The sequence below is a fragment of the Nostoc sp. genome, assembly GCF_036919815.1.
Classification (GTDB): domain Bacteria; phylum Cyanobacteriota; class Cyanobacteriia; order Cyanobacteriales; family Nostocaceae; genus Nostoc.
Map to the genome: position 1 here is coordinate 1 of NZ_JBALCE010000051.1, position 57,671 is coordinate 57,671.

46 protein-coding genes and 2 pseudogenes (1 of these 48 running past the window's edge) are annotated in these 57,671 nt (G+C 42.4%); 24 read left to right on the top strand and 24 right to left on the bottom strand.

All coding sequences use genetic code 11. The features are described from left to right. Positions 1–56: 56 nt before the first annotated feature. The 4 genes from V7K15_RS12700 (at position 57) to V7K15_RS12715 (ending at position 5,576) form a co-directional block, all read left to right on the top strand. Entirely contained in the window at positions 57–521 is a 465-nt protein-coding gene (locus V7K15_RS12700) for a hypothetical protein (RefSeq protein WP_334905857.1), read from the top strand. An 8-nt stretch (positions 522–529) separates the two neighbouring features. Then, positions 530–1,024 carry an ASCH domain-containing protein gene (locus tag V7K15_RS12705; RefSeq protein ID WP_334905858.1) on the top strand — a complete coding sequence of 165 codons (495 nt, stop codon included), beginning with the start codon at positions 530–532 and terminating at the stop codon, positions 1,022–1,024. A gap of 155 nt (positions 1,025–1,179) precedes the next feature. Beyond that, positions 1,180–3,594, top strand: a complete 2,415-nt coding sequence (locus V7K15_RS12710) for a GH116 family glycosyl hydrolase (protein ID WP_334905859.1) — start codon at positions 1,180–1,182, stop codon at positions 3,592–3,594. Positions 3,595–5,105: 1,511 nt separating this feature from the next. Continuing rightward, entirely contained in the window at positions 5,106–5,576 is a 471-nt protein-coding gene (locus V7K15_RS12715; protein ID WP_334905911.1) for a HetP family heterocyst commitment protein, read from the top strand. A gap of 909 nt (positions 5,577–6,485) precedes the next feature. Here V7K15_RS12715 and rpe read toward each other — a convergent pair. Next, positions 6,486–7,193: a ribulose-phosphate 3-epimerase gene (rpe, locus tag V7K15_RS12720; protein WP_334905912.1), complete on the bottom strand. Its 708-nt coding sequence runs from the start codon at positions 7,191–7,193 to the stop codon at positions 6,486–6,488. Between the two features lie 298 nt (positions 7,194–7,491). On the opposite strand from rpe, the gene V7K15_RS12725 reads away from it, so the two are divergent. Continuing rightward, positions 7,492–9,087 carry a S8 family serine peptidase gene (locus V7K15_RS12725; RefSeq protein ID WP_334905860.1) on the top strand — a complete coding sequence of 532 codons (1,596 nt, stop codon included), beginning with the start codon at positions 7,492–7,494 and terminating at the stop codon, positions 9,085–9,087. A 420-nt stretch (positions 9,088–9,507) separates the two neighbouring features. After that, complete coding sequence (locus V7K15_RS12730; protein WP_334905861.1) at positions 9,508–10,836, top strand: serpin family protein; 1,329 nt, start codon at positions 9,508–9,510, stop codon at positions 10,834–10,836. 174 nt (positions 10,837–11,010) lie between these two features. Here V7K15_RS12730 and V7K15_RS12735 read toward each other — a convergent pair whose 3' ends face one another. Then, on the bottom strand, positions 11,011–12,177 hold the full coding sequence (locus tag V7K15_RS12735; protein ID WP_334905862.1) for an AI-2E family transporter: 1,167 nt from the start codon (positions 12,175–12,177) through the stop codon (positions 11,011–11,013). Positions 12,178–12,342: 165 nt separating this feature from the next. On the opposite strand from V7K15_RS12735, the gene V7K15_RS12740 reads away from it, so the two are divergent. Beyond that, positions 12,343–12,735 carry a hypothetical protein gene (locus V7K15_RS12740; RefSeq protein ID WP_442949670.1) on the top strand — a complete coding sequence of 131 codons (393 nt, stop codon included), beginning with the start codon at positions 12,343–12,345 and terminating at the stop codon, positions 12,733–12,735. Positions 12,736–13,021: 286 nt separating this feature from the next. Continuing rightward, the gene (locus V7K15_RS12745) at positions 13,022–14,446 is read left to right on the top strand and encodes an LCP family protein (RefSeq protein ID WP_334905863.1); all 1,425 of its coding nucleotides are present in this window, start codon (positions 13,022–13,024) and stop codon (positions 14,444–14,446) included. A 210-nt stretch (positions 14,447–14,656) separates the two neighbouring features. Here the strand turns inward: V7K15_RS12745 and V7K15_RS12750 are convergent, their stop codons facing one another. The 5 genes and pseudogenes from V7K15_RS12750 to V7K15_RS12770 form a co-directional block, all read right to left on the bottom strand. Continuing rightward, positions 14,657–15,721, bottom strand: a complete 1,065-nt coding sequence (locus tag V7K15_RS12750) for an anthranilate phosphoribosyltransferase family protein (protein WP_334905864.1) — start codon at positions 15,719–15,721, stop codon at positions 14,657–14,659. Between the two features lie 167 nt (positions 15,722–15,888). After that, the gene (locus V7K15_RS12755; RefSeq protein WP_334905865.1) at positions 15,889–16,836 is read right to left on the bottom strand and encodes a LysR family transcriptional regulator; all 948 of its coding nucleotides are present in this window, start codon (positions 16,834–16,836) and stop codon (positions 15,889–15,891) included. Positions 16,837–17,141: 305 nt separating this feature from the next. Next, positions 17,142–17,768: pseudogene (locus tag V7K15_RS12760) on the bottom strand (hypothetical protein). 102 nt (positions 17,769–17,870) lie between these two features. After that, positions 17,871–19,169: a HEAT repeat domain-containing protein gene (locus V7K15_RS12765; protein ID WP_334905866.1), complete on the bottom strand. Its 1,299-nt coding sequence runs from the start codon at positions 19,167–19,169 to the stop codon at positions 17,871–17,873. Positions 19,170–19,204: 35 nt separating this feature from the next. After that, positions 19,205–19,618 carry a QcrA and Rieske domain-containing protein gene (locus V7K15_RS12770; protein ID WP_334905867.1) on the bottom strand — a complete coding sequence of 138 codons (414 nt, stop codon included), beginning with the start codon at positions 19,616–19,618 and terminating at the stop codon, positions 19,205–19,207. A 439-nt stretch (positions 19,619–20,057) separates the two neighbouring features. Between V7K15_RS12770 and V7K15_RS12775 the strand changes: the two genes are divergently transcribed. Further along, positions 20,058–21,656, top strand: a complete 1,599-nt coding sequence (locus V7K15_RS12775; protein ID WP_334905868.1) for a ferredoxin--nitrite reductase — start codon at positions 20,058–20,060, stop codon at positions 21,654–21,656. Positions 21,657–21,779: 123 nt separating this feature from the next. Here the strand turns inward: V7K15_RS12775 and V7K15_RS12780 are convergent, their stop codons facing one another. After that, entirely contained in the window at positions 21,780–22,016 is a 237-nt protein-coding gene (locus tag V7K15_RS12780; RefSeq protein ID WP_334905869.1) for a hypothetical protein, read from the bottom strand. Between the two features lie 14 nt (positions 22,017–22,030). On the opposite strand from V7K15_RS12780, the gene V7K15_RS12785 reads away from it, so the two are divergent. From V7K15_RS12785 to V7K15_RS12805, 5 genes and pseudogenes are all read left to right on the top strand, one after another. After that, a complete protein-coding gene (locus V7K15_RS12785) occupies positions 22,031–23,533 on the top strand; it encodes a NarK family nitrate/nitrite MFS transporter (protein ID WP_334905870.1) in 1,503 nt (500 codons plus the stop codon). 440 nt (positions 23,534–23,973) lie between these two features. Further along, a pseudogene (locus V7K15_RS12790) lies at positions 23,974–24,222 on the top strand (molybdopterin dinucleotide binding domain-containing protein); the annotation flags it as partial. Positions 24,223–24,501: 279 nt separating this feature from the next. Then, positions 24,502–24,960: a phosphate-starvation-inducible PsiE family protein gene (locus tag V7K15_RS12795; protein WP_334905871.1), complete on the top strand. Its 459-nt coding sequence runs from the start codon at positions 24,502–24,504 to the stop codon at positions 24,958–24,960. Positions 24,961–25,093: 133 nt separating this feature from the next. After that, on the top strand, positions 25,094–25,546 hold the full coding sequence (locus tag V7K15_RS12800; protein WP_334905872.1) for a nitrate reductase associated protein: 453 nt from the start codon (positions 25,094–25,096) through the stop codon (positions 25,544–25,546). A 463-nt stretch (positions 25,547–26,009) separates the two neighbouring features. After that, entirely contained in the window at positions 26,010–27,392 is a 1,383-nt protein-coding gene (locus tag V7K15_RS12805; RefSeq protein ID WP_334905873.1) for a PrsW family glutamic-type intramembrane protease, read from the top strand. Positions 27,393–27,833: 441 nt separating this feature from the next. Here the strand turns inward: V7K15_RS12805 and V7K15_RS12810 are convergent, their stop codons facing one another. From V7K15_RS12810 to V7K15_RS12825, 4 genes are all read right to left on the bottom strand, one after another. Beyond that, entirely contained in the window at positions 27,834–28,481 is a 648-nt protein-coding gene (locus V7K15_RS12810) for a hypothetical protein (RefSeq protein WP_334905874.1), read from the bottom strand. Positions 28,482–28,602: 121 nt separating this feature from the next. Next, positions 28,603–30,183 carry a CHAT domain-containing protein gene (locus V7K15_RS12815; RefSeq protein ID WP_334905875.1) on the bottom strand — a complete coding sequence of 527 codons (1,581 nt, stop codon included), beginning with the start codon at positions 30,181–30,183 and terminating at the stop codon, positions 28,603–28,605. 347 nt (positions 30,184–30,530) lie between these two features. After that, positions 30,531–32,807: a protein phosphatase 2C domain-containing protein gene (locus V7K15_RS12820; protein WP_334905876.1), complete on the bottom strand. Its 2,277-nt coding sequence runs from the start codon at positions 32,805–32,807 to the stop codon at positions 30,531–30,533. A gap of 573 nt (positions 32,808–33,380) precedes the next feature. After that, entirely contained in the window at positions 33,381–33,740 is a 360-nt protein-coding gene (locus V7K15_RS12825; RefSeq protein WP_334905877.1) for an NAD(P)H-quinone oxidoreductase subunit M, read from the bottom strand. 852 nt (positions 33,741–34,592) lie between these two features. Here V7K15_RS12825 and V7K15_RS12830 point away from each other — a divergent pair. Continuing rightward, complete coding sequence (locus tag V7K15_RS12830; RefSeq protein WP_334905878.1) at positions 34,593–34,877, top strand: Npun_R1517 family heterocyst differentiation transcriptional regulator; 285 nt, start codon at positions 34,593–34,595, stop codon at positions 34,875–34,877. 432 nt (positions 34,878–35,309) lie between these two features. Here the strand turns inward: V7K15_RS12830 and V7K15_RS12835 are convergent, their stop codons facing one another. From V7K15_RS12835 to ctpB, 3 genes are all read right to left on the bottom strand, one after another. Further along, positions 35,310–36,005: a response regulator transcription factor gene (locus V7K15_RS12835; protein WP_334905879.1), complete on the bottom strand. Its 696-nt coding sequence runs from the start codon at positions 36,003–36,005 to the stop codon at positions 35,310–35,312. 430 nt (positions 36,006–36,435) lie between these two features. Then, positions 36,436–37,494: a glycosyltransferase gene (locus tag V7K15_RS12840; RefSeq protein ID WP_334905880.1), complete on the bottom strand. Its 1,059-nt coding sequence runs from the start codon at positions 37,492–37,494 to the stop codon at positions 36,436–36,438. A 168-nt stretch (positions 37,495–37,662) separates the two neighbouring features. Then, on the bottom strand, positions 37,663–39,003 hold the full coding sequence (gene ctpB, locus V7K15_RS12845; protein ID WP_334905881.1) for a carboxyl-terminal processing protease CtpB: 1,341 nt from the start codon (positions 39,001–39,003) through the stop codon (positions 37,663–37,665). A gap of 312 nt (positions 39,004–39,315) precedes the next feature. Between ctpB and V7K15_RS12850 the strand changes: the two genes are divergently transcribed. Beyond that, positions 39,316–40,014, top strand: coding sequence for a YdcF family protein (locus V7K15_RS12850; RefSeq protein ID WP_334905882.1), 699 nt, complete (start codon positions 39,316–39,318; stop codon positions 40,012–40,014). A gap of 31 nt (positions 40,015–40,045) precedes the next feature. On the opposite strand, the gene V7K15_RS12855 is transcribed toward V7K15_RS12850, so the two are convergent. Then, entirely contained in the window at positions 40,046–40,474 is a 429-nt protein-coding gene (locus tag V7K15_RS12855) for a hypothetical protein (protein WP_292804185.1), read from the bottom strand. A 346-nt stretch (positions 40,475–40,820) separates the two neighbouring features. Between V7K15_RS12855 and psbQ the strand changes: the two genes are divergently transcribed. From psbQ to hemJ, 4 genes are all read left to right on the top strand, one after another. Then, on the top strand, positions 40,821–41,276 hold the full coding sequence (psbQ, locus tag V7K15_RS12860; RefSeq protein ID WP_334905883.1) for a photosystem II protein PsbQ: 456 nt from the start codon (positions 40,821–40,823) through the stop codon (positions 41,274–41,276). A gap of 81 nt (positions 41,277–41,357) precedes the next feature. Beyond that, a complete protein-coding gene (locus V7K15_RS12865) occupies positions 41,358–42,479 on the top strand; it encodes an NAD(P)/FAD-dependent oxidoreductase (protein WP_334905884.1) in 1,122 nt (373 codons plus the stop codon). A 177-nt stretch (positions 42,480–42,656) separates the two neighbouring features. Beyond that, a complete protein-coding gene (locus V7K15_RS12870; RefSeq protein ID WP_334905885.1) occupies positions 42,657–43,508 on the top strand; it encodes an alpha/beta fold hydrolase in 852 nt (283 codons plus the stop codon). A 186-nt stretch (positions 43,509–43,694) separates the two neighbouring features. Next, positions 43,695–44,276: a protoporphyrinogen oxidase HemJ gene (gene hemJ, locus V7K15_RS12875; protein WP_334905886.1), complete on the top strand. Its 582-nt coding sequence runs from the start codon at positions 43,695–43,697 to the stop codon at positions 44,274–44,276. Positions 44,277–44,418: 142 nt separating this feature from the next. On the opposite strand, the gene V7K15_RS12880 is transcribed toward hemJ, so the two are convergent. Next, positions 44,419–45,327 carry a peptidoglycan-binding domain-containing protein gene (locus tag V7K15_RS12880; protein ID WP_334905887.1) on the bottom strand — a complete coding sequence of 303 codons (909 nt, stop codon included), beginning with the start codon at positions 45,325–45,327 and terminating at the stop codon, positions 44,419–44,421. 400 nt (positions 45,328–45,727) lie between these two features. Here V7K15_RS12880 and V7K15_RS12885 point away from each other — a divergent pair, with 400 nt between their 5' ends. Both V7K15_RS12885 and V7K15_RS12890 read left to right on the top strand, forming a co-directional pair. After that, positions 45,728–48,805, top strand: a complete 3,078-nt coding sequence (locus V7K15_RS12885) for a leucine-rich repeat domain-containing protein (protein ID WP_334905888.1) — start codon at positions 45,728–45,730, stop codon at positions 48,803–48,805. Positions 48,806–49,012: 207 nt separating this feature from the next. Then, positions 49,013–49,354, top strand: coding sequence for a hypothetical protein (locus tag V7K15_RS12890; RefSeq protein ID WP_334905889.1), 342 nt, complete (start codon positions 49,013–49,015; stop codon positions 49,352–49,354). 109 nt (positions 49,355–49,463) lie between these two features. Here V7K15_RS12890 and V7K15_RS12895 read toward each other — a convergent pair whose 3' ends face one another. From V7K15_RS12895 to V7K15_RS12910, 4 genes are all read right to left on the bottom strand, one after another. After that, positions 49,464–51,182: an NAD+ synthase gene (locus V7K15_RS12895; RefSeq protein WP_334905890.1), complete on the bottom strand. Its 1,719-nt coding sequence runs from the start codon at positions 51,180–51,182 to the stop codon at positions 49,464–49,466. Positions 51,183–51,315: 133 nt separating this feature from the next. Further along, positions 51,316–52,062, bottom strand: a complete 747-nt coding sequence (locus V7K15_RS12900) for an NUDIX hydrolase (RefSeq protein WP_334905891.1) — start codon at positions 52,060–52,062, stop codon at positions 51,316–51,318. After that, positions 52,023–52,622 (bottom strand): nicotinate-nucleotide adenylyltransferase, encoded by a 600-nt coding sequence (locus tag V7K15_RS12905; RefSeq protein WP_334905914.1) that lies wholly within the window; start codon positions 52,620–52,622, stop codon positions 52,023–52,025. The genes V7K15_RS12900 and V7K15_RS12905 overlap by 40 nt, the downstream gene beginning before the upstream one ends. Before the next feature lie 4 nt (positions 52,623–52,626). Next, positions 52,627–54,036, bottom strand: a complete 1,410-nt coding sequence (locus tag V7K15_RS12910) for a nicotinate phosphoribosyltransferase (protein WP_334905892.1) — start codon at positions 54,034–54,036, stop codon at positions 52,627–52,629. A 429-nt stretch (positions 54,037–54,465) separates the two neighbouring features. On the opposite strand from V7K15_RS12910, the gene V7K15_RS12915 reads away from it, so the two are divergent. Continuing rightward, positions 54,466–54,618, top strand: coding sequence for a hypothetical protein (locus tag V7K15_RS12915; RefSeq protein ID WP_334905893.1), 153 nt, complete (start codon positions 54,466–54,468; stop codon positions 54,616–54,618). A 160-nt stretch (positions 54,619–54,778) separates the two neighbouring features. Here V7K15_RS12915 and V7K15_RS12920 read toward each other — a convergent pair whose 3' ends face one another. Continuing rightward, complete coding sequence (locus tag V7K15_RS12920) at positions 54,779–55,426, bottom strand: DUF938 domain-containing protein (RefSeq protein ID WP_334905894.1); 648 nt, start codon at positions 55,424–55,426, stop codon at positions 54,779–54,781. 156 nt (positions 55,427–55,582) lie between these two features. Between V7K15_RS12920 and V7K15_RS12925 the strand changes: the two genes are divergently transcribed. Next, positions 55,583–55,735 (top strand): helix-turn-helix domain-containing transcriptional regulator, encoded by a 153-nt coding sequence (locus tag V7K15_RS12925; protein ID WP_334905915.1) that lies wholly within the window; start codon positions 55,583–55,585, stop codon positions 55,733–55,735. Between the two features lie 180 nt (positions 55,736–55,915). Here V7K15_RS12925 and V7K15_RS12930 read toward each other — a convergent pair whose 3' ends face one another. Beyond that, the gene (locus V7K15_RS12930; RefSeq protein ID WP_334905895.1) at positions 55,916–56,056 is read right to left on the bottom strand and encodes a hypothetical protein; all 141 of its coding nucleotides are present in this window, start codon (positions 56,054–56,056) and stop codon (positions 55,916–55,918) included. Between the two features lie 112 nt (positions 56,057–56,168). Continuing rightward, positions 56,169–57,671, bottom strand: partial view of a trehalase family glycosidase gene (locus V7K15_RS12935; protein WP_334905896.1) — the 3' portion only. The gene runs 15 nt beyond the window's last position; the window shows 1,503 of its 1,518 coding nt (coding positions 16–1,518); the start codon falls outside the window, past its right edge — the gene reads right to left on this strand; it ends in the stop codon at positions 56,169–56,171.

Genomic DNA, 57,671 nt, shown 5'->3' on the forward strand with positions numbered 1-57,671 from the left:
TCTGAAATGCTCAACAAAACGTTGTTTTGTGATATCCCTGGCTTTGGCTGAAATGTTTGCTTGGTAAAGCTTCTAAAAAACTTTTTGGTTTACTGGAAATAGCTCTGAAACGCGAGGTAGTTTACTACTGTGCAAAACGTGCAATGCAGGCCCCAGGAAGAATTTTATGGTACGTAAGTAAATCTGGTACTGGAAAAAATAGTTCTTATACTCTAAAAGCTATTCGAGCTTGTTCACGACTTGACGAAATTGTAATTGGGAAACCCAAAGAGTTATATAGACGCTTCAGAAGACTAGGAGTATTTGATTTCAAAGATATTTTAAAAATAGCTGACAATGATCTAAATAAAGATATTATGGCTGTCAAGTTTAGTGATACGGAGTTATTTAAAAACCCAATAATTTTGGAAGATATTAAAAAGATGTTAGGACGCAATATTTCAGTACAATCATCTTCCAAAATAACGACAGAAAACTTTAAAATATTATATAATATAGGAACTTCAAATACTATAGAATAATGAGTTTTATGTCTCCAAATATACTTCTTTTATCCATCCACTACAAGTATGCAAAAATGATATTTGGTGGTGATAAGCAAGTCGAGTTTCGTCGTGTCAGACCTCGCTATTTAAATGAGGGTGATCTGATCCTCGTTTACGCGACATCTCCTGAACAGGCATTAGTTGGAGTGCTTGAAGTCGAAAAAGTCGTCGAAATGCCGCCGAAGAAACTTTGGAAAATTGTTAAAGATAAAGCCGGAATTAGCTATGAATGCTTTCAAAAATACTACGAAAACTCCCAAACTGGTTTTGCTATTTTCTTTAGAAAACCATTCAGTTTTGATTCTCCAATTAAGCTTGAACAGTTAAGAGAAGAATGGTCAGATTTTCGACCGCCACAATGTTATCATTACTTAAAAGACAGAGAAATAAATCTTGTTCAATCTATAGCAAAATGTGATATTTTAAACAGATCAGAAAAACTTAAAGTTTATCAAACTGAATTATTACCTCAAAGCTAAATATTTGTATAATATTGATATTTTAATCACTAATTTGATTTGATGTTATATATATTTTCCACCTCCTGGGCTGCTAGTTACAAACAAACGACTTGAGAAAAATCACACATCGCGCTAGTCTTCATTGACATAACTGCACGCTGTAACATTAGGCGATGACAAATCAACTCTCCTCAAAAATTCCCTCTTGCACTTGGAGCCGTCCCATCGGTTTAGGCTGGGACAAACCTTATACCGTCCGCTACGCTAGCAATATCGATGATGGCCCTTGGCATGGTATGCCTTTAGGCGGCTTTGGTGCAGGTTGCATCGGTCGTTCTTCACGGGGAGATTTTAACCTGTGGCACATCGACGGTGGTGAGCATACTTTCAAAAACGTTCCCACCTGTCAATTCAGTGTGTTTGAGTCCAATGGTGCATCTTCTCAAGCCTACGCTTTATCTACGCAGGCGCCTGACGATCGCACTCTCAAAGCTTGGCAATGGTATCCAACACTTTCCGGCACAAAAGAGACAGGCAATTATCACGCGCTCTACCCACGTAGCTGGTTTGTGTATGAAAATATATTTCAAGCACAGTTGACTTGTGAGCAGTTTTCACCAATCTGGGCAGGTAATTACCAAGAAACTAGCTACCCTGTGGCGATATTCCTCTGGAATGCTCATAACTCCACAGATGCACCTATTACTCTGGGCATCATGCTTACTTGGCAAAATCTGGTGGGCTGGTTTACAAACTCCCTCAAATCTCCCCAAGTGCAAGTACGCGATGATGGTAGTCCGGTTTACGAATACCAACCGCGCTGGGGCGAAAGTCAAGGAAACTATAACCAAATAGTTGAAAATACACAACAGTTTGGCTGTGTTTTAGGTCGGATTGGTAATGATCAACTTTTACAAGAAGGTGACGGAAGTTGGTGTATTGCCACGCTGAAGCATCCCCAAGTAGAAATATTTCATCACAGTCGATGGAATCCTGAAGGAACTGGTGAGGAGGTATGGCAAACTTTTGCTAAAGATGGTTCTTTGCCTAATTATCTCGATCCGACTCCAGCAACAGAGAATACACAATTAGGGGCTGCAATCGCACTTCGTTTCACTCTCCAACCAGGGGAAACTCTCGAAATCCCCTTTGTCCTCGCTTGGGATTTGCCGATCACAGAATTTGCGGCTGGAGTTAACTATTACCGCAGATATACAGACTTTTTTGGTAAAAGTGGTAACAATGCTTGGGCGATCGCATCCACTGCACTACAAGAATACCAAAGTTGGCGATCGCAAATTAAAAGTTGGCAAAAACCCATTCTCGACCGCGAAGATTTACCCAACTGGTTTAAGATGGCTCTATTTAATGAGCTTTACGACCTCACCAGTGGCGGTACTCTCTGGAGCGCTGCATCGGAACTTGACCCCATCGGTCAGTTTGCGGTGCTGGAGTGCTTAGATTATCGTTGGTATGAAAGTTTAGATGTGCGGCTGTATGGTTCTTTTGCCCTGCTGATGCTATTTCCAGAATTAGAAAAGTCAGTGATGCGGGCATTTGCACGGGCAATTCCTCAAGGTGATGATACTCCCCGAATCATTGGCTATTACATGACAATTAAGGCAGAAAGCCCGATTGCTGTTCGTAAAGTCGCAGGTGCAACACCCCACGATTTAGGCGCACCGAATGAACACGTTTGGGAGAAAACCAACTACACCAGTTATCAAGACTGCAATTTGTGGAAAGATTTAAGTAGTGATTTTGTCTTGCAAGTATACCGTGATTTTCTGCTTACGGGTGCTGATGATCTGGAATTCTTGGGAGATTGCTGGCCTGCGATCGTTCAAACTCTCGACTACCTGAAAACTTTTGACCTTGATGGCGATGGGATTCCCGAAAATTCCGGCGCACCCGATCAAACTTTTGATGATTGGCGGTTGCAGGGAGTCAGTGCCTATTGTGGTGGGTTGTGGTTAGCGGCGCTGGAGGCTGCGATCGCAATCAGTAATGTTTTGTTAACGAACCGCAGAGGCGCAGAGAACACAGAGGAGTTAAGGGTGCAAAAATCCATCTATGAAGCTTGGTTGGAACAATCTCGCCCCATCTATGACGAAAAACTCTGGAATGGGCAATATTACAAACTTGATAGTGAAAGTGGTTCTGATGTGGTAATGGCAGATCAACTGTGCGGACAGTTTTATGCGCGTCTACTGGACTTACCTGATATTGTACCGAGCGATCGCGCTCTATCTGCGCTGAAAACTGTTTATGATGCTTGCTTTTTGAAATTCTGCAATGGTGAGTTTGGTGCTGCTAATGGTGTTCGTCCTGACGGTTCACCGGAAAACCCTAAAGCTACTCATCCCCTGGAAGTCTGGACGGGGATAAACTTTGGACTGGCGGCTTTTCTTGTGCAGATGGGAATGAAGGATGAAGCGTTTAGGTTAACGCAAGCTGTGGTGCAGCAAATTTATGACAATGGTCTGCAATTTCGCACACCTGAAGCTATCACCGCAGCTGGTACTTTCCGCGCTAGCACTTACTTACGGGCAATGGCGATCTGGGGAATTTACTTAGTTATTAATTGATTGGCTATCAAAGCGGTTCTCGTTTTGATGCAACACACGTAGGGGTAATTGTGTACCTAATACGGTTCGGATAAGATCCCCCCGCCTGCGGCGACCCCCTTAAAAAGGGGGTAAAAGAGGGTTATAAGCAAGCCTTTTTAAGGGGGGATCTTCAAAATATTAAGATGCTAACCAAACCGTATTGCAGCTACCCCTACGAACGGCGTATTCCACGTATAATTGCCAAATTTAGTCCATCTTCATCTGAGAAAGCAGAGTCTAGATTTGTGATTTTATTTTCCGAGTGTTTCCGGAAGCAAAGGAAAATTTCAGTAATGGTAAGAGTTGAAGGATTGAGAATTTAAGACTACTCTTTCAAAAAATGCAAATATTACTAGCTTTAGCCATAAATCTTGCTAATATTTCCCAAAATCTTCTGTACTTAGTTTGCCAGCGTCGAGTGCAATTACTTGTGTTTAACACAACTATTAGACCAAAAGTATAAATCTGTTAGATATTAATATACATACAAATTATTGCTGAATCAACTTAGCAATATATTTGTTAATTAGGTTTCTCCCTATTGGTGAATTATCTAAAATTCTACAGGTTTATCCTGCTACATCTTTTTTATTGAAAGCATCTTGTTACGGCTGTTTTGTTTCACTCCTTTGATGATAATTAAAACTATATATATTATTACCAACCACTAATTTTAGTTTAAAACTAGGCTATCTGTGATTTCTAGATGATGCTCATGAAACATTCATGAGCAGTTTACAGCGATTTCATTTAGGTAAGCTAAAGCTGTAGTCTTTGTAAATCAATAGATCCAAGGCTAATAAATAACATTCTCTAATGAAAAATATTTTTAATACCTTTGGCTGCTCACCTTTTTTTAAGTCTCTATATATTAATATTTTTAGAAGTTGTTTTACCTCATGGTTAATGGTAATATTTTCTAGTGACTCGACAATAATAAAGCGTCTAAATTGATATCGGGTGAGGGGTCTTACCCCTCATGAATTAGCAAAGGGGGACAAAATTAAAAGTTGCACAATCCGCAACTATCTCTCGAAATACATTCAGTAAATTTAACTTATAAATCTGCTAATTTAGTAGATGACATTGGCAACAAAAAATAGTATAAATACGAATAGCGTTGTTAACACTCAAAGACAAATAAATTTTCTCTCCTATCCAAAAAAAATATGCAAAATTCCCGGAAAATGCTTAATTCAACAGTAGTAAGAAATACAAGCAGGTGAACAGATAAAATTTATTTAATTAGGAGTTTAAAAAGTTTAAGAGGACAAAATTGTATCTACCAAGAGCCATGCCAGACTTTTGTCCTACCAGTTAGATGACAAGACAAAAGGTAAAAACTTACCTTTCACTCCCATTGATGATATTTTCCCACAAGCGATTGAACATCTGCAAAAAGGCTAGTGCAGTTTGTAAATATCAATTGAAATACCAACAATCCCATAAACTGAATTAGTTTACTTCATCCCAGATAACTAAAAACTATGATGAATCAAGACATTGCTGGCATTACTAGTAACTTAGATAAGACAGTGAAGGCTCAACAATTTGACAAAGTAGTTGAAGCAATTCTTGCTGGAAAATATTCCTGGGCATGTGTTTTAATGCTGCGATTTGCTGGGTATAATCCTCTGCATTACATTCCATATCGCACCTACAATCGAGTACTAAAAGAAAACTCTAATACCAGTAGGACAAATCAACAGCAAAGTGAAAATCTAAAAATGCTGAAACAGGCTAATGATTCAATATCTGATAGTAATGTATCATCAAACTGCTTAAGCAAAATCAAAGACTTAGCTTATCGGGAAGTAGTTGGTAAGCAAAAAACAGAAATTCGTGGTGGTAATTTAGATCAGAGATTGGCACAGCAAGTTAACGATCATCAATCAATGAAATCGCAATTAAAACCAGAAAACACTCAAGAGATTTCCTTGAAACGCTGTGGATTCAATTAAAACCTATTTGGAATCAATAGATTCTGCCCTAGAGTTGATTGAGTGTCTGAGAGCCTGCTATGCTAATTTAAAATTTCGAGCATGGCAGGTTTTCTATAGCAGTGATTAATTTGATATTATTTTAATAAATCTGCCAAAATGGCAAATATATACTGAGAAGATTGGTAAACTAATAACAACTACAACTTCAACCAAAATAGAGGTGATTGGCAAGCAAGTTAATTTTAAAAAATAAAATCAATGATTAGTTCTGACTATGAAATAAATCAAACTGATTACAAAAGTAGTCAGCATTGCAGGGAGTAAATAACTCCTACACCAAGACCGATGACTCAACCGTTGCTACTGGTGGTTCTATTTTCGAGGAAGTCTAAGCAAAGAGAACTTGGAGCGGTAGCTTCTCCCAATCCAAATTTTACACAGCTTTCATCGACTGCAGACGGTGCGAGTAATGCTTATAAAACTTTCTAGACTGTGGTTGGTGTTGCTTTAGTTAATAAAGCAAACGCTTAACACCAACACCAGGAACGGAAATAGAAAGTTTCGGTGAAATTGTTGTCGTGGCTGGTAGAACTAGTAGATCATACGCTTCTCTTTCGACTATTGTAATCCTAGTCCTCCCAACCTGGATTATCTCTAGTTTCTCAACTTTGAATTTATATAGCAACTACTGGAAGTTCAAAACTTGAATAGCTTCCAGTTTTTTTATGTGTAAGAAATAAGAATTAAATAACATACAATTTATGTCCCTGGTTTACCTCACCCTCAATCCCTCTCCGATATATTGGAGAGGGAAGCTAGATACAGGATGAAGTTTTGCATTTTATTTAATCCATGTTCCTAAATAAAAGTAGGGTGAGCAATTTGCCCACCCTACTTTTTGTAGAGTACAGTTAATCTAAAAATGAATTAAACTTTGGCTAATTCTGGGGTAGGACGCTTGCTACTGCGAATTGCTGCGATCGCCTCAGCATAATCTTTAGCGTTAAATACAGCAGAACCCGCGACAACTGCATTAGCTCCCGCTTCCAAAACTTGCCAGGTATTATTTGCCTTCAATCCTCCATCCACTTCAATCCAAGGGTCAAGACCGCGTTCATCACACATTTGACGCAGTTTGCGGATTTTAGGTAATACACCAGGGATAAAACTTTGACCACCAAAACCAGGGTTGACGCTCATAATCAGTACTAAATCGCACAAATCTAGAACGTATTCAATTAGCTCTAGAGGGCTACCAGGATTAAGTACAACTCCAGCTTTCTTACCAAGTTCTTTAATTTGTCCCAAGGTGCGGTGCAGGTGTGGGGAAGCATTATGCTCGCAGTGTACCGAGATATGATCGGCGCCCGCCTTAGCAAATCCCTCTACATACTTTTCTGGCTCCACAATCATCAAGTGGACATCTATTGGCTTGGTCGTAATCGGACGAATCGCCTCCACAACCAGAGGTCCTATCGTAATATTGGGTACAAAACGACCGTCCATTACATCAACATGAATCCAATCTGCTCCAGCCGCATCTATGGCGCGAATTTCGTCACCCAGACGACTAAAATCGGCTGATAGGATAGATGGAGCAATTACAATGTGCTTTTGAGATAGGTTTTGGGTCATGGCTAGTGGGTTTTTAAGCGTCCTCATCTGTACGCATTGTAACAAAACATTGAGCAAGACTCATAATTTTGATCTTGGCTTTTTTGGAGGGATGGGGAGTGGGAAGTGGGCTTGCCGTGAGCGTAGCCGAATGGGAGTGGGGGAGATGAGGGAGAATAATAAATAACTCTTGACCAATGACCAATGACAAATGACCAATGACAAATGACAAATGACAAATATTTCTCTACGAGACGCTACGCGAACGGCTTCTCTACGAGACGCTACGCGAACGCTCAGTACAAGTGACCAATGACTAATGACTAAAAAACTAACCTGGATAATTTGGGGATTAGGTGCTTTCTGTCTGAGTGCGCCGGTAATTGCTTCAGCTTTAGAATCTATCCTGGGAACTAACGGCATTGATGCTCTAAAGCTACACCAAGCTCCTTATAATTTAATCGGTCGTAAGATTGCTATTGGTCAAGTGGAAGTCGGCCGACCGGGAATGTTTGGGTGGGATAAGGCGGCGTCTAAAAATCGTGCTGTATCTTTAGCGGGGGTCTTCTTACGCAATGGACCAGCTAAATCAAATAGCGGTGTTGACTCCCACGCCTACAATGTCGCTGGTGTGATGGTAAGTCAAGACAAAGCTTTGCCGGGAGTTGCTCCGGGAGCGCGACTGTATTCGTCTGCGGTAGGTTCTACTAAAAACATGGGTCAGTCGGAAGAGTGCTTATCAGCCCAGCATATAGCGCTACAAAATGGTGGTGATGTGCGTGCCATTAACTTTAGCTTTGGTGAACCTCTGAGCCGCGATCCTCGGCCGGAGGCTACTTTAGACGGCAATGCTTTGCTAACTTTATGTGTTGACTGGTCTAGTCACGTTCATGATGTTTTGTATGCGATCGCAGGCAACCAGGGTAAGGGGGGTATTCCCATTCCTACAGATAATTTTAACGGAGTGAACGTGGCTTTTTCATCCCGCCGAGGAGGAGTTTTTAATAAAGTAGACGTGGCTAATCTGGCGGGTGCTAACCAAGGTGTGAGTGGAAGGCTAGCTGGAAGGGAATTTGATCTTGGTGGGCGAGGCGCTATCAGTTTAGTTGCTCCTGGCAATAACATTCCTTTGCTCAATCCCGATGGCAAAGTGAACAAGGTTACAGGGACAAGTTTTGCAGCGCCTCAAATTACGGCTACTGTTGCTCTGTTGCAGGAATTTGGTGACAGACAGGTGCGGACAAAACAACCCCATTGGAGCATCGATTCTCGACATCATCAAGTCATGAAAGCTGTATTGCTGAATTCAGCAGACAAAATCCAAGATAGCGGTGATGGCTTACGGTTGGGAATGACTCGGACGCTAATTGATAAACAAAATCAAAACTGGCTAGATTCTGATGCTTATAAAGATCCGAAGATTCCCTTGGATGCCCAAATGGGAGCGGGTCATTTAAACGCATTTCGCGCTTATCAGCAATTTAGTGCTGGTGAATGGCCGCCATCAGCTGCGGTGCCGGCTATTGGTTGGGATTATCGCACAGTCGATGTTGGAGCATCTGTTGACTATATTTTAGCAAAACCGTTAAAGCAGGGGAGTTTTGTTGCTGTGACGCTGAGTTGGGATCGATTGGTGGAACTCAACGATCGCAATAAAAACCAGCAATATGACGTGGGCGAAAATTTTCGCGATCGCGGTTTGAATAATCTCGACCTATATTTAGTAAAAGCAAATACTCAAAATTCAGATCCTGATGTCGTTTGCTCCTCAATCAGCCAAATCGATAGTGTAGAACATATTTTCTGCCCTGTTGCTGCTACTGGCAATTACAAAATCCGCGTCCAGTTTCGTCAAAAGCTCAATGAAGCGACTCAACCCTATAGTTTAGCTTGGTGGAGTGTGCCTATCAATTGAAATCGGGACGCACAGCCGTGCGTCCCTACGAAAGTTCTGTATTTGTGAACTTCCCACGCTCATTTGAGTGAGACGTGGGATGAATTGCTATTTCAGCTAAGAAACGTTATTTTGATTTTCTCTATAAGAACCCCAGAACAGTGGTTATTTTGTGATTAGGTAGCTTACAATACGTTTATTCCTAAATAGGAAAATTCCTAAAAATCAAAATTCTTTATAACTCGTCTGCATCGCCGCCTGAATAAGGAATTTGCAACTATAACAAGTTGTGTTTAATTCTTCTGACCTACTAACTTGCTGTTACAGTTTCTGTAACAGTCCCATTTTTCTATTGGAGCAAATGCAATAGTTAATCATTGACACACTATCTGCGTCAACCCTAAGCACAGCTCGGGAATCTTTGGCAAGTGAGGTAAGAGAATGAATAGGCAGAAATTGAGTGATGCGAAAGAAAATTTCCTGCAAAGGCGTTACGGTGTTAGTCTGGGCAGACGTTATGCTCTGGCAGCTGCAAGTGTTGTTCTATTCGGTGTATTAGGGTGTTCTCAAGTCGATAGTAATAAAAGTGCCCTTGCCCAATCTAGTTTACCTCAGCCAGAAACTCCATTGCAAAAAAAAACACTCAAGACTGATCCAAAAATCGTTGAGTCTAGCAATAAGTTTGGCTTCAAACTATTTTCAGAAGTTCGGAAAAATGATCCGAGTCAGAAGAATATTTTTATCTCACCTATGAGTGTCGCTCTGGCTCTGGCTATGACTTACAACGGTGCTAGCGGCTCGACTCAACAAGCGATCGCAAAAACCCTGGAATTACAGGGGATGAATCTACCAGAAATCAACTCCTCTTACGCGGCGGCATTAAAGCAGCTTTTAGACAATCCAGATGCAAAAGTGCAACTAAATATCGCTAACTCACTTTGGGCAAATCAAGATTTTAGATTTGCGCCAGACTTCCTCCAGAGAACACAGGATTTCTATCAAGCCAAAGTTAGCAATTTAAACTTTAAAGATGCCGCCGCACCTAGTATTATCAACAACTGGGTAAAAGAAAATACTAACGGCAAAATCGATAAGATAGTTGAAACCATCAAACCAGACGATGTGTTATTTCTGATTAATGCCATATATTTTAAAGGAAAATGGAGCAAAGAATTTGATAAAAATCAAACTGCTCAATATCCTTTTTACAGCACATCTGGCAAGCAAAAACAACACCCGATGATGTCACAAACTGGTGACTATAGATACTATGAAAGCAAACAATTTCAGGCAGTTAGTTTACCTTACGGCAAAGATGGTAAATTCAGTTTTTATATTTTCCTGCCCAAACAGAACTCTAACCTCAAAGCCTTCTATCAAAACTTGAATGTTCAAAACTGGGAAAAATGGATGACTCAGTTCAACAAACAAAAAGGCTTTATTCGCTTACCCCGCTTTAAAACAGAGTATGATATTACACTCAATGATGCCTTAAAAAGTTTAGGCATGGAAGAGGCTTTCAGCAACAAAGCCAATTTTTCCGGCATGGGTAAAAATTTTGCCATTAGCCAAGTTAAGCATAAAACTTTTGTGGAAGTGAATGAAGAAGGCACGGAAGCGGCTGCGGCTACTTCAGTGGGAATAGTAGCAACAGCTTTTAGAGAAGAACCAGAACCATTCCGAATGATTGTTGATCGTCCCTTCTTCTCTGCGATTAGGGATAATCAAACGGGAAGCGTTTTATTTATGGGTTCGATCATTGAGCCATAGAAAAAAATTCAAAATTTCTTTATTTTGAATTTTGAATTTTGTTAGCGCAGCGTTAGCGAGTCTGCGTTCGCTTTTAGCGTCTGTCTTTGCTACGCAACGCTACCGCGAACGACACGCTGCGCGTAGCTTGTCCTCCGCCAGGAGTACGTAGAGAGCGTCATTTTGAATTGAATTCTAGGGTAATGTCGCTTCAGAAATACTCAATGTGTTCTTAGCGTCAGCTTTTGGTAACTCGTTTGCGGCAACGGGTGCAGTTATCTCCGCAGTGGTGCTGTCGTTTGTCTGGCTACCAGGACGCAAGGCACTTAAAGCAGTCTTAATCACAACAGCTGTGGGTACTGCCACAATTACACCCAACAGTCCGCCAATTCTTGCCCCTGTCAAGACTGATATTAAAATCCAAACTGGATTTAAACCGGTAAAACTGCCTAAAATTCGGGGGGCAATTAAGTTTTCGAGAATTTGCTGGACAATTACTGCTGCTATCAAGACTCTCACACCCATTGAGAAATCTTGCAAGGCTACCAATAGTGTAGTCAGGGCAATACCTACAGAACCACCAAAGGGGACGAGAGCCATCAGTCCAATAGTCAGCCCGAAAAGTAGACCAAATGGCACTTTCAGCCACAAAAAGGTAGGAATGAGGGCTGAGGCCATACAGGTAGATAAAATCAGTTGGGTGATGAAGAAATTTTGGAAGCTGAGGCGGACTGTTTTGGAAAAAGGATCGCGAAATTTATCAGGTAGCCATTCTACTAAACTTTGCCAGAGTTCACCCCCATGCTGTAAGAGATAGAAAGTCAAAACCATCGTCAAGAGAATATCTAGCAGACTAGTGACTGTAACTACCGCCAGATTTAAAACTTGTCCAGCGATCGCTTGCAATTGTCCCTTGACGCGATCGTTGATTTGCACTACCAGAGCATCAAGGTTAATCGGTAAGCCGAAAGTCTCAGCTTTTTCGTTTAATATCATTAACTGAGAGCGTCCAGAGTCGATCAATTCTGGCAAACGAGCCACCAATTGTTGAGCTTGGGTAAGTGCTAGGGGAATAAGTGTAACACCCAACGCCAATAAAATCGATAAAGCCAAGAGAAATACTAGGATAGAAACTTGCTCTCGCCTAGCACCATGATGCTCCATCCAACTCACGGGGTAGTTGAGCAGAAATGCTAGTACTGAGGCTGCGACTAAAATGACTATGAGAGAATGGAAATAATTAAAAAATACCGAAAGTGTCCAACCATTGAGAACTAGTAGCGGAACGAATAACGCGATCGCCCCGATTCGCGCTATTGGTGTAAATGTTTGCCACCAGTCGAGTAGCTTGCGTGTCTGCATTTTGAACTGATTGCGGATAGAACTAAATGAAATCTTTCTTTACAGCTTATTATCTCTAACTATATGAGTCTCATTCATCCTTCTAGTTTAGGAGTTAGACTAATCCCAATGGAGAATTTTGAACCGAAAGAGAACGGAGAGTGGGCTTGCCGTGAGCGTAGCCGAATGGGAGTGGAGAGTGGCGAGCAAGGGGAGAATAATAATGCCCCATGCCCCATGCCCAAAACACAATTGCTTTTATATTTGATTCCGATCATCGGCTTTTTTCCGTCCTTGTGGACTCTCTATCAAGGCCAGGGTAGTCGGGAACAACTTGCGATTAGTCGTCTGTCTATTACTTTGGCACTTATTTGGCTGTTGGGATATCTATTATTAGCTAGCGGAGCAGCAACTTCAGATTTTTTGACGCTACGTCTATTTATCCTCAATAGCTTTCTCACATCGGGTTACTTTTTAGTGAGTGTCTGGTTGATTTTGCGGCTGATGCAGGGCAAATCTGGGCGTTTACCAGGCTTTAGTACTTTAGCAGAACGAGTGCTTGGCAAGTATTTATCTTAATTGTTTCGGGTGATGATTTGCCAGTATTTTTACTTATTTCGTGAAAATTACGGTTGATTTATCCATAATATCTAGTCAAATCCAGTTTATTATTGCCATACTTCAGTAAAACATCTCCAGGTTGCCCCAAAAGAATGATAAATGCTGCTATAAGTGTTGTGGTTGACACGAGATTAAAAAAGTTAGCAGTGATAATTAAGAGTTAGCTATTATGAATTGATTTGTCAGCATATTTTTAGTCTGCAAATTTACCGAATTTGATTAGTGAGTAAGTGTGAGGAAGTCTGTGACCATTCAAAGAAGTTCGGCGGAAGAAAACCAGTCGGGAAAAGCCTCAAAGCCCAGTGACAAAATTTCCCAGAGCTCGAAATCAGGACGTTGGCTATGGTTTTGGGTAGGTATGAGTGGTATTGCAATGGTGTCAGCAACTGCGGGGGCGCTTTTGGCGGTGTCTTTGACTAGTACGCCTTTGCAACAAGCCCAGCTAAGTCCAAAGGATGAGGCGGTGTTTGATGGCGATCGCATCTCTGGAGGTGTGTTACGATTTTCAGAATTAACTCGCCCGGTGAATCTCTTAGTTATGGGGATGAGCGTACTTCCGCCGGATATCCAAAACCCTCCCCCAGAAACGAAAAACCTCAGATACCAGCCCCAGGTAAACTCCTTTGATGGTCTTTCGGATGTGATGCTCTTGCTCAAATTTGATCCAGAGACGAAAAAAATAATTATGCTCTCTATTCCCAGAGATACTCGCACAGAAATAGAGGGGTATGGGGTAAAAAAAATTAATGCTGCCAATGTTGACGGTGGACCAGCTTTGACTGCTAGAACCGTCAGTAATCTCTTGGGTGGGGCGGGAATTGATCGTTATGTCCGAATTAACGTTCTGGGAGTTGCCAAGCTGATCGATGTTTTGGGTGGCGTCACAGTCTACGTCCCCAAAAATATGAAGTACCAAGATGATTCTCAGCATTTGTACATCAATTTAAAGGCGGGTAAGCAGCATCTCAACGGCGATCAGACACTGCAATTGCTGCGTTTTCGCCATGACGAACTCGGTGATATTGGTCGGATTCAGCGCCAGCAAATGGTGATGCGGGCTTTGATGGATCAAACACTCAACCCAGCTACTGTTGCTCAATTACCTAAAGTTCTGGATGTAGTCAAAGACCACATCGATACCAATTTGACGGTTGAGGAGTTAGTGGCGCTAATGGGTTTTGGGGTGCGGACAAATCGCTCTAATATGCAAATGTTAATGCTCCCAGGTCGCTTTAGCGAGAAAGGTGAGTTTGATGCTAGCTATTGGTTGCCCAACAAAAATGGGATTGCGAAACTGATGGCTCAACATTTTGGTTTAGAGTCAGAACAGGAACAGCTGGCGACTACGGCTGACCTAGGCTCTTTGCGTGTAGCAATTCAAGATAGTACAGGTGGCGATCGCTCTAACCTGCGACCATTAATTAGAGCCTTGGAAAAATCTGGATATCGCAACATCTATGTCGCCAAAGCATGGGGTGAACCTCTAGAGGTAACTCACATTGTCGCCCAGCAAGGAGATGGTGACACTGCCGAATCAATTCGCAACACTTTGGGATTTGGAGAAGTGCGTGTGGAAAGTACTGGCAACCTTGCCTCGGATATCAGTATCCAAGTGGGTCAGGATTGGTTACAACAAAAATCTATTTTGGAGAAGTCGGGGACGAAATAATTCGTAATTCGTAATTCGTAATTCGTAATGACGCTCTCTACGTACTCCTGGCGGAGGACAAGCTACGCGCAGCGTGTCGTTCGCGGTAGCGTTGCGTAGCAAAGACAGACGCTAAAAGCGTAGCTTGCAACTCTTACAGAGTACGCGGACTCGCTAACGTAATTCGTAATTAATTACGAATTGTGTTGACACTCTGAAGTACTGAACTGTTTATACTGGTACAAATGCTGCTGACACTAACTGTCTGAGTTGTTGGAGTTTAGCTGCTACCACACCATTGGTTAATAATTCTTCTGCTTTCGCTAAACCCTCTGGCATATCTGGAGAAATACCACTCCGCCATAGGTAAAATCCGCCATTCCACAAGGCTGTTTGCATTAGTTCACCTGGTTTACCTGCTAAAACCTGCTGAATATCTGCCACCAGCTCTTCAGTAGTTCCAAGGGGTACGTTCTTGGTAGTAAAGCCGTAATCACGCGGTACGAGGTGCAATCGTTCTACCTCTTGGGATGCTACGGCTGAAGATAAGCTGATGATTGCAGTGCGATCGCGCGGTAAGTCGCAACTACCTTCCAATCCTTTGACTAATGTAAATTTTGTTACTCCCCGCAGCCCCAGAGCTATCTGAAACATCCCTTCTGTCGGCGGATGAACAAACCCAGCAATTACGTGAGCATCCCCAGCATAAGGACACCAAATTAGCTCCATTGTCGCCAAGGGCGGACGTTTGCCGAGTTGGTCGCGGTACTCCCAAATACTTGTAGTTAAGGGAAAATGCTGAGGTAGATAAATAAAGCCGATTCCCGTTTGCTCAAATACTTGCTGGGTTTTTGCTAGTGGTAGGGTAGTCCAATCGACTCCTAAACCCTGCCAAATATCTATTAGGGGTAAGCCGTACTTAGTTGGTAAGCGATCGCCACCGTGCATTATTACTGGTTGTCCAGCTGCGGCGAGTAGTAAAGCTGTTACCGGACTGATTGGTGCTGTGCGTGTTCTACCATCATAGGGGATGCCAAGAGCGATCGCAGGTCGTGCAGAGACGATTGGTTGCAGTTTTGGCCCCAGTTCCTCATAAGCATCCAACATTCCCGCTAACTCTTCCCCCGTAGGACGCTTGATTCGATGAGCAATCAAAAACGCTCCGATTTGGGCTGGTGTAGCTTCACCCAGCAGCATCATTTTAGTAGCGGTGGCTGCTTGGACGCGAGTTAAATTCTCGGCTGTATGCTTTCCGCTACCTACTTTTTGGAGTAATTCCCGAAATACATTGCTCATTTGTCCATTGTCCTTTGTCCTTTAGACATCTCGAGAAATTAAATATGCGTTATCCAGAACTCTTGTAGAGACGTAGCACTGCTACGTCTCTACATTCATTTTCACTCCTATGTTTTTTGTAAATAACCGAGAATGACCAATGACTAATGACTAATGACTAATGACACTTAAGAAGCCGATCGCTGCTGATCAATTTGTAATGGGATATTTTCGCGCACGATTTGCCAAAAGTGCTTAATGGGGGGAATTTGCAGACGGTCTTGAGTTGTTACCATAACTACCCGACGAGTCAAACTGGAACCATCTGCTAAACCACTATTACTATTGCTGGCTAGGGAGCGAATCGCCAGGGTAGAATCAAGACGAGCTTCTACTAATGCTGATTGAGGTAGCAAAGCTATCAGTTGTCCTTGACGCACGACACCCCGGAAGGCATCTAGGGTATTTACCTCTAAAGCCGCCTGGAGTTTAGCTTCCATTCGCTCAAATCTATCTTGTATTAAGCGCTGCATCCCATAACCATCTTTAAAAACCACTTGAGGATAACGAATTACCTGCAACCAAGGGACACATTCATATTGGGCTAGGGGATGATTGGCTGCGGTTAGAATTTCTATCGGTTCATCATAAAGTACTTCTACCACCATTTCTCTACCAGTGGTTAAAAAGCGATTATTCATCACAATTGCTAAATCCACCAATCCATCTTTGAGGACTTTCAGGGCGCGATCGCTTCCCAATGAAGTCACCCGCAATTGCACCTCTGGATAATCATGACAAAATTTTTGCAACACTGGTGGTAAGTAAGATCCACATACGGAGTGAATCGCAGCAATACAAAGTTCTGGTTGCTTTCCGGCGATTAAATCAGCTAATTCTTCTGTAGCTGTCTGCCATTCTTGGCAAATTTTGCGGACACGGGGGAGTAAAGATTCACCTCCTAGTGTCAATTTTCCATGACTAGTTCTGTGAAACAGTTCTACACCCAAATCTGCTTCTAATGCCTGGATTTGGCGACTAATTGTTGATTGGGTAACACCACATTTTCGCGCTGCTTGTTGAAAGCTGCCGGTTTGGGCGATCGCTAGAAAGGCTCGCAACTGCTCTAGGCGCATTTTTATGTAGCCTGAATTACATTTATCGGTTTTATTAAGTTAACGGTTTTTTGATCGCAATTTGGTAGGGTTTGTTACAGCTATTCTACTAAAACTTAAATTTTTGTAATTAAAGGTTTGTAGTGAGGGCTTCACCCTTGACTACCAGGACTTACGCAAACAATAGCCAAAACCCCTATTTTCACGTAGGGGCAATTCATGAATTGCCCCTACGACGTGTACTTTTGCGTAAGTCCTAACTACGAGCCAATTTAATTATTTTTACATTGAGTAACATAGTTTGATTTATTATTGCCCACTTAGTTTTACAAACTGCTAGAGTTCCGCTCAACAATTCCGACTAAAATGTTCATTAAAGCTTCTAAATCATCGGGTAATGAATAAATTTTGATATCTTCTATAATTTGTTGGGCTTTAACATCAAGTCTCCCAAATCGCCAGACATCACCAATAGTAACGGCTCCATACTGAAAAGGCTGTTCTTCAATTTGGGATAGAGCAATTAATTGAGCGGCTAGTTGCGTAAATCCCCTGGTAATATCATCATTTTTTGCTTCCACAACTAAAAGGTTCTGGTCTGCACGAAGAAGATAATCAAGATTTCCTTTGAGCCACTTACTTACCATCAGTGGGTACTCAATTCGTAGCTGACAGTCACAATAGTATGTAGCAACTTCTAATAGAATTGGTGCAACCAAAGTTTCTCGACGTGCTGTTTCACTTGTCAAACTAACCCGTGGAAGCGTCCGTTCGATTCGGTCTTTTAATTCTTATAATCGGTCTAAAGGCTTTTGTGTTTTTGGTAGCGATAACCTTGATCGTACCAAAGCATAACCAAGCTCTGCTAAGATTTCTTCTGGCTCATAAGTCATTTCAAAATACGAGCGAAAGGTATATTCGCTATCTTCTTGAAGGATTTTAGGTTTTGCCATAATTCACTACAATCCCACATAATTAATTCTTATTCTGATTGTGGCTTACTTACGATGAATTAACTGATTAACCGCTAATAATTGGATACAAATACGCGAAAGTTACCACTCAGCTAAAGCGATCGCTATTCCTTGTTGTAAATCTGGTGTGAGTGTGGCGTTAGTTGCTAACTGCTGCAATTGTTGATGTGTGGCTTCAGCGTCTAAATTTTTCAGTGCTGCGATCGCATGTAATCTTACCGATGCATCAGAATCAGCTAGCAGTGAAATCAATGGTTCAATAGCTTGCATTTTGCCTAACTGTCCTAAAGACAAAGCGATCGCACTTTTAACGTTAGCAATCTCGGTGGCTGGATGTTGCGGGAGCAGTATTTGCAGTAAAATTTCTGCGGCTGGTGTCGTTAACTGCGGCTTTTGGACTCGCCCCAAAACTGTCACAATTTCTTGCCAAAGTGTCCCGGAAGTACTTTGATTAAGTGCTGTTTGCAAATATTCCAAACTCGATAATGTCCCCACCCAACTTAAAGCGCGAATGGTTTCTAATTGCAGCTTTATCGGTGTCTGAGGTAAAATCAGCAAATCAAATAAGTATTTGGCGGCATCATCACAACCCATCCGTGAAAGGGAAACTGCGGCTGCACAACAAACTTCAAGGTTAAAGTCGTAAAGCTTGGGTTGCAGTCTTGTTACTAAGTCTAATGTTTGGCGTAAGTCGGGGCGAAAACCTAAACCAAGGACTGCTGCACGCCTAACTGTGGCAGCTATATCATCCAAAGCATTTAACAATACTGGTGGTACACGTTCGTCATGAAAACTGCTGAGGGCTTCAATTGCGGCAGCGCGGATTGCTGCTTGTGGATCTTGGACTACACTCAATAACGGTGTGATGGTTTCTGGTTGCCGAATACAACAAAGCGATCGCACCGCTAAAAGCCGTGTATCATCATCTAATAGAAGTTCAGAGAGGGCAGGGATCGCAACAGTACCCATTTGCCCTAGTGCTGTAGCTGCGATCGGTTTGAGTTCTTCATCCTCATCAGTTTTCAATAATTCCACCAAAGACGCGATCGCTTTTGGGTGCTGGAATTCGCCCAAAGTCCTTGCTACATACCAGCGTAATTCTGATTCTGCATCTTCATCTTCTAATATGTCAATCAGTTCCGGTATGGCAATATTTCCCAAGTCAGTCAACACCTTGGTAATTTCCCAGCGCTGTTGAAAATCCCCCATCTCTAAGATTGAAAGTGCTAATTTCAGCAGATATTCTCGATTTTTAACTATCTCTGGATGTTCAGAATTTGCACCTAAAATTAATTGTTGCAAATATTGAATTAGGGATGACCAATCAGCTGCATTATATGCTGTCTGGGCTTCCACCAAAAGCTGGTTGATGTTACTCACAAGACTCTGTTTTAATTATTAATTTTCTGCCTTCATTACGTTGGTTTGACTACAACTGAATTACCCTCAATCTTGACGGCGTAAGTTTTTAGTGGGTTTGTCGCTGGGCCTTTTTGGACTTTGCCATCAACCCCATATTGTGAACCATGACAGGGACAAGCGAATTTTTTCGCCTCAGCTTTCCATCCCACCGTGCAACCTGCGTGAGTACAGGTAGGGTTAACAGCAGACAGATTTTTAGCTTTAGATGTGCCGATTACCAACACAGGTCCGACGGGTGAATTTTTCGCTAGTAATTGACCTGTTTTATCTAATTCTGCCGAGGTTCCCACTGTTTGCCAATCTCCAGATGCTGAAGTTGTCCCAGAAGAACAGGCTGCGATCGCTACAGGTAGAGAACTCACTATCAAACCCAAACCTACCCAATTAATAAAATCACGACGTTTCATAGCTGTTGAAATAATATCTAAGTTTTAACTAACACAATTTATTTGAAACACCCTTCATTAAGAGTTTTGCGTCGCTTATTGATCACTTTAATGCAAAAAATGCATACTTTTCATGCATTTTCAGCAATTTTACCAAAAAAGCGTAACAATTTATACGATTTTAACAGAAATCTCGCCTTAAGTTATGAGTATCGAAATTGTTACATGAACATTATCTAAACCTGCTTGACAAATTCCCAAGATGTAAATGGCGACAAGTTTTCCTTAACTAATCACGGATTTAGAGTTTCACTTTGGAATCCTCTTAAGTAAAAATAATCAGCCTTAAGCAAATATTAAGTTTTTGTTCCCTAACCCTCGCAGATACAACACCTGATGGAACTACGGGTTGATTGATGTTGGGCAATTATCACTACAAATTCTCACGAGAGTCAGCCTTATGACAGACACTGCAACTACCACCACCAGCCTGAATAAGTTCGAGAAGTTGAAAGCAGAAAAAGATGGACTCGCCATCAAGAGTGAGATAGAGAAATTTGCCGCCCTGGGCTGGGAAGCAATGAACGAAATAGATCGTGATCATCGACTCAAATGGGTGGGCGTATTTTTTCGCCCAGTTACCCCAGGTAAGTTTATGATGCGATTGCGGATGCCCAACGGGATTCTTACCAGCAGTCAAATGGGTGTTTTAGCTCAAGTGGTGCAGCGTTACGGAGATGATGGCTGTGCTGATATTACTACCAGACAGAATATTCAATTACGGGGGATTAGGATTGAAGATTTACCAGATATCTTTAATAGATTTGACGCAGTTGGTTTAACTACTGTCCAGTCAGGGATGGATAATGTCCGCAATATTACAGGTGATCCCGTGGCGGGGTTGGATGCAGATGAGTTGTACGACACGCGAGAGTTGGTACAGCAAATTCAAGATATGCTCACCAACAAAGGGGAAGGAAACCCAGAGTTTAGCAATTTACCACGGAAGTTTAATATTGCGATCGCAGGCGGACGAGACAATTCAGTTCACGCTGAAATCAACGATTTGGCTTTTATTCCAGCATTTCAAGAAGCAGGGGAGCAAAATTTAGCCCCTGGCCATTCCTATGAAAAAGTTTTCGGGTTTAACGTTTTAGTAGGTGGCTTTTTCTCAGCTAAACGTTGTGAAGCGGCGATTCCTCTCAATGCTTGGGTGGCTCCAGAAGATGTGGTAACTGTATGTAGAGCGGTTTTGGAAGTCTTTCGTGATCATGGGTTGCGTGCTAATCGGCAAAAATCCCGCTTAATGTGGCTAATTGATGAATGGGGTTTAGAAAAGTTTCGAGCAGAAGTAGAAAACCGTTTAGGTAAATCATTATTACCCGCAGCCGCAAAAGATGAAATCGACTGGGAAAAACGCGACCACATCGGGGTATATAAACAAAAACAACTAGGATTAAATTACGTAGGCTTGAACATTCCCGTCGGGCGACTGGATGCCGAAAATATGTTTGAAATTGCTCGTTTAGCGAGAGTTTATGGCAATGGCGAAATCCGTTTAACTGTTGAACAAAACATTGTTATCCCCAACATTTCTGACTCGCGTTTAGAGACATTTTTAACAGAGCCTTTGCTGAAAAGGTTTTCCATTGATCCTGGTTTACTGACGCGATCGCTAGTATCTTGCACAGGCGCACAATTTTGCAACTTTGCCCTCATCGAAACCAAAAACCGCGCCCTGGCAATGATTAAAGCCTTAGAAGAAGAGTTAACCTTCATCAATCCAGTGCGAATTCACTGGACAGGTTGCCCCAATTCCTGTGGACAGCCCCAAGTTGCAGACATTGGCTTGATGGGAACTAAAACTCGCAAAAATGGCAAAACCTTAGAAGGTGTTGACATATATATGGGCGGCAAAGTTGGCAAAGATGCCCATTTAGGAACGTGCGTTATTAAAGGCATACCATGCGAAGACTTAGAGCCAGTATTGCAAGATTTACTCATCAAAAACTTTGGGGCAAAACTCAAGCAGGAAGCCTTAGTAGTTAGTAATTGCTAGCGGTTATCAGAAGCATTGCAATACCGTTCGGAAAGATCCCCCCGCCTGTGGCGACCCCCTTAAAAAGGGGGTAAAGAGATATTAGCCCCCCTTTTTAAGGGGGGTTGGGGGGATCTCCGAACACTAAATATCACTAATCCAAGTGTATTGCCTTAAAAGCTCAATGTTTAGTCTCAAAGGTGCAACTTCCGAGTTCAAAGGTGCAACTTCCGAGTTCAAAGGCTCAACCTCCGAGTTCAAAGGTGCAACTTCCGAGTTCAAAGGTGCAACTTCCGAGTTCAAAGGCTCAACCTCCGAGTTCAAAGGCTCAACTTCCGAGTTCAAAGGCTCAACTCCGACTTTTCTCTGTGTTTTATTCAATTAGAAAGATTAGAATGCTTAAAAAATTATTTTCATTCAGCGATCGCTACCGCATCTTACATCAGACTTGGCTTGCTTTTTTTCTCACCTTTGTTTGTTGGTTTAACTTTGCTCCCTTCGCTACAACCATTGGCAGAGAGCTACATTTAGCGCCAGAGCAAATTAAAACTTTAGCTATCTGTAACCTTGCTCTCACAATTCCTGCACGGCTAATTATTGGGATGCTTCTGGATCGTTTTGGCCCCAGAATCACCTACTCAATGCTGTTGATGTTTGCGGTTGTTCCTTGTTTGGCGACGGCGCTAGCGCAAGATTTTAATCAATTAGTCATCAGTCGTTTGCTGATGGGAATTGTTGGATCTGGGTTTGTGGTTGGTATTCGGATGGTGGCGGAATGGTTCCAGCCGAAGGAGATGGGAATTGCTCAAGGTATTTATGGCGGCTGGGGTAACTTTGGGGCTTTTGGCGCAGAGTTTGCCTTACCGATGCTGGCAGTTTCTACTAGCTTTTTCGCTGGTGGTGCTTCTAACTGGAGGTTTGCGATCGCACTCACAGGGATCATTGCAGCCATCTACGGCGTAATTTATTACAATAGCGTCCAAGATACGCCCGCAGGGAAAGTCTACAAGAAACCTCAGAAGAATGGTTCTCTGGAAGTGACCAGTATTAAAAGCTTCTGGGCGATGATTGTCTCAAATTTTGGCTTGATTTTCGCCTTGGGTTTATTAGCTTGGCGCTTGGAACAAAAGAACATTCACTTCCTGACTCTGAGCCAAATGTATTTTACTTGGTTGCTATTAGCAGGATTGTTTGCTTATCAAAGTTACAAAGCTTGGGAGGTAAACGGAGAACTTCTAATTGGCAAGAAAACTTACGCTCCATCGGAACGCTTCCAGTTTGGTCAAGTAGCTTTACTCGAATTTACTTACATAACTAGCTTTGGTAGCGAACTAGCAGTTGTTTCTATGCTCCCAGCATTTTTTGAAAAAACCTTTGCTTTAGAGCATGTCGTCGCTGGGATGATTGCCGCTACCTATCCCTTCTTAAATTTGGTTTCTCGTCCTAGTGGTGGCTTAATTTCTGATAAACTTGGCTCACGTAAATGGACAATAACAATTATCACTGCTGGCATTGGTGTTAGTTATTTAATGGCACATTTTATTAGTAGTAGCTGGCCGATTCCGCTAGCGATCGCAGTTACAATGTTTGCCGCTTACTTTGCCCAAGCTGGCTGCGGTGCAACCTACAGCATCGTACCTCTAATTAAGAAAGAAGCCACTGGACAAATTGCCGGTAATGTAGGAGCTTACGGTAATTTTGGCGGCGTAGTTTACCTAACAATTTTTAGCTTAACCGACGCTCCCACACTATTTAGCACAATGGGTATAGCTGCACTAATCTGCGCTTTTATGTGTGCCTTCTTCCTCAAAGAACCAAAAGGTTCCTTTGCCGCTACTTATGAAGGTGAATTACCAGAAACTGCAACTAAAAACCCTATTTTATTAACCGAAGAATAATCAACCGAAGGATGAAGTAGTGAAATTAACTATCAGATTTAAATTAGGTAACTTTACACTTGATCCTTCTATAACAGTCCTCAATACAGTTAAGTTAAGCATTTCTTCCTTCTCTTCCTTCTCTTCCTTTGCGTACTTTGCGTACTTTGCGGTTCGTTAAAAAAAATGACTTTGACAAAGAGTTAAGCCTTAACCCAAGCGCATTGTTCTATAGCAGTCCTAATTCATAAAAATCTCTTTTTCTTCTCTCTGCGGTTCGATAAAATCAGCTTTTTAGCGATTTTTGCGTAAGTTCTATTTATGAAAAAACGAACCGCATACTCCTACGGAGAAGCAAGCTACGCGCAGCGTCTCGTTAGAGAAGGACGCAAAGGACACAAAGTAATAAGAGTTTCAAAGAGTTTTTCTGTAACACACAAAATTCTCAAACAGTCGCTACAAAAGCGAAGTTTCCTGCTAAAGTGACAAAAGCGATCGCGCCTGGTACAGTTTTTGTCCCCATGCACTGGGGTTCGCTGTGGGCAGACAATGCCGAAGCTAACGCCCTCACCCATCCAGAATCTTGCCCCGATTCGCTGCAACCAGAATTAAAAGCTTGTGCAGTGCAGCTAATACCAATTTTGGTAGAAGTTACAATCAAAAATCATCAACTCCAGTCCTCACAATCGTCAGCTGCAAAGTGTACCTAGAAAGTGGTAATTTCTAACCAGCAATAGGTAATTTTGTCAATAATCAATAGTCAATACTTATGATAATTTTTTATGACTCTCTACTTTTGACTGATACCAATTATCATATCTAAATAGGTAAAATCTCTAGTAACTAGAGGTTTTACTAACGTCGATTTTAATTATGGATAAAGAATAAAAAACAGAGAGAAAACTTACAAAGTATCGGCAAGGCATCTTTTTTTAATCCTCTAGATATATCTATGGGATTTTCTTTTATTTTAGAATCGGGTGCAGCATATGAAAAAACTACTGAGGCGAATTCTAGTAACTACCAGAGATGAGAATTTCATGCACGTTATCGAAAATATAGAAGTGCTAGTTTCTAAAGTTCTATCTATTTTTATGGTAATTGTAATTTTGGTAGCGAGCGCAAATTTAGGAATATTTATTTTTAGAGAGTTATTTACAGTGCCTTATGGTACATTTAACACAACCTTATATAAAATTTTCGGTTTATTTTTAAATATTTTAATTGCTTTAGAGATTTTAGAAAATATTACAGCCTATTTACGAAAACACGTTTTTCAGGTTGAATTAGTCATTGTTACTTCTTTAATTGCTGTAGCCAGAAAAATTATTCTTCTTGACTTTGACAAGGTTGGAGGTCTTGATATAATTGGTCTAGGTATAGCTATTTTGTCCCTATCAATTAGTTATTTAATAATTCGGATCAGTAATTCCAAAGATGCAAGTTAAACAAAAGATCCAACAAAATATTGTGGATTTAAAAACATTTTTTCCCATTCTTTACTCCCCATGCTCACCCGGCAACTTTGGGTTTTTCGAGCAACAGCATAAATTTTGAATTTAGAATTTGGAGAGAAGCGACGTGACAGATTTCTTTGAATTTGAAGCAGACTTTGTTGATTCTTTGCGTTGCATCCCCATGCAGGTGCGTTGCAAATTAGATACCTGTGGCATCAAGCTAAAATTGTCTGATTGGAATCAAATGACTACAGCCGAGCGTCAAGCTTTAGTCGAATTACCTTGCACTACAGAAACCGAAATTCAGTCTTACGGCAACTATATCCAGGAGTTAATTGTACAACGCACAGGTATACCAGCAACAAAATTGCCCATTGAGCCTCATCCCGCATGGCTAGACTCTGCCACTGTACCAGCCAGCCTTCAGGAAAAAGCTCAAGAAATAGGTGTAACCCTGACACAGCAACATTGGGCAGCTTTAACGCCTTTACAGCGTTTTGCCTTGATTAAACTCAGCCACCCAGGACATGAAAACAAAAATTTTCCTACAGCGATCGCAGAATTTCATTTACTTTAATTAGTCAATAGTCATTAACAATCGCCTAGCGTGCCTTTGCCACTCCTTCGCAATTTTTCACTCGATTTCTACTAAGACAAAACTAGTCAATTATCATCGGCAAAAATAACTGACAACAGACGACTGAAAATTATATATTTTGGGAATCAAACTAAATGCAGTAAAAACTACTATTTTTTGATAAATTGTCGTGTGTTTAATTTAGCACTTAGAGTATTAAAAGTACACTACCGATACAATCGGATTCATCTGCGTAACAAGCCAAGTTGAGGACAAACTATCACTAGATCGAATACTTATTCACATTAGGTAAAAGAATTTGAAATTTTGCATCTGGAAATTTTAAATTTCTTAGCAGGAAGTGAAGCTATAGTGGATTTAGCAATGCTGCTGTTAATGTGGCTAAGGTTAGTCCTGCTGCCAAATTATGTGAAGAATTAGTTTAGAAACGCACTTCTTATCGATGACAGGCAAAAACGCAAGACATAATGCATTTCTGCGGCTAGTGTCTGGTAATGGGGCAGATTTGGGATCAGAATCTCGCTACTCGCTGCCCCCCAGTAAAGAAATGGTAATTGGACGCGATCCCAGCTGCCAAGTTGTCTTGGATGCCATGACCTACCGAATGGTATCTCGTCGTCATGCGGTGGTTCGTCCCCTTTCTCTATCTCCAGATAGCAAATTCAGCTGGGTGTTGTGTGATTTGAATAGTGCTAATGGTACTTATTTGAATGGACAACGCTTGTATGAATGTCAGGAATTGCACCCAGGCGATCGCATTTCTCTCGGTGCTGATGGCCCACAATACGTTTTTGAGTACGAGTTTACCTCAGTGACGCCGGCCACGACAGTTAACCAACTTACACCATTACCTTCGGCGACGAACTACCACAACCACACGCAATTAAAGCAGCCAGATTCTGTTAGCTTTACCCAGCTTTTCCCGATTATTTCCACTGGTAAAGATTTAACTCGGAAAGCTTACCTCATACCGGGAATACTGACCGTAATCTTTGTAGTGTTAATGTTTGCTACAGTCGGTCAGCCCCAAGCTAATCAAGTTATTGTCGCAACTTACATCGCCTTCGCTGCCTACTATTTTGTTTACCAACTTTGCGGAAAACAGAAGCCTTGGTGGGTGCTAATAGCTGCGGCGTTGGGTACGATGCTGATTTTGCTCAGTCCAGTGTTGGGTTTATTTATCTTCGTGTTTCGCGGCATCCTACCTGGAAACTTGCCCTCGTCCCAAGAATCTATTACCTTCACAGAGTTACTGGTGCGGATGTTTTTTGGCGCTGGCTTGATGGAGGAATTACTCAAGGCATTGCCTGTACTAGGGGCTTTTGCCATCGGTAGAATGTTGTCTTCACCTTGGCGGGAACGTATAGGGGTTTGGGAACCTCTAGATGGTATTCTCCTGGGAACAGCTTCTGCTGTGGGCTTCACTCTCTTGGAAACTCTCGGACAATATGTGCCAGATATTACTCAAAATATATCGCAACAGGTGGGTACAGGGGCTGCGGGTCAACTGGCGGGTTTACAACTGCTAATTCCGCGAATTTTAGGCTCTGTAGCCGGACACATGGCTTATAGTGGCTATTTGGGTTATTTTATCGGGTTAGCTGTCCTCAAACCGAGGAGAAGTTGGCAAATTCTTTCTATTGGTTATCTTAGTGCCTCTGCGCTCCATGCTTTGTGGAATGCTACAGGATCAATCAATGCCTTGCTGTTGGTCGTTGTTGGGGTATTATCTTACGCCTTTTTGATGGCGGCAATTCTCAAGGCACGGGCGCTATCACCGACGCGATCGCAAAATTTTGCTACCCGATTTATTGGCCCAAAATAAGAATTCAAAATTGTACCCTTACTCTTAAGCAAGCTACGCGTGGTCACTGAGCAGTTCGACAAGCTCACTGTGCCACCTTGCCGTACCACTTCCCTGCGGGACGCTGCGCGAACGTGGAAGCAAGCTACGCGCAGCGTCTCGTAGAGAAGTGTAGCATCTCGTAGAAAAGAAAATGACAGTATTTATCTCTTGGGATAGATGGCCTAGTTTGAATATCAGCGTATCGTGAATTCATTCTGGGTTAACTATACCTACAAAAATAAAAATCATTAAGCTTGTTGCAAAAGTCTTGATTTTTGACTCTCCGTAAGGCAAACCAATATCTTTGCAAGATATGCCTCTGAACAGAGTAAGTGCAAAAGGCGAGCTTATGCGAACACAACCCATGATCAAAATTTTAGCTTTCTCTATTTTTCCTCTCACTTGTCACCTGTTGCCGATTTATGGTTCCGACTGAGACTTGTTGAGTTGAGTCAAAGCATAGGAAGCGATCGCTAAACTAAGCTTTGCCTTCTCTACTTCTGATAAAGCTGTCCACTCACTATTTTGAAAATTACTCATCGCCGATGCCGCGTTTTGCGATTCGCTACTTCGCATCGCGTAAGTAAAAGGACGAGCCAAAACTAAAAGATCCTCTGTTCCCCAAGTTGGTAGCACTGTCTGAACGCACTCAACCAGTTGCTCACCGATTAATTGTCCAGCAGCAAATATCTCAGCAGCTTTGCTAGCGATCGCGTTGAGCAATACTTGGGGGACAGAGGCAGAAAAAGTAGTACGTAATGTTTCTTGAAGATTAACCACTACTGCCTGTTGTTGGCTGTGATTGTCGTCTGGTGTAGAAGCAATACCAGACCAAAGTGTGTCTAGATGGCTGTAAAAATCTGGCGATTGCCTCGTCAGTTCTTCCTCAAGGAAATCTGGCATTCCGAACTGTTGTTCTAGTTCCTGAAAATAAGCTTCTGATTGCTCATCACCTGGATTCCAGGGATAGGTAGCATCCTCTGGTTCTAATAAGGCTTTTAAAAACTCTAATTCTATTTGAGATGGCAAAGAAGAGAAAGTCTCTGAGCCGTTAATTTTTTTAGCCATTTTTTATGCCTCAATATTATATGGTAGTATTGATAACTACAATTCCTCAGAAGAGATTTCCGCAAAAACAGATTTCAAAAGCTGATGCTCAACATCAAAATCCATTTCTGCGATCGCTCTACTAGGAGTCCTGAATAATAAACTCCCAAGTTTCACCTCTGGCACTTCCAAACTTTAACTGCATCCCCGATTTCAAGGGGACTTCCTCTCGGAGGATTTGTTGCCAACCATTAAGTCCTAAAAACCAGGTTGTGCCGTAGGTGGAAAAATCTTGCAAGTAATAAGTTCGCATGAATGTAGCATCAGTAACAGTATTACGGCAGAAGATTTCGGCGTGGCGTTTGGATACAGATGGTTCGGGGATGACAATATCATTGTCGTTTGTGCGACCGATGCGGGTAACTCCATAACGCAACAACCAGGTTTTACCTTTTGGAGTCAGCGATCGCAAAGAAGCAGTTAGAAGCGGGGAACCTAGATCAGGAATGGCTGTGTCTGGTATTTCCGTAATACCTTCATCCAGATTCTTAATGAGTTCGCCATTAAAATCTGGATGCAGGTAGAGCACAGGCAAAGTCCAAGCCGGCTGATTAAATTTATACAATGTTAACAACTCTTGCCTAGCTTGTGCTACGGCTTCATCAATTGGTTTGTGCGATCGCAAAGCTTTGGTAAAGGCTTGAATAAAACTGTGGCTTTCGTGGTCAGCAATTTCATCGCGCATTCCCAAAACCGCAGGCACACCATGACGAATTAGTACTTCTGCTAAACTGCTGGTAGGTATGGCTTGATGATTCCTAGCAGCCGGTTGTGCGCCCCAACAGGCGTTAAAAACCGCTAGTTTCACACCTGTACGGGTGAGTACTTGCGCTAATTCTATCCCATTTAGGGGCATATCTGGTCGCAAAAATAGTAAGCCCCCATCTGGGTCTGGCAAACCATGTCCAGCGTAAAAGAAAACATTGTATGCTTTGGTTTCTAATTCATCAATCAACTGCTGGGGAGTTGGTTGTAAGAGTTGATTCACTATACAAGGTGCATATCTTTGGGAATTACTACCCACGGACGTATCTGCAAGAATTTGCTGTAAGATTGCAGCTTCTTGTTCCAGTTGCAGGTTTTGATCATGACCTAAAACCAGCAGGATAGTTAAAGCTTTGTCAGTTCCCAAATCCGGTAAGGCGTCAACTTCAGTGCTGGTGCGACTAAATAGCAAATCTGGGGAGAGAGACATAGCCGATTGACCCGGCTCAGACTGCATAATTTCCCAAGGGAAAGCGATAAGATTTGGGTCACGAATTTCTAGTCGAAAGCGCAAACGTGTATGCTGACCCATTGCAATACCGCGACTACGTTCTAGACTACCGAGAATTTGTCCGTCGAATACCCAGCGCCATAAATTCATTCCCAAGTATTGCATCAGACGACTGCTGTAGGGACTAGTGGTTTCACCTGAAGGGGGTGAAATCCAATCTATGGGCAATGGGTTGGCTTTTTGAGATATTGAGTTTGAGGAAATATCGAGGTGACTATGACCAGCAAACATCTGTTGCCATTCTTGCCAGACTTGGGTGAGTTCAGCAGGCCATACACAGTCACGTAAAACGTAGCCACTGGGATAGGGAGCCTCGACCACCCAAATGGCGAAGTTGTCAGTGCCAGTGTTTAAAAGACGGGCGATCGCCAAATTCAGGGATGGCATGGATTCATTAAATTAAAAGCTTAAAATAAATAATTTCAAATAACAATTCTCCAAAGTGAAAATTTTCTACTTTTTGACCTTGTAAATTTTTACTCTGGTTGTTACCTGTTATTATTCCAGGTTTTTACAAGTTTATCGAGCTGTTAAGGACTGACAAATAAAAAAATACTCAACTATTGCTTGTGGGGTGGGCAGCGTTCGACTGAGCGCTCACGCCGTACCCCTCCGGGGAAGCAAGCTACGCGTAGCGTCCCGCAGGGAAAGTCTTGCCCGCCTTTTGCTATGGGCGCTCGTGTCGCCCACCCCACAAGTAGTAGTAATTTATTTATTGGAAATCCCTTATTTGATTAAGTTGGACTGGTGTCAGGTGCAGTTGGTTGAGTAACTGGCGGTTGCGTGACACTTCTACATGGATTTGGTGCGTCTGATTGTAAAACAGAGACGCCAAAACTCTTCAATTGGGACAAGTTCAGCGATAGTGTTGCTGGCAAAGGTTTTGGATTTTGGGGAACCGAGATAATTACTGCTGGGTTATTAGTATTAGCTGAACTTTGTGTGCTTTTATTGGCACAGACTCGCATAGACACCGAAAAATCCTCAGAAGCAGGTTGGGGATTTGATTTTTTCTGAATAACTTCTAAAAAAGTCCCACGGGGAAGTGATTGGTTGTTTCCGAAGGGGATTTCTTTGTTGGTTTTAATTACCCAACCAGGAGAAAGGTTAGCAAGCGATCGCGCTGTGGGTGTCGCTTCGATGGTAGGATTTAGAGTTGGTGTGGGATTGGAAACAAGTGGAAATATCCCTGATGGCGATCGCAGTTGCTTCACGAAGAATCCTAAAGTCCCTGCTGCGATCACAAATATTAACGGAACTATCCACTGTAGCGGCAATTGGCGAGTTTTGATCGGCTCCTTTTCGGGAATCACCTGAGTTTTATGGTTTGCGCTACCTAAAAGTGTCGGATCTGTCGCTCTGGACGGGAAATCAATAGCTTTCGGGGAATAACTCTCTGTAATCACTGCTTTAATGGTGATTTCTGGTTCCCAGTATTGGACTTGATAGTGGACTAAAGCGACGGTGACATTATCGTGTCCATTTTTAGTATTAGCGATTTCGACTAATCTATCGGCAACATTTACTATATTTGTCTCCCCAAGCAGAATCGGTAAAATTTCTGTTTCCCAGCACTCCTCCACCCGATCAAAATCACTCAAACCATCGGATGTGAGCAGAAAAACAGCATCTTCATCGAGCATAAACCGTCCCGAAGTGGGATGCAATGAAGTGCTGGAACCCATCCCCAAAGCCTGAACCAGAGAGCCAGCAGCACTCTGTTGCACAGCCTCGCGGTAAATCGCATAACCTAGCCGCACTTCGCGGGAGGCGACATCATCATCAAGGGTAACTTGATAACAGCCGTGGCGTGTAATCCAGTAGGCACGACTATCACCAACATGGGTAATGTACATTTCGTGTGCAACAGGCAAGGCCATGACTAAAGTCGTACCCATGCGTTGACGCCCTTGGCGATTTTCAGCGTCATTGCGCTGACTAATTTTGTCGTTGGCAATTGCCACTGCCTTTTCTAGGTCATCAAGCAGCAGTGAAGGGTCTATGTGGTCGTAGGGAACTTTTGTTAGTTGCTGTACCTGCTGCTGAATCGTTTCAATCGCTAAATTTGAGGCGACATTGCCGCCCTCGTGTCCACCGATGCCATCACAGACAATTGCTAAGGCTGTTGGCTGGGGTGGTTTGCTGACCAGAATACCACTGGGTGGGCTACAGGCATCTTCGTTACGTTGGCGACTTGGGCCAGTCTCAGTTTTGGTGATAATTTTGATCGTAGGTGTTTGCGATCGCCCTAACCCAGCCAGTCCCCGATCTAAAACTCCGATTAATTGATCCGTTGAATTCATCTCTCCCTGAATTAAGGAAAGGCTAACCTGATCAACAAATTCAGCTATAGCTGGTTTGGTATCACTGACCAACTGCTGCCAAAATTCACCTAATTGGGGCAACTCTGGTGATGTTGCGACATCGAAACGCAAATCCAACAAACGTACTAATGATCCTTCTACCCGTAATACGTATGAGTCAAGTAAGCTAGAGGCGACACCTTCACTCGTCAGAGGTTGCCACAAATGAGCTATTTGCCATAACCAATTGAGTTGGCGCATTGATGTTGCATCACGCCAAGCGGTGGTTAACTCGCTACACAAATGCACTTGTTGGATTGTGTCATCTACTAATAGTGGCGGTTTTTCTAAGAGTAATATTTCTCGATGCTCAGTTCCGTCACCTACAAAAAGCACTCCATATAACTGCGGTACGTGTAAGCGGTAAGGAATAAGTCTCAAGTAAGCTTTGGGGATCTGGAGATTATCTAACTCAGGCGTTAGGGCTAATAAACCAGGCTTCGTATCTAAAAGAACAAATTTGTCAAGGACTAAATAGCGATCGGCTAATATTTCTCCAGGGCTACCCACACTCGGGCCATCTACCACAGCCCAGAGGTAATTTTTGGGTAGGGGCGTGGAACATCGCTGGCAAAACTTGTGAGTCAGGGGGTTAGCAGCCTGACAATTTTCATTTGGACAGTAGAGCGTTGCCGCGTCATTTTCCATAGTTTTCCCACCGATCAGCGATTGGCAATTTCTTTAACAGCATTAGTAGGGACAATCTAGACCGCTCATCTTTCTGAAATTTGACATACCCAGACTTTAGATGATGATTTTAGCTGGCGGATATCAGCAGGTGCTAATGCTTATTTATCCAAAGAATACGCTCCCAACTCAACCCGACAGCCTGATCATAGCTTCTATTGCTCTGTGACTCTCCATCAATAAAGCAACTAACTCCAACCCTGTCCCCAAAGCATAACCCAAGCATGACTATGTTATTTGCTTTTGCTGAATTACCCCATCATCAACAGACAGATAATGTTGGTATTTATTTAGTTTATAAGTAGGATAGCAACAATTAACTTTAATTAAGAATTAAGATAATTGAATATACTTTTGCCTAAAGTACCTGACGAATCAAGAAAACCTCTCTTCTTCATCTCTCTCCTTGTAGGAGAGAGACTTTGAATGTTCTTCCTTAGAGCGTCGGCAAGGGGGTTAGGTTTTTGTTTGGGCTGATTCCGGATGACCGGAATTGTCACAAGGGTTCAGCCAGCCCGCTACCAACTATTGAGCTTATTGTTTGTCGTCAATTGCAACTTGGGGGACTCCCATGCTGTAGTTAGTAACGCGGGCAGAGAGATTGTAGCTGAGTTCGCCGATTTGCAGGAGCGATCGCAGATAATGCTCTAAGTCTGACCCCACACGGCGTAAGTTATATTCTGTGAGGTCTACGCCACTAGATGCTTCTACTAGTTCATCAAATTTTCGGTAAACCTTTTGCAGCGCATCTTCATTCCAGTTAAATTCGTTATCTGGGTCAATATCTAAGGTTAAAACCTGTTGACTAGGAATCAGTTCGCCATCCCGGTCAATTTCGCCTGCAAAAATGCGGACATGCCGGGTTGTGGACTTGAGCAACATTGGGTTATCCATAAAAGGGTGTAAGTATTTGGGTGGATTACACTGAAATTATTGTAGACGTTATATCTGAAGCTTGAATGCTCTCAATTTACAGCAGCTTTGAACAGTTTCAAAAGAGTATATTGAATGGGCATAAGTAAAAATATCACCTGTACTGATTAACTTAATACTTCTGTTAAGAGTTGAAGACAAGGCTAACTGCTAGTACTGACAGTAGTCTAATTATTTTTCTGTAAAAATTACTGGCTAGAGTCTTTTTATTTAGGGTACTAATCTTACCTACTGCTAAGATTTTTGGATTCATCAAGCCCAAAAGACAGTAGGGGCAGGCACTTGGCAGGAATAATTTGATCTGAGTACATTTTTTAATGGAGAACAAAAATTTTTACTTTAATAATTATAATCAGAAATTTATTCGGAATTTGCTGCTGATAAAAACGTACATCAAGTAATTTTACGGAATAGCGCTACATCGACCACTGGCTTTAATAAACTCAAAAAACTTAAGCGGTTTTACTTACGTATAAACACCAAAATTAGAGTAACAAGTAAAACTCTTGTTGACGTTAACATAAAGTTGATGTAAAAAGGTTTAAAAAAGTCGAGCAACTTCTTACAGAAACTTTATTGTGTAGAATTTTAAAAACTGAATAATAGTTATGGCTTACCATAAGCTATATCTGGCACAGGAGCATCAAAATCTACCTTGAAAAAAAATACAGGAGAGTGAAATGGGATACAAAGGTGATTGATGAAGAAAAAGTCTTAATTGAAGCATTTTGGATTCAAAAAAGATATAAAGAATTTTGCTGGACATCTACCTCTTTAGCCTCATGACCACCAAGTAAAGGAATCTCAATAGCTATGAACTCCAAAGCATTACCACGCCAAATAAATAATCTCGAAGTAGGTGTTTATGAGTGCGAAATACATCTCAAATTCCGGTTGATTGAGGAAAAGAGTCTATTGGGCGATCGCGAACAACTATTACAGGTGTTACTTGATGCTTTAACCGAAGGTTCTGATGACTTTCTAGAGACGTTGCAAGCGTCCGTTAAAGCGCAGGAAGTGTCTGAGTTGAAAGCCTCACCTCAAATGCGGCGCCAGCTAATGCGCTTGCGTAATGCTGCTGAAAATACCCAAACTTAAAGGTGTAATTTAAGTAGTTAAACAATGTGAATTGGGCATCAAAATCAAATATTGATCCCATACTTGCGTTGCCATAAAAACTTAGCAGTAAGTAGAATTCATAAAATATTGTGATTTCTACTTTGTGAAAGTCTTATTTAGCAGTACAAAGTCCCAGAAACAGTTTCCGCTATTAAAAACTTTGTAGCAAAGAGTACTGGTAGAATCTGAGAGCAAATTCAGCCGGGTGCATTTTACCGAGTTTTTATCAAAACATTGCAGGAATAACAAAACCCTGTGTCTTTACAGATGGGGAAAGGGAGACAAGGGAGATAAGGGAGATAAGGGAGATAAGGGAGATAAGGGAGATAAGGGAGATAAGGGAGATAAAGAGAAAATAACCAATGCCCAATGCCCAATACTTCGACTTCGCTCAGTACAAGTGCCCAATGCCTATTTAGCAAGACCGTGTTCTAGGGCAAAACGAACTAACTCTGTACGGCTACTGGTGCCAGTTTTACTAAATAAACGGCTGACGTACTTTTCTACATTACGGACGCTGGTTTCTAAGCGACGGGCGATTTCTTTGTTCATCAACCCTTCAGCGACTAAGTTCAAAACACTTTGTTCTCTGGGAGTCAAATCAATTTTGAAAGGGGCTGGCGATTGGGAAATGGCATTTCTTTGAGTTAACAATGCCTTAATTTGGGCAATCTGATTGGCTAGTTCGGCAAGATCGGGGGTTTCAGCGTCATCTCCGGTACTTGCGGACTTAGCGGCGCGGCGGGCTAGCAAATTTTCAACTATAGCCACTAACTCGTCGGGATCGAAGGGTTTGGGTAGATAGGCGTCAACACCAGCATGATAGCCTTGGATGCGATCGCCTGTCATACCTTTGGCAGTTAAAAATACTACCGGGAGTGCTTGGAAGCGGGGGTCTTCTCGTAGTTGCTTAAGGAACTGATAGCCATCTACCTGAGGCATCATCACATCAGAAATCACTAAATCAGGTGTATTCAGCTGCATCCATTCCCAACCTTCAAGGGCGTTACTGGCGACTTGAACGCTGAAACCGCTCTCTTGCAAATAGTCTTTCACGGCTTCCCGTATCCCTGGTTCATCATCCACCAGTAACAATTGTGCTGACATTTAAAATTTCCTTGAGTTTTCCTTTTTCCAATTTAGCGAAAGTTGACAGGCATTGATCAGGAGTTAGAAGTTAAGAGTTAGGAGTTAAGTAGTCAGACAGAATTAATTACACAACGTCAATGCGAATGTAGAGAAGAGTAATAAAGCAATTCGCTTGCGGTTGCGATTGCTTTATTATGCTCGCAATGACTGTAAATATTTTCGTCTAGCTACTTAGGGATTTCCAACAAATATAGGACTTACGCACAAGAGATCCCCCAACCCCCTTAAAAAGTTGGCTCTTGAGTTTCCCCCCAATTTATCGGGGGGTTAGGGGATGAGGGCAAAACGTCTTCTCAAAGCAGATTTTTTCTTAAGTTGACACCAATGGCTTTCCAGCCTACCCCACAATAAGTAGTTGGATATTTTTTTATTTGTCAGTCCCTTATTCTTACAGCCGATCAATTATCTTGGCATTCTCTGGCAGCTTGGCATCTCGTTGCCCAGCAGCACGCGCCCTAGCTGTGAACAAACCAATGGGAGTATTTAATAAATCTACAAGGGTGACTTGACTCGCGATGCCTGCGGTGGTCACTGAGCAGTTCGACAGGCTCACTGTATCACTTTGTGGTTCGCGCAGCGTCTCGTAGAGAAGTGCGGGCTGCGTCAATGCCTTCTTAATATCCCTTGGTATTTCCTTCAATAACCAACGTACTAAGCGATAGCCGCATTCTTTGGGTGTAATCTCTCGCATCAAATCGACACCGTGCAGTTCGTGCAGATACCGATTTGAGCGCCCATAGCGCCGCCATTGACTTTGCAGTTCTTGAAGTGTAGCACGGTGGCGGTGCTGAACGATCGCATTCGCACTAAATTCCAAACGCCCGATGTTTTCTCCCAAAATCCGCCAGCAAATATCTGCATCGCCACCAGTGGTAAGATAAGGACGAAATAAACCCGCTTTTTCTAAGGCAATGCGTCGAATCGCTAAATTAGCCGTTTGACCATAGGGACGAAAGGAATGGTCAAGGGTATGCTTTTGTGACAAAGTTTCTTGACGGTCTGCATATTGTTCTAACAGAGTTGTGCCTGGTAGTGCCAAAATTTCACCAGCGACAATTGCCACTTCTTTCTTGACAAAAGGCGGAATTAATGAATTTAACCATTGTGGTTGCGGACGACAATCTGCATCGGTAAAAACTATAATTTCACCGCTAGCGGCGCGAATCCCAGTATTACGAGCAGCGTATGAGCTTTGAATTTGGTTTTGGCTCAACGGGTAAATTGTAATTGGGCAATTTTCAGCAGATGTTTTCAGAATGGTAAGGGTGCGATCGCTACTATTATTGTCCACCAATAAGTACTCTACCCGGTCTTTTGGGTAGGTTTGAGACAACAGACAATTGAGCAAATCTGGTAAATCCGCCTCACCGTTATAAATAGGAACAACCACCGACACCATTGGTAAAAAGCTGGTGGCGGTGGTTGCATCAACTGGCTGATGATTCATAAATCTGAGATTTTGGAGATGGGATTACTAGCTAGTATTCCCAAACCAAAATCCTAGAACGACAATATCAAGCAGTTTTTATAACTCCAAAAATCTTGATTTGGGAATATATTAACAGTGCTGAATAGGAAGATTCATCGGTACTACTTCTTACTCAGCCCTCCTAAATTACAATTTCAAGTCACCGGCGCGGCTCATGGGTTGAGTCGGTTGATTTGCCGGCGGCTGGGCAAAGTTCTTATTTGATAGAATTGCGATCGCACGGGCATATTGTGGATCACTCTTGGTTCCGATTAAATCTGGATTAGAAGCCAACTGACGCTCTTGTGTCTCTGTCAAGTCTAGCTTAATATCTGGGGTGATCCCTTTATGGTTAATATCCGTTCCCGCAGGAGTGTAGTAATGGGCAATGGTGACAGCCAAGCCGGAACCATCTGCGAGTTCATGAACTGACTGGACTAATGCCTTACCAAAGGTTTGACCACCTACGACTACCGCCCGCTTATTATCCTTGAGTGCCCCTGTGAGGATTTCGCTAGCACTAGCTGAATTCCCATCTACTAAGACCGCCAAAGGACGATTTGTCAGCGCAGTGCGATTGGCTTTAGTTACCTCACTGCTGCCCACACGGTCTACTGTCTTGACAATGCCCCCATTATCATACCACATCCGCGCAATTTCAATGCTAGCCTGCAACAAACCGCCAGGATTTCCCCGCAAATCCAACACATAAGAATCAACTTTCTTAGTGTTCAAATCGCGGATGGCTCGTTGCATTTGGTCTGCGGCGTGGGCGCTAAATTCCCGCAAACGGATATAGCCAACGCGGCGATTCCCTTCTTGTCTGAGGGTATAACGTACCGTTGGCACCTCAATATTTGCCCTCGTTAGTTTGACATCAAAGGCATTTTGCCGCGTCCGTCCCAGGCGTAGCTTGATGGGAGTACCCGCTTTGCCACGAATTAGCTTGGAGGCATCATCCACTTTCATTTTGAGAGTGGGTTTGCCGTCAATTGCCAAAATTTCATCGCCTGCTTTGATCCCAGCTTTCAGTGCGGGAGAATTTTCTATGGCTTCGACAACAGTGAGCCGTTGAGTTTTTTGGTTCACTTCCATCCGAATCCCAATGCCAGAGACTTCCCCAGATGTTTGGCTAGTCAGGGCTTCAAACTGTTTGGGGTCCATGAACCGAGTGTAAGGATCTCCCAACTTTTGTAAAGCTTCGCGGATGGCAGTATAAGCTTCTTCACGAGAAGAATAGTCTTTGCTCAACAGGCTTTGTCTGGTTGCTTGCCAATCTTGTTGATTAAATTTAGCATCAACATATTCGTGATTCACCACTTGCCAGACTTGATCAACTATTGCTTTCGGGCTGTCTTGTAGGGCTAGAGCGGCACGGACATCACGAGTCCAGGCGGGGCCGAACACAGACATCGTAGCAGTAGTGGCGATCGCTCCACCAATCAAGGCTACTTGAAGCGGCGAGTAACTTTTGGCAGATTGGTTCATGTATTATATCAGTTGCAATAATTGTGTTGTTGACAGTTTAACAATCAGGCTTTCCAGAAAAATTTAAGTTTTTATACCCCAAACTCAGCTATGCTACCTTCATCATTTTTATCGTTCAATGATGCCGAAGATACTCCATTATTAACAACCATTTCTCAGTTTGTTAGCCTTCTTCGCAAGGCTGTACTCACTATGTGACACTTTGATCGGCGTCATGTTTGCACTTCTTCATTGCTTTTATAAGATAGCACTTTGTTCACTCAATTGCAGCACTGTTAGACAGCTATTAAATCAGGTTTTCTTACCTAAGTCATGAAACGCAAATTTACCATCAAATCATTAATCTCTATTAAAAGAAAATTTGCTAATCTGTGGCAATTGTTACAAAAACTAACTATTGGATTGTGCTTTGTCCTGGGCGCTTGGCTGATTTTTACCACTATAACCTTAGTTTTTGCTTCTTCGCAGCCAGTAGATGCTTTCTTTGTGCTTGGTGGCAGTATTAATCGAGAAATTTATGTTGCTCAACAAGCAAAACAATATCCGCAAACCCCAATTTTAATTTCTCATGGTTCCCCAGACCCCTGTATATGGTTAATTTTTCAGCCGGAATTAGCAGAGTTAGAAAACGTTTGGTTGGAAAAGTGCGCGAATTCTACCTTTGAAAATTTCTATTATGGTATCCCGATTCTCCGGCGTTGGGGAGTGCATAAAGTCATGTTGATTACCTCGCCAAGTCACTTACCCAGAGCCAAATGGATGGCACAGATTCTTTTGGGCGCTCATGGTATTTGGGTAGAGTCAGAGATTGTTCAGGAGTTGGGTGTTCCTGGTAATCGTGAATCTTGGCCTAAAACTGGATTAGATTTAACACGCAGCCTATTTTGGGCGATTTTAAGTCAAATTATTCAACCGCAATGCTCAAATGTAACAAGACTTACGCAAGTAGATATGCAAGCTTGGGAGCATCAAGGTTTTCATTGTGAACACCAAGGGGGGTTGGGGAGATAACAACAGACTACTAGGCAAAAGTCAGTTGACTTTAATCAGTTGGTTTATTAAAAACCTCTAAAATCTGTCGGCAAATCTGTTTGAGCTTATCCCCAATTTCACCAGAAGGCGAAGATGCGCCGACAATACTCCAGTTTTCTACCGTAGAAAGTCGCCAAGCTTCGCCGCGATGATCAAATCCAGCTACCTCCACGCCGATCGCCCGCCGGGAATTATTGATGGGATCTTGATAAAATCGGATTTGAATTAAAATACTGCGACTTCGCCAAGATTTGCTGATACCAGGAAAGTGAAAGCCAATATCTATAGAATCTGGATCGACTAACTCCCTGGTTTCTGGGTCATTCTTCCAGGGTTTGAGATCAGATTTGGCATCAGGAAACTCGAATTTGAACAAATTAACCACCGTAGCAATGTTGCTGGCGAGTTCAAGGTTCGTTGCCTGTTCAGCTGCGTTCACTAAAAAACACTCCTATATTGCGTCGGCATCTTCGGGGATGTGAAGACAGAAAAACCGCCAGAAGGCTTATATTATTGGTGCTTCAGCTTATCAAAGACCTTTGAGATTTAGCAACTCTAAATCATATTTCCCTAACAATCCTGGTAACTAACAGATGCCAAAAATCGCTTCTTGTTTGGGACTGGCTAACACCTATTAAGTAATTATACTTAAAAATTCTTCAAAAGCAGATGAAATTCTGCCCTTTATAAAAAATATCAAGATTTTCTGCAAAATCCTTGGCTGACAAGAAGGATAAATTGCGCTAGCGATCTAAAATGACACTGGTAATCGGCAAACAAAATGTATGGTGCGTCAACGCTCAGTTTTTTCATTTTTTCTAGTATTATTGGCGACATTTCTCTTTAGTTGTGGCGGTCCTGGTGTCGCGGTGGCACCTCCGACTTACACAGCAGCACAACTTGAAAGAATTCAGGCATACGTTCCTGAAATTCAGGCTGTGCGCGATCGCTCCCAAGAGTTGAAAACCCTAATCCAAAGAGGTGATTGGATTAATGTGCGTAACTTTATACATGGTCCGATAACAGAAGCAAGGCTGAATCTGACTTATGTCACTCCCAACCTTCTACCTAAAGACCAACCCACAGCACGTCAAATAACGCGAGATTTCTTTGACCACTTAGTTAAACTTGATAAAGCTACTAGTGCTAGCAATCCTCAAATTGCCTTGACTAACTCCCAGGCTGCTTTCGCAGACGTTGACAAATTCCTCCAGCTGCTTCCTAAAGCAGATGAGGGTTAGGAGTTAAGAGTTAAGAGTTAAGAGTTAGGAGTTAGGAATTTTCAACTTCTAACTTCTAACTTCTAACTTTAAGCACAAGTCATGAATGTAGTTATTATCGGTTGTGGTGTAGTTGGGGCTGCGATCGCCTATGAACTAAGTCTAGTTAAAGGACTAAAAATCACAGTTTTTGACCGACAACCACCTGCACAAGCTGCCACGGGCGCTGCACTTGGCGTTTTGATGGGCGCAATCAGCCAAAAAATCAAGGGTAAAGCTTGGCAGATGCGACAAACTAGCATCCAACGCTATGAAACCTTAATTCCTGAACTAGAAACTTTAACTGGTCGCAAAATCCCTTTTAATCGTCAGGGAATTCTCATGCTTTTATCTGATTTCTCGCCTTCCCTAGAGGGGATATCAGCATGGGAGAAACTGGTAGAAATTCGCCACTCTCAAGGCTGGCATTTAGAAATTTGGGACACGGCTAAACTTCAGAATATCTGTCCTCAAATTAATCACGAAAAAATTACTGGCGCTGTCTATTCTCCCCAAGATCGTCAACTTGATCCAACTGCCCTCACATTAGCTTTAGTTGAGGCCGCCCAGCAAAATGGTGTGACTTTCAAATTTGGTGTCGCTGTTTTGGATACCCCAACCTCAACACCTGAATCTTCCGCCCAATTTTGTAATCAACTTGAGACTACAGAAGGAAAAATAGCCGCAGATTGGTTTGTAATCGCCGCCGGACTTGGTTCAACACCACTGACGGCAAAATTCAATCAGATGGTTGATATTCGCCCCGTACTTGGGCAAGCGTTGCAATTACGTGTGGGACATCCATTAGGCAATCCCGACTTTCAGCCAGCGATAACGGGTAAGGATGTCCATATTGTTCCTGTGGGCGGTGGAGATTATTGGGTGGGTGCGACAGTGGAATTTCCCAGCAATGGAAATGAAATACCGCCAAATCAAGAACTGCTGGAATCTGTTAGAGAACAAGCGATCGCATTTTGCCCAGAGTTAGCCACAGCAACGATTCTCCGCACTTGGTCGGGGTTACGTCCCCGTCCCGAAGGACGCCCAGCCCCAGTTATTGGTAAGTTGCCAGGGTTTACTAACGTCCTCTTGGCTACTGGACACTATCGCAACGGCGTTTTACTAGCACCCGCTACAGCTTATGCAATTCGTGAGATGATTATTTCTCAGGGACTGGGGGGATGAGGAAGTAAGAATTTTAGATTTTAGACTTTCCTGCGGAACGCTACACGTAGCTTGCTTCCCCGGAGGGGTACGGCGTGAGCGCTCAGTCGAACGCTTTTGGATTAAAGAATTGAAATTTAATCCAAAATCTAAAATCCAAAATTGAATTGCCTCATGCTCAATCTATAGGAAAATAGCGTGTCAATAACAGAACATAAAATTAATGTAGATTCACTGGAATGGTTTTATCGGGAATCTTTACCAATCGGCAGAACTGACTTAGCACCTGTGTTGTTGCTACACGGCTTAGTTTCACAAAGTTATAGTTGGCGTAATATTATACCGGCTTTGGCGAATCAGGGTACAAGAGCGATCGCTCCTGATTGGATTGGTTATGGCTTTTCTGCAAAACCAGAAAAACGAGATTTTGCTTATACTCCCGATGCTTTTATTACAGCTTTAGAAGGATTTATTAAAGCGTTAGAACTTGAACATTTTTCTCTAGTTGTACAAGGGTTTTTAGGTTCTGTGGGATTACAATATGCCTTGCGTCATCCAGAACAAATTGCTAATTTAGCTATCTTAAATACACCAATTTCAACTGCTGCCAAATTACCCTGGAAAATTAAACAAATGGGTTTACCTTTGGTAGGTGAAGTAATGACACAAGATCCCCTGTTAGTTGACCGAACGCTAGAAGGTGGTAGCCGTTATCGCATCGGAGATAAAGATTTAGATATTTATCGAAAACCATTTTTGAAAACTTCTGCATCTGGTCGAAGTCTCTTAGCAAGTATTCGCAATTTACAGCTTGATTCAGCAATGACAGAAATCCAATCTGGCTTTAAAGAATGGCAACAGCCAATTCTGATTCAATGGGGTATGATTGACCCTTGGCTACCTGTAGAAATTGCCCAAAATTTTGCAAATTCCGTACCCAATACCGAATTAATAAAACTTAATAACGTCGGACATTATCCTCAAGAACACTACCACGAAGCGATTTTAGAAGACCTTTTACCCTTTGTGCGTCGTAAAGATGTTCATTGATAATCTACCTCTGGCAAAAATCGATATTATAAAAATGAATTCACGATTAACACAGATATTTATCTGTGTTAAAAAATAAATTCGGGATTTTTGCTAGATTTATAAATGTTATCCCCACCTGCATTTGTGAACTTTTTATTACCACTAAAAATGTCTCACAACCACAAGTAAAGGAGATTAGGATTCATGGCTTATTCATGGTTTAAAGCATTTCATATTGTCGGATTTGTAGTTTGGTTCGCTGGTTTATTCTACTTAGTACGTCTTTTTATCTATCACGTTGAAGCTAACCTTGAACCTGAACCAGCGCGAACGATACTGAAAAATCAGTATCAAATTATGGAAAAGCGCCTCTACTATATCATCACTAATCCAGGAATGTTTGTGACGATCGCAATGGCTATCGGTTTATTAAGCACTGAACCGGATATTTTAAAAGAGGGTTGGTTGCATATCAAACTGCTGTTTGTTGCTATTCTAATTGGTTATCATCATTACTGCGCTCGGTTAATGAAGAAATTAGCAGTAGATGAATGTGGCTGGAATAGTCAGCAATTACGCGCTTTAAATGAAGCACCCACAGTTATGTTAGTAGCGATCGTGTTGCTAGCTGTGTTTAAGAATAATCTACCTACGGATATCGCTGTCTGGGGTATTTTTGCGATGATTATTTTCATGGCAGTAACTATTCAACTTTACGCCAAAAAACGCAGGCAAGATAAAGAGAAGCTGACGGCAGAGATAGGGCAGCCACAAGAACAAAGTTAGATTAACACAAAGTAGGGTAGCAGATATGTGCTACTCTACTAAACATCGCATCATAACAACAACCGCTACCAATTGCCTATTACCGAAACAGTGCTGAGTGTGAAGATTCATAAGTACTACTTCTTACTCACCACTTCTGAACTTATCTTGGAAACGTTTTGAGTAAATCATCCCCAGGAATCACGCTAGTATAGAAAACATATTTGCGATTAGCGACATAACGGCGGTCTTGTTTAATAATCGCCATAAACTCTCTATGTCCGTCACGAGTACGTCCGACTAAACAGCCCGCACTGGCAAGGCGAATATCATTCCGGGGAAAATCAAAGCCGTAATGTTGATTCACATAAAAATTATCACCTGTATCAAGTTTGTCGCCAGTCCGTTTAAAATCTTTGTTGAAATCTCTACAAACAGTTATATCCCCAACTTGCACTAATGCTTCATGAGGCTCTGCTGTGCCGTGGATGCCAACAGCCCAAGCTTTGTATTGTCCAAACTGAATTCTGGCTGCTCCTTTAGGATTCATCGAATTATAAGTGTAGTATTTCCCTGGTTCTGTAGTAGCTTCCCAGTCTTCTACAATTTTAGGAACGCCATTTACTACTTCAATCACAATCCGGCGATCGTTAAATTCATTCGGTGCATCATTGTTGAGAGTCCAGTCTGCATTTATACCCTCTACATAAACAATATTGTATTCTTTTTGATTGGTGAATACCTGATAATTTTTAGATTGCAAGTATTTCACAATCCTACTGGCAATGTCATTACCAAGTTTTAAGGGGGGTTTAGGAAGATCATCTGGTTTGGTTTCAATCAGTTTCTTGGCTGTGATTGCTCCTAAAAAGTCAGTCTCTCCAGTCTTTGCTAATTCTTGAAATTTTTTGAGAGATATCACAGAAACAGGGCCAAATTTCCCATCGGCTGGAGGTTCTAGCAAATCTAAGTTGATTAACAATATCTGAATCTGACGAGCCAAGTCTGCGTCATCAGCGATCGCATCAAATCCCCATTTTTCCTCTTTTACCAAGAAATCTTGTAGTTTCATTATGCACCTACCTTCATTTACTTACTTCTAAGTATAAACATCATTTAAAAAATTGATGTTGTCTGAAACTATACTATTGCCTGAAATATGATGTCACAATTTTTACTATTAATTTATGATTCAGCACACAAAAATTCACAGATATTATACTGAATAAAAAACTATTTATTGGCAATATATATTAAATTTTTTTCCGTAATATGGTTTGAGTTCAGAGGTTGAATGGTGAACGATTTTGTAGGGGCGCAGGAGTCTGCGATGATGTCTAAGGGCGGGCTAGGCAAACGCACATTGCCTCAATCCAATCCTTAATACAGGCTAAATTATTAATTAGCTCAATTTCTCTGCTGCGCGTCCAAGCAGCAAATCTTTGTCAGGCATCGCCTCTGTAAAACCCGAAATGACTAACGAAGAACTGCTGGAAATTATTGAACAAGCTGCTAGAGACAAGGCGGCAACATTAGTCCTTTATGCCGAAGGCTTAACAACCCTGCCAGCAGAGATTGGTCAACTCATAAACCTCAATACGCTTTACCTCTACTCGAGTCAACTAACGATACTGCCAGCAGAGATTGGTCAACTCTCCAACCTCAGTAAGCTTTACCTCAGCAACAATCAACTGACGACGCTGCCAGCAGAGATTGGTGAGTTGACCAATCTCAACGTGCTTTATCTTGGCAGCAATAAATTAACGACGCTGCCAGGGGAGATTGGTAAACTCTCCAACCTCAGTAAGCTTGACCTCAGCTATAATCAACTGACGATGCTGCCAGTGGAGATTGGTCAACTCTCTAACCTCGACTGGCTTGTAATATCGGACAATCAACTAACGACACTGCCAATAGAGATTGGTCAACTCTCCAATCTCAGCAACCTTAACCTCAACAACAATCAACTGACGACCCTGCCAGCAGAAATTGGTCAACTCTCCAACCTCAGAGAGGTTCACCTCCACTCAAATCAACTTACGACGTTGCCAGCAGAGATTGGTCAACTCTCCAATCTCATCTACCTTGACCTCAGTAATAATCAACTGACGACCCTGCTAGTGGAGATTGGTCAACTCTCTAACCTCGACTGGCTTTTAATATCGGACAATCAACTAACGACATTGCCAATAGAGATTGGTCAACTCTCCAATCTCAGCAACCTTAACCTCAACAACAATCAACTGACGACCCTGCCAGCAGAAATTGGTCAACTCTCCAACCTCAGAGAGGTTCACCTCCACTCAAATCAACTTACGACGTTGCCAGCAGAGATTGGTCAACTCTCCAATCTCATCTACCTTGACCTCAGTAATAATCAACTGACGACGCTACCAACAGAAATTGGTCAACTCATCAAACTCAGTGCGCTTTACCTCAGTAATAATCAACTGATGATACTGCTAGCAGAAATTGGTCAACTCATCAAACTCAGTGCGCTTGACCTCAGTAACAATCAACTGACAACACTGCCAGCAGAAATTGGTCAACTCTCCAATCTCAACTGGCTTCACCTCAGCAACAATCAACTGACGACACTCCTAGCAGAGATTAGTCAACTCACTAACATCAGTGAGCTTGATCTCAACAACAATCCACTGACGATGCTACCAGCAGAAATTGGTCAACTTACTAAATTAGAAGAACTCAAGCTCAGTTATAGTAGACTAGAAACTTTGCCTGTAGAAATATGGAAACTCACCAACTTGACTCTACTTGACCTACGTGATGGACGAATAAAAATACTGCCTGATGGAATTGAGCAGCTTTTTGAACTGAGCAGGTTAAACCTTCGCAACAACCTTCTAGACACAGTACCTAAGGAAATCTGGAAACTCACCAAGCTTAAAAGATTAGACCTAAGAGGCAACAAACTTCCTATTCCACCTGAAATTTTAGGAGTGGCGGATCTTCGGAGAAATCCTGGCGATCCATCTACGATTCTCAATTATTTTTTCCAACTTCAGAAAGAAGAAAAAAAACCTCTCAATGAAGCCAAAATGCTACTAGTTGGTCAGGGTAGTGTTGGTAAAACCTCTCTTGTTAAACGGCTAATCGATAACTGCTACAATCCCCACGAAGGCAAGAGGGAAGGCATCAATATTAGAAACTGGCAGATTCCTGTCAACGATCAGTTAATCCGGCTCAACGTGTGGGACTTTGGTGGACAAGAAATCATGCACGCCACCCACCAGTTCTTTCTGACTAAACGCAGCCTTTATTTGCTAGTGCTTGATTCTCGCTTAGATGAACTGCAAAACAAACTAGAATACTGGCTGAAGATTATCCAGAGTTTTAGCAACGATTCCCCTATTTTGATCGTTGGCAACAAAATTGACCAACATCCCCTCGACATCGATCAGCGCGGTTTGTGCCAGAAATACTCCGCTATTAAAGGCATCATGCCTATATCCTGTCAGACTGGGGAAGGTCTAGAGCAATTGCACTCAGCTATTACTAACCAAATTGCCAACTTAGATCACATCCACGATCCATTATCCCAAAGCTGGTTCCAGGTCAAAACCCGCTTGGAACAAATGGAACAAGACTATATCCCCTATAGTGAATACGAAAGCCTATCCCATGAGGAGCAGGTTAGTGATCCATTAAGTCAAACTACACTGATTGAACTTTTGCATCAACTTGGTATTGTTCTAAATTTCAGGGATGATCCGCGTTTGGCAGAAATGGGAGTTTTAAATCCAGAATGGGTCACAAATGGAGTTTACAAGATTCTCAACGATAATCGGCTGATGACTGAATTTCGGGGTATTCTTGATCGCACTCAACTTAACCGGATTCTGGATAACTCCCGCTATCCTGGCAATAAGCCATTATTCATTGTGGATATGATGCGGAAGTTTGAACTCTGCTTTCCACTAGAAGATGGCAACGGCGATCGCTTCCTGATCCCTGACTTATTGCCTAAAGAAGAACCCGCCACAGGGGATTGGGAAAGTGGTTTGGCATTCCAGTATCATTACAGCGTCCTCCCCAACAGTATCATCTCTCGCTTTATTGTACGGATGCACCACCACAGCGATCGCCAGACTTGGTGGCGTAGTGGCATCGTTCTCAAACATCGTGGTAATCGGGCACTTGTCAAAAGCGATCAGGAAGACCGCAAAATCTTCATCATGATCAGCGGCTCATCCTCCACTCGACGAGAATTGCTAGCAATGATCCGTTCTCAGTTTTATGCCATCCACCAAACTATTAAAGGGTTACTACCAGAAGAAAAAGTACCGATTCCGGGACACCCCAATATTGTTGTGGACTACGAAAACCTGCTCGTTTATGAAGAGAAGAACTTACCTATCATTCCTCCAGGTTTGATAGAACCATTCAATGCTCAACAACTGCTTGACGGCATCGAACTCAAAAAAGAACGACAGGAACGACAACGTGAACAGGATCAAGAAGAAAATTGCGTGGTAAATCGTTTACCTACACCAGAATTCGAGAAGGAAATTTTTCTCTCTTATGCTTAGGGTGGAGAAAGTGAGCAATTTGTCAATCAACTGGATGAGATTTTGCAGGCAAAAGGAATCAAAATCATCCGCGATAAACGCGATTTGGGCTACAAAAGACTAATTAAAGCCTTCATGGAACGGATTGGACGCGGTAAATGTGCGTTAGCGTAGCTCGTCGTAGACATCGCAGTTATTAGTGACAAGTATTTAAAATTTCCCAATTGTATGTTTGAGCTAGTGCAAATTGCTAAAAACGGAGAATTTTATGATCGAATTTTCCCTATTGTGTTAGCAGATGCAAAAATATATGATCCTGTTGATCGTGCAGATTATGTAATCCATTGGGAAGCAGAAATTCAAAAACTAGAAACAAAAATCAAACTATTGTCTTCTTCTGCAAACGTGCCAAGCTTAACAAGGTCAATCAACGAATATACAGAAATTAGAGCCACCATTGATGAACTGGCGGATATCCTTCAAAATATGAACACGCTTACCCCTGAGATCCACAGTGAATCAGACTTTGAGCCATTGCTGAATGCGATCGCACACCGTTTAGATGAGTAAAATTAAATTATTGGTGAGGTTGACAGGTAGAAACATCGCCTTTTGAGGTCAAGCGATGTCTCTACGCCTACACACTTTTTACTTGATTTGCGGATGGGCATCTTGTCCATCACAACAAACTAAGGTTAGGCGTAGCTATACTTTTAGTCTGGTAAGCATTTTTGACACCAACCCAATTACTAGCAATTGGCATTCGCCAACCAGTTCCAAAAGCGCGATCGGTGATTTTTAAACCGGGGGGTGCTTGTCGCCGTTTAAATTCAGCCCGCGCCACCATTTGGATTACTCGGTCTACAATTACCGGATCGTGACCTGCTGCAACAATTTGCGTTGCTGATTGATGATTATTAATCAGGCGTTGCAAAATATCGTCCAAAATTTCGTAAGGCGGTAGAGAGTCTTGATCAACTTGACCTGGTTTGAGTTCGGCGCTGGGTGGTTTAGTTAGGACGTTTTGCGGGATGATTTCATTATTGCGATTTAACCAGTGGCAAACTGAATAAACACGGGTTTTAGGAACATCTGCAATTACCGCTAATCCGCCATTCATATCGCCGTAGAGGGTACAGTAACCGACAGCCATTTCTGACTTGTTACCAGTAGATAAAAGGAGATAGCCAAATTTATTAGCGATCGCCATTAATAAATTACCGCGAATCCGAGATTGTATATTCTCTTCTGCCAGTCCAAACTCTGTACCTGCAAACAAATCCCCTAAAGTTTGATCAAAGCCTTGCATTAACTCCCCAATTGGTAAAAGATTAGTCTTAATCCCCAAATTTTCGGCTAATGCCTCAGCATCACTAATGGAATGCTCAGAACTGTAAGGGGAAGGCATGAGAACACCCAGGACATTTTCTTTACCAAGTGCCGCAGCTGCGATCGCAGCTACTATTGCAGAGTCAATCCCACCACTTAAACCCAACACTACTTTAGAAAAGCGACATTTACGAGCGTAATCTCGGACTCCTAAAACCAAAGCTTGCCAAATTTCTTCATCTTCCGATTCATACACAGGTGCTATAGAACCCAGATGCAAATCTCGTTGCGTCTCATCAAATTCAACTACCACTAAATCTGTGTCAAAGCCACGGGCGCGACAGATAATTTCACCTTGACGATTCAAGGCAAAACTACGCCCATCAAAAATTAGGTCATCATTTCCCCCAACCTGATTAGCATAAATAATCGGTTGTTGAAAACGCACTGCACTATACTTAAGAATGGTTTCTCGAAACTGCTGCTTGCTGAAACTGTAGGGCGAAGCAGACAAATTTACAATCAAATCTACACCGAGAATTGCTAAGTCAGCAATTGGATTCACTGTATAACTACGTTTGCCCCAAAATTCCTCATCGTTCCATAAATCTTCGCAAATAGTTACGCCAATATGAATATTATCTAGAGTGAAATAATTAGCTTGCAATCCTGGTTCAAAATAGCGACGTTCATCAAATACATCGTAAGTAGGCAAAAGTCGCTTGTGAAAAAGTTGCTTTACCTTGCCATTCTCTAACAAAGCCATGCTATTAAATAAAGTTTTACCGCCAGTAATAGACGCTTCGAGGTTCTGTTCAACAGTTCCTACGAACACAGCTAAATTTGGTGGTAAATCTTGGGCTAACTTCTCTAAAGTCATGCCCATTGCTGACACAAAACTAGGATTTAGTAATAAATCTCTTGGTGGATAGCCACACAAAGAAAGCTCTGGTGTCAACAACAAACGTACACCGCTAGATGCTGCTTGTTGTGCCGCCTCCAGGATTTTTTGGGCATTTAAAAGCAAATCACCAATTGTCGGATTAATTTGAGCGATCGCTATTTTCATTGTATTTAGTCATTAGTCATTGGTTATTGGTCACTTGTACTGAGCGTTGTCGTTGGCGCAGCCTCTCCTAGAGAAGTATTGGTCATTGGTAAATGCTCAAAATAACTTATTCTGGACTATGCGTAACAATTACTTAAATAAACACCAAAGGTTTATCTTTTAAGGGAGCAAAAGCTTCAGCGTCAAACTTATACAAACTAGCTGGACGACCGGCTCCCCGTGATACCTTAATTCCGGTATCGCATAAAAAACCTAACTTGAGTAGACGCGCCCGAAAATTAGAATAATCGGAAAAATTGTCACCTAAAACTGTGGCGTATAACTGATATAAATCATTCAAGGTGAACATTTCTGGCAAGACTTCAAAAGCCACCGGACTATACTCTAATTTATTTCGCAACCGCCTGTGTCCATAGGCCAGAATTTCATTATGGTCAAAAGCTAATTGCGGCACTTCTTTTACCGGATACCAAGCTATACCAGTCATGCGATCGGCAATCAATTCGGCTTCCTCAAATCGCACTAAAGCAAAGTAACTAACTGATAGATAACGTACATTATAACTATCGGTTGCTTCCCGTGGATCGCGATTCGGCCCGCCAAAGGTATACAGTTGTTCTAAATAGAGATTGTTGACCTTAATTTTCTCTGCCATAATGCGATAGGCGGCATCTTCTAAAGACTCTCCTGGACGCACCAAAGTACCGGGAAGACTCCAATGATTTAAAAATGGTTCTTGCTGTCGCATTACTAGTAGAACTAACAACCGATTTTGGGCAGTATCTACAGAAAAAATTACATTATCAACACCAACCTTGAAATCGGCCAAAGGTTGTTGGTTTAGCGGAGTTGGTATCTTTTTTGGGAAATGTCCTGGCATTCGTACAAATGCTCTCGATTAATATAGGCAATTACAGGGGCTGTGAGGGCTTCAGAATCTCCATGTTCGCGGTAGGCTGTTGAGGAAACATCTAGACCGGTCAGACTAGCGATCGCAATCTTCCCTCCCAACTTCTGCACTACCTCTGAACTAGACTCATCTATTGCATATCCGGGTCGCGGCACGATCAGTAGTTGCACTTCTTGTAACAAATCTTCAATGCGATACCAACGTGGTAGCTGATTGAGTAAATCTGAACCAATAATCAACGTCAATTCAGCGTCCTCACCCCAAGTAAGCTTCGCTTTTTCCACTGTTTCCAGTGTTCTGAAGCTACTCAATTCTTGTTCCAAAGCAATATTATGCCGTGGCGAATCTATATCCGCAATCAACAGTTGCAGCATTGCCGCCCGATGCTCTAAGGGTGTTTGATGGGACTTAAATGGATTATCTGCTGCCCAAACCGCTACCCAATCATAACGCTCAGACAACCAACTCAGAATTTTTTGATGTCCAGCAGTTGGTGGATCGGCACTAGTACCAAACAAAGCAATTCTCATCATCTTACTTTGCGTCCTTGGCGGTTCGTTTTTTAGTTTCTTCAGTCAATACTCGTAACTGTTCAGAAATCTCCACCTCTACAGCTACAGGATGATCCAAACGCCGTGTCTGTTCTGGCAAACTGGCAACTGAGGCGGCGGTACGCTGACGAATTGTTGCCAAAGTCTCTAACGGCTGCACCCGTTGACCCTCCTGCATTACCAATTGCAACAAAGGTTCTTCTTCCAGAGGAATTTCATCTAAAAGTCCCAACCTGTCTGCTTTTACCTTACCTCCGGTAAACGAGCGAAAAATCTGCTTGCGCCCTGGATAAGTAACCTTACCACTCGACTGTTTCATCACTGGGATGCCATCAATGTCCACGAGTTTATAAACTCCATTTACAGGCGAACCCGTAACTAATCGCGTTCCCAATCCGTAACCATCAATCTCGGCCCCAGCAGCTTTTAATCTGGCAATTTCCCACTCATCTAAGTCGCCACTAGCAAAAATTGGCACACCGGGAAGGAGCGATCGCACCTGTTTTGATAAGGTAACTAAATCTCCTGAGTCCAATCTCACTCCTGTTAATTCCATTTCCCCGGAATTTACTTTTTGGGCTAATCGCTGGGCAGCAGCAATGGTATCGTAAGTATCAATCAGCAATGGCGCACCCGGAAAATATCGATGAAATGCACTAAAAGCTTGTTCCTCAGTGCCTTCTATTGCTGACAACGCCATAACCAGGGCGTGTGCCATTGTACCACTTGGCTTTTGTCCCAGTTGTAGCGCTGCTAACACATTGGAAGTGGAATCTAGCCCACCTGCCAACGCCGCCCGCGCCGCCCACAAGGAAGCCTGGGGACTAAATGCTCGTCGTGTCCCAAATTCTAAAAGTGTTGCTTTCTCCCCCGCTACATCCCGCAACCGTGCTGCTTTTGTGGCAATCAAAGTTTGGTAATTAATCGTATTTAGCAGGTAAGTTTCCACTAGTTGCGCTTGCCAAAGAGGTGCTTCCACCCGCAACAGTGGTTGATTGGCAAAGACGGCTGTCCCCTCGGGTACTGCCCAAACATCACCTGTAAACTTTCCCTGGGCTAAAAGTGACCAAAAGCGATCGCTTGCTTGAGCAAAAATTCCCGTTGCCTGTAATGCCGCAATTTGCGAAGGATTAAAGCGAAATTTGGCTAAATATTCCAATGCCTGCGTCAGCCCCATTGCAATTAAATAACCAAAACCCTCTGGTAATCGCCTCACAGACAACTCAAAGCTTGCCCGTCTTTGTTCTATACCTTCGCCTGTGTAACAAGCTGCCATCGTCAACTGATAAAGATCCGTCAGTAAGCTGTAATCATCTCCAGAGAGGTTTAGTTCCTGGTTTTGCTGGCTTTGCTGTTTATGTACATAATCCAAATCTGGCAAAAGAGTTGTCATTCAAGAGCTACCTTACAAGATGCCTCTGCTATTTATGGTAATATCTACCATAAATAATGTCAACTCCCGGCAAGGATATTTTCTGAGATTGCCGTAGAACAGTAGATTTATAGGCAAATTAATACTAAATTTATCAATAATTTAATATTTATTAATAGTAATAATCTGAATTGGACAGGCGGCTAATGAAAGAAAATAATATCCTGATAAATTTAGTTTGTTTACCAGACTGGGGTTGGAGAAATAACTATGTTACGATTAGAATCGGTGAGAAAAATTTGGCTTTTTGAAAAACTAAAGTATTGCGAAGTTATCTGAATAAACATTGCGTATAATCTCGATATATTGAGAATCTGAGCTAGTCAAGAATATCCGCATTAGAGTATAGGCATCACAATTAAAGCGACTCGAAATAAGGAGTCCAATATTATGGCTATTTCCAAAATCATTGCGAACATAACCCAGTATATTTCTGAAGCTGCAATGCGGATTTTTGGGCCTAATGATGATTCTTATCCTACTATTGGCGTACAACCTTTTAAAGGTGAGCCTTACGATAAGCGTAAAGATGATAATGATTAGGTGCTGAATATAGGAATTCCAATACAGTTCGGTTAACGTTTTAATATTTTGAAGATACCCCCAACCCAACCCTTGTAGCGTTGGGGAGCAAAAATCAAAGCCTCTGACGCCATTTGCTTGATTTTTGTCAACATATATTAGTGGACTAGCTGTCTAGGAATTATTCATTAGCAGAACGTTCAAACACTACTGAAAGATTATTTGCTGGCATTTGATAAGTCTGTTTCAAGGTAAGATTTTGGGCGCTAGCGACTGCGATAACATCATCCAAGTTACGTACACCCCACTCTGGGTTTTGGGCGCGTAAAGATTCGTCAAAAGCTGCATTACTCGCTGCTGTATGTTCTCCAGCTTGTTTAAAAGGCCCATATAAATAGAGGATACCTCCTGCTGGTAAGATCCGACCTGCCCCTGCCATTAATCCCAGACAGGCTGACCACGGTGAAATGTGAATCATATTGATGTTGACGATCGCCACAATTGGCTGATTATTAAGCCAATCAAATGCCGGATTCTCCACTGCCCAAACTGGTTCTCTGACATCAAGCTCAAGCGGTGGATAAAGATTATCACAGCCAATGTGTTCAGCCCATGCAGTAATGCTGGCTCGTAATTGGGGATTTGCATCTGTTGGCAGCCACAGACGAGGACTGAGCTTGGGGGCAAAAAATACTGCATGTTCGCCAGTACCACTTGCTATTTCCAATATCGTGCCACTCTTGGGCAACACTTGTAAAAGTACTTCTATAATTGGTTCGCTATTGCGCTGGGTTGCTGGTGCGTATTGTCGTGCGTCTTGTGGTGTCATCCGTATCGTTATATTATAAAATCTGACCGCATCTTATCCCATTTGACTCAATGACAGATCGCGCAGCCGTAAAGATTTGTTGTGCCGTTAGTTGCAAGTTGGGAAAGATTGAGGAAATATGGTGATCTGGCGTTTTTTCTAGAAGCGCTGCAGAACGTGGCCCAAGCACGGTCGGGTTTAAATCGCCCAAATCTTTACCGGATCTTGTCGCCAGAAGGCAACCCTGAACTGCGAACCATCAGCCTTATCCTGCACAATCTCGGCTATCGCCTGAGTGTGCAACCCATTCAGCGATCGCCAGGGAATTAACACGGACAACTCGGTGCGAACCATTGTGATTATTCCTGATGATTTGGTACGAGTTAGTCAGGTAAGGCGTTATCGGGATGAATTATGCTCAATATAAGAGTGGAGAGCGGAGTTAATTAGAGATTGCTAGCCTTTGCTTCTGTTTTTAAACCAATCCAAAATATCTTGATCTAGTTGAATTCATGTGGCTTCTTGGCTAACAGGTTTTACCATTTTGGCTGTTTCCCAGAATTGCTGATCTAATTCAGGAATATCTGAAGTATCAATCGCTGGATCAGGGATATTTTCGAGTTCTTTAAGTCGATTGGGCGAGATACTCATAGTAGGTTCTCCTTTCTTTGGGGGTGGCTTTTCGGGCAGAGATTAATCGAATAGAGTTAAGTGTAATAAATAAGATAAAGGCGTGAGGAAAAAACTCACGCCTTTATCTTATTTAAACTTTTTTCCCACGGGCTGCTAAAAGTTCCAGAATAACTCCATTTGTCCAGCCAAAACCAACTTCGTTAGAACTATATCCAAAGCAGATTTCATCGGAAACGTTGGCAGAACAACGTTCAACATCATATTTCTCAACCAGGGTGTTGTGACGCCCGAATTCTTTAATTACCATAGCTAGGAATTTATTCGCAATACGATCGCCTTCTGTCTGATACCCATAGCGGTGAAGTCCCAGGACGGCAATTAATGTCAGTGGTGCCCAACCGAAGGGCGCATCCCACTGGTTTCCGGTGACACGAGTACTGGTAAAAATTCCGCCTGGGGCTTCAAACAAAGAGAGATTTTCCGCGACGCGCTTGGCTTGGGTTGGAGAAGCAATTCCCAGCCACAGAGGATAAAATGTGGTAGCAAATTCGTAACGGCGGCGTTCTCCACTCTGGAAATTATAGTCGAGATATATTCCCTGTTCTTCATCCCAGAGATACTGATCGATGCGATCGCGGCGGATATCTGCACGATCGTGCCATTGTTCCTCCAATTCTTCTTTCCCCAAAATCTGGTTAATTTGCGCCAAATCTTGTTCCATCTGATACAGCAAACTGTTGAGGCACACAGGAGCGTAATGGAGGATATCAGCGCTGAAAGGGCCAAATCGGTTGGTGATATCAAAACCGGACTCGCGCATGGTGCGATCGCCCTTATAAAATAGATTGGTCAGTTCGTCATTTTCGCGGTCGTAGTAAAGATTCACATCATAATCTTCAACTTCAAAGGTTTGGTAATATTCCTTGACGCGATCGTAGTGGCTTTTTCCCTCCTCATCCCGCTCGGAGAACAAAACTTCTGGCGCGGCACCTTCCCCAAAAGCATAGAATCTAGATAAGCCTGTTGCCGCATTTAGATGGGGCGGTACTACCCAAGAATAGTAAAATTGCTCTAGGAGCGGTACGGTTGACTTCAACCACTCTTCGTCTTGGGTGTGCTGGAATAATGCCAAAACCATCATGCTGAGGACTGGAGGCTGCGATCGCGACAGCATATAAGTCCGGTTGGAATTCAGGATGGTGCCATAATGCTGCACTTGGTATAGTAGTTGATCTACTTGGCTTTGCGCTAGCTCCCATTCTTCATCGCGCAAAAGTCCCAGTAAGATAAAGTAGCTGTCCCAGCCATACATTTCGTTGAAGCGCCCACCTGGTACGACATAAGGCCCTGGTAGGTATAATAATCCATGCTCTTTAATTGCTTCGACTTCTGATGGTAAAGTGCGAATTTCAATTCTTTGCATATCCTTGGGAGATAGCGATCGCTCTAAAATAGTCTGAACGTTGGGACAATCTTCTTGAGGCGAAATGTAGACGAGCCAAGGAGTCTCGGTTTTGTGGTCTAGTTTGGTATCTTTGGCTGATTGTAATAGGTGTTCGTGCGATCGCGTTAGGGTTTTCCACGTTTTTTTGATGTGCGATCGCACGGTGTCAATTTGCGCGGTGGTGGGTGT

Excerpts from the sequence above, each read along its gene's own strand:
- V7K15_RS12705 (WP_334905858.1), top strand. The coding sequence starts at position 530 with ATGTCTCCAAATATACTTCTTTTATCCATCCACTACAAGTATGCAAAA.
- V7K15_RS12710 (WP_334905859.1), top strand. The coding sequence starts at position 1,180 with ATGACAAATCAACTCTCCTCAAAAATTCCCTCTTGCACTTGGAGCCGT.
- V7K15_RS12715 (WP_334905911.1), top strand. The coding sequence starts at position 5,106 with ATGAATCAAGACATTGCTGGCATTACTAGTAACTTAGATAAGACAGTG.
- rpe (WP_334905912.1), bottom strand. The coding sequence starts at position 7,193 with ATGACCCAAAACCTATCTCAAAAGCACATTGTAATTGCTCCATCTATC.
- V7K15_RS12725 (WP_334905860.1), top strand. The coding sequence starts at position 7,492 with ATGACTAAAAAACTAACCTGGATAATTTGGGGATTAGGTGCTTTCTGT.
- V7K15_RS12730 (WP_334905861.1), top strand. The coding sequence starts at position 9,508 with ATGAATAGGCAGAAATTGAGTGATGCGAAAGAAAATTTCCTGCAAAGG.
- V7K15_RS12735 (WP_334905862.1), bottom strand. The coding sequence starts at position 12,177 with ATGCAGACACGCAAGCTACTCGACTGGTGGCAAACATTTACACCAATA.
- V7K15_RS12740 (WP_442949670.1), top strand. The coding sequence starts at position 12,343 with ATGGGAGTGGAGAGTGGCGAGCAAGGGGAGAATAATAATGCCCCATGC.
- V7K15_RS12750 (WP_334905864.1), bottom strand. The coding sequence starts at position 15,721 with ATGAGCAATGTATTTCGGGAATTACTCCAAAAAGTAGGTAGCGGAAAG.
- V7K15_RS12755 (WP_334905865.1), bottom strand. The coding sequence starts at position 16,836 with ATGCGCCTAGAGCAGTTGCGAGCCTTTCTAGCGATCGCCCAAACCGGC.
- V7K15_RS12770 (WP_334905867.1), bottom strand. The coding sequence starts at position 19,618 with ATGAAACGTCGTGATTTTATTAATTGGGTAGGTTTGGGTTTGATAGTG.
- V7K15_RS12775 (WP_334905868.1), top strand. The coding sequence starts at position 20,058 with ATGACAGACACTGCAACTACCACCACCAGCCTGAATAAGTTCGAGAAG.
- V7K15_RS12785 (WP_334905870.1), top strand. The coding sequence starts at position 22,031 with ATGCTTAAAAAATTATTTTCATTCAGCGATCGCTACCGCATCTTACAT.
- V7K15_RS12795 (WP_334905871.1), top strand. The coding sequence starts at position 24,502 with ATGAAAAAACTACTGAGGCGAATTCTAGTAACTACCAGAGATGAGAAT.
- V7K15_RS12805 (WP_334905873.1), top strand. The coding sequence starts at position 26,010 with ATGACAGGCAAAAACGCAAGACATAATGCATTTCTGCGGCTAGTGTCT.
- V7K15_RS12810 (WP_334905874.1), bottom strand. The coding sequence starts at position 28,481 with ATGGCTAAAAAAATTAACGGCTCAGAGACTTTCTCTTCTTTGCCATCT.
- V7K15_RS12815 (WP_334905875.1), bottom strand. The coding sequence starts at position 30,183 with ATGCCATCCCTGAATTTGGCGATCGCCCGTCTTTTAAACACTGGCACT.
- V7K15_RS12820 (WP_334905876.1), bottom strand. The coding sequence starts at position 32,807 with ATGGAAAATGACGCGGCAACGCTCTACTGTCCAAATGAAAATTGTCAG.
- V7K15_RS12825 (WP_334905877.1), bottom strand. The coding sequence starts at position 33,740 with ATGGATAACCCAATGTTGCTCAAGTCCACAACCCGGCATGTCCGCATT.
- V7K15_RS12830 (WP_334905878.1), top strand. The coding sequence starts at position 34,593 with ATGAACTCCAAAGCATTACCACGCCAAATAAATAATCTCGAAGTAGGT.
- V7K15_RS12835 (WP_334905879.1), bottom strand. The coding sequence starts at position 36,005 with ATGTCAGCACAATTGTTACTGGTGGATGATGAACCAGGGATACGGGAA.
- V7K15_RS12840 (WP_334905880.1), bottom strand. The coding sequence starts at position 37,494 with ATGAATCATCAGCCAGTTGATGCAACCACCGCCACCAGCTTTTTACCA.
- ctpB (WP_334905881.1), bottom strand. The coding sequence starts at position 39,003 with ATGAACCAATCTGCCAAAAGTTACTCGCCGCTTCAAGTAGCCTTGATT.
- V7K15_RS12850 (WP_334905882.1), top strand. The coding sequence starts at position 39,316 with ATGAAACGCAAATTTACCATCAAATCATTAATCTCTATTAAAAGAAAA.
- psbQ (WP_334905883.1), top strand. The coding sequence starts at position 40,821 with ATGGTGCGTCAACGCTCAGTTTTTTCATTTTTTCTAGTATTATTGGCG.
- V7K15_RS12865 (WP_334905884.1), top strand. The coding sequence starts at position 41,358 with ATGAATGTAGTTATTATCGGTTGTGGTGTAGTTGGGGCTGCGATCGCC.
- hemJ (WP_334905886.1), top strand. The coding sequence starts at position 43,695 with ATGGCTTATTCATGGTTTAAAGCATTTCATATTGTCGGATTTGTAGTT.
- V7K15_RS12880 (WP_334905887.1), bottom strand. The coding sequence starts at position 45,327 with ATGAAACTACAAGATTTCTTGGTAAAAGAGGAAAAATGGGGATTTGAT.
- V7K15_RS12885 (WP_334905888.1), top strand. The coding sequence starts at position 45,728 with ATGACTAACGAAGAACTGCTGGAAATTATTGAACAAGCTGCTAGAGAC.
- V7K15_RS12890 (WP_334905889.1), top strand. The coding sequence starts at position 49,013 with ATGTTTGAGCTAGTGCAAATTGCTAAAAACGGAGAATTTTATGATCGA.
- V7K15_RS12895 (WP_334905890.1), bottom strand. The coding sequence starts at position 51,182 with ATGAAAATAGCGATCGCTCAAATTAATCCGACAATTGGTGATTTGCTT.
- V7K15_RS12900 (WP_334905891.1), bottom strand. The coding sequence starts at position 52,062 with ATGCCAGGACATTTCCCAAAAAAGATACCAACTCCGCTAAACCAACAA.
- V7K15_RS12905 (WP_334905914.1), bottom strand. The coding sequence starts at position 52,622 with ATGAGAATTGCTTTGTTTGGTACTAGTGCCGATCCACCAACTGCTGGA.
- V7K15_RS12910 (WP_334905892.1), bottom strand. The coding sequence starts at position 54,036 with ATGACAACTCTTTTGCCAGATTTGGATTATGTACATAAACAGCAAAGC.
- V7K15_RS12915 (WP_334905893.1), top strand. The coding sequence starts at position 54,466 with ATGGCTATTTCCAAAATCATTGCGAACATAACCCAGTATATTTCTGAA.
- V7K15_RS12920 (WP_334905894.1), bottom strand. The coding sequence starts at position 55,426 with ATGACACCACAAGACGCACGACAATACGCACCAGCAACCCAGCGCAAT.
- V7K15_RS12930 (WP_334905895.1), bottom strand. The coding sequence starts at position 56,056 with ATGAGTATCTCGCCCAATCGACTTAAAGAACTCGAAAATATCCCTGAT.